Below are 56,410 nucleotides of genomic sequence, written 5' to 3'. Positions count from 1 at the left end.
CTCGACTTCATGGTCAGCGTCGACCCCTACCTGAACGAGACCTCCCGCCACGCCGACGTGGTGCTGCCCCCGCCGCCGCCCTCGCAGAGCCCGCACCACGACTTCGCCTTCAACACCCTCGCCGTGCGCAACCAGGTCCGCTACAGCCGCCCGGCCGTCCCCCTCGAGCCCGGCCGGATGGCCGAGACCGAGATCCTCGCCCGGCTGATCCTGGCCGCCACCGGCATGCACGGCGCCGATCCGTCAGCCGTGGACGACCTGGTCATCGGCCAGACCCTCGGCAAGGCGGTGCAGGAGCCGCACTCGCCCGTGCACGGCCGCGACCCGCACGAACTCGCGGCACAGCTCACCGGCGAGACCGGTCCCGAGCGACGGCTCGACATGATGCTGCGCCTCGGCCCCTACGGCGACGGCTTCGGCACCCGCCCGGACGGACTCGGCCTCGCCCGGCTGCTCGCCCACCCGCACGGCATCGACCTCGGGCCGCTGCGCCCGCGCCTGCCCCAGCCGCTGAAGACGCGCAGCGGGCGGATCGAACTCCTGCCGCAGCCGATCGTCGACGACCTCCCGCGGCTGCGGGAGGGACTGAAGCGGGAGCCCGACGCACTCGTCCTGGTCGGCCGGCGCCATCTGCGGTCCAACAACAGCTGGATGCACAACGTCCCCGCGCTCACCGGCGGCACCAACCGCTGCACCCTGCACATCCACCCCGAGGACGCCGAACGGCTCGGTGTGCTCGACGGCGCGCCGGTCCGGGTGAAGGGCGCGGGGGGAGAGGTGACCGCACCGGCCGAGGTCACCGACGGCGTGCGCCGGGGCGTGGTCAGCCTGCCGCACGGCTGGGGTCACGACCGCCCCGGCACCCGCCTCAGCCATGCCGCCACCGACCCCGGCGTCAACGTCAACCAGCTCCTCGACGGCAGCCTGCTGGACCCGCTGTCGGGCAACGCCGTTCTCAACGGAGTACCGGTGGAACTTGCTCCCATAACGGCCCGCTGAGCTGAGCAAAGCTGTGACCTGGAGTTTTGCGCTTATTGCTCGCACGTCAACGTCTTGTTAACACCGTTTGAACGGACCTAACGTCAACCCACCGCCGACCCCCAGGTGGGATGTTCAAGGGCGAACGTTAGGTATCCACTCATGTTGACCATCCTCGGCTTCGCCATGATCGCGACCTTCCTGGTCCTGATCATGCTGAAGAAGATGTCGCCGATCGCGGCGCTCGTGTTGATCCCGGCACTGTTCTGCGTCTTCGTCGGGAAGGGCGCCAAGCTCGGTGACTACGTCATCGACGGCGTCACCAGCCTCGCCCCTACGGCGGCGATGCTCATGTTCGCGATCGTCTACTTCGGTGTGATGATCGACGTCGGCCTCTTCGACCCGATCGTTCGGGGCATCCTGAAGTTCTGCAAGGCCGACCCGCTCCGCATCGTCGTCGGTACGGCGCTGCTCGCCGCGATCGTCTCCCTGGACGGCGACGGCTCCACCACGTTCATGATCACCGTCTCGGCGATGTACCCGCTGTACAAGCGTCTGAAGATGAGCCTGGTCGTGATGACCGGGGTCGCGGCGATGGCCAACGGCGTGATGAACACGCTGCCCTGGGGCGGCCCGACCGCCCGTGCCGCCACCGCGCTCAAGCTCGACGCCAGCGACATCTTCGTGCCGATGATCCCGGCCCTGGCCGTGGGCCTGCTCTTCGTCATCGCCCTCTCCTACGTCCTCGGCCGCCGTGAGCGCGCCCGGCTCGGCACGCTGACGCTGGACGAGGTGCTGGTCGAGGAGAAGGAGACCGAGACGGTCCTGGTGGGCGCCGGCGGCTCCGGCGACGGCACGACCCCCGTCCGCAAGGGCGGCTCCGTCTCCGGCTCCGGCACCGACGCGGCCGCCACTGCCGCGCAGGACGACGAGGACGACGAGGACGACGACTTCCAGGGCCTCGACCCGCACCGGGCCACCCTGCGCCCCAGGCTGTACTGGTTCAACGCGCTGCTCACGGTCACGCTGCTCACCTCCATGATCATGGAGTGGCTGCCGATCCCGGTGCTGTTCCTGCTCGGCGCAGCGCTCGCGCTCAGCGTCAACTTCCCGCACATCCCGGACCAGAAGGCCCGCCTCGCCGCCCACGCCGACAACGTCCTCAACGTCTCCGGCATGGTCTTCGCCGCCGCCGTCTTCACCGGCGTCCTCCAGGGCACCGGCATGGTCGACCACATGGCCACCTGGATGGTGGACGTCATCCCCGCCGGCATGGGTCCGCACATGGCCCTCGTCACCGGCGTCCTGAGCCTCCCGCTCACCTACTTCATGTCGAACGACGGCTTCTACTTCGGTGTCCTGCCGGTTCTCGCCGAGGCCGGCGCGGCGCACGGCGTCTCGCCGCTGGAGATGGCCCGCGCCTCGCTCGTCGCCCAGCCCCTGCACATGTCGAGCCCGCTCGTCCCGGCCGTCTACGTCCTCGTCGGCATGGCGAAGGTCGAGTTCGGCGACCACACGAGGTTCGTGGTCAAGTGGGCCGCCCTGACCTGCCTGGCGATCCTCGGCGCGGGCATCCTGTTCGGGATCATCTGAGCCGACCGTGGAGGAACTTGTGAGGCCCGGCAGGAACCGCGGCTGGCTGCTCCGTCTCGTCATCGCCTTCGGCTTCGCGCAGGGGGCGGTGTCGATGGCCCGGCCCGCCGTTTCCTACCGGGCCCTCGCGCTGGGCGCGGACGAGCGGGCGATCGGTGTCATCGCGGGTGTGTACGCGCTGTTGCCGCTCTTCGCCGCCGTACCGCTCGGCCGCCGCACCGACCACGGCCGCTGCGCGCCGCTGCTGCCGGTCGGAGTGGTCCTCATAGCCGGCGGCTGTGTGCTGAGCGGAGTGGCCGGCTCCCTCTGGGCGATGGCCCTGTGGAGCGGGGTGATGGGACTCGGCCATCTCTGCTTCGTGATCGGCTCCCAGTCGCTCGTCGCCCGTCAGTCCGCGCCGCGCGAACAGGACCGCAACTTCGGTCACTTCACCATCGGCGCCTCCCTCGGCCAACTGGTCGGCCCGATCGCGGCCGGAGCGCTGATCGGCGGTGGCGACATGGCGGACAGCAGCGCACTCGCCCTGCTGGTCGCGGGCGTCGGCTGCGCGGTCGCGTTCACCTCGCTGTGGCGCGTCGAGGACCGCGACACCACGCCCAAGTCCCGTACGGAGCAGGGCGAACGCGTCCCCGTCGGCCGCATCCTGAACGCCCGGGGCGTCCCGGCCGGCATCCTCATCAGCCTGTCCGTGCTGTCCGCGACCGACATCCTCACCGCCTATCTGCCGGTGGTCGGCGAACACCGGGGCATCGCGCCGTCCGTCATCGGCGTCCTGCTCAGCGTCCGGGCGGCGGCCTCCATCGCCTGCCGGCTCGTCCTCACCCCCCTGCTGCGGCTGCTCGGCCGGACCCTGCTGCTCACCGTGACCTGTCTGCTGGCGGCCCTGCTGTGCGCCGGGATCGCGCTGCCGGTGCCGGTCTGGGGACTGGGCGTGATCCTCGCGTTGCTCGGCTTCTGTCTCGGCGTCGGGCAGCCGCTGTCCATGACGACCGTCGTCCAGGCGGCGCCCGACGGCGCCCGTTCCACCGCGCTCGCGCTGCGCCTCACCGGCAACCGGCTGGGCCAGGTCGCCGCGCCCGCCGCCGCGGGGCTGGTGGCCGGGGTCGCGGGGGTGGCCGCGCCGTTCGTGATGCTGGGGGTGCTGTTGCTGGTGTCGTCGGGGGTGGCGGTGCGGTCGCGCGGGGACGCGCGAGGGGAGGCGGCCGTGCCCCCGCGGCGCCGGTCCGGATCGGGGTTGCGCCGGTCGAGCGATGTCTGACGGCGCGTCGGGCGACGCTCCCACAGTCGTGGGCGCCGATGTGAAAGAGAGTCAGGTGCAAGAGCGATTTGTATGAAAATCGTCCTGACTCGGAGGAACGCACATGTCCAGCTCGACGCTCCCGTCCGCCCTCGGCTCCCGCCTCGGCGTCACGGCTCTCACGGTGCTCGCCGCGGCGGGGTTCACCTGCCTCTCGGCACCGTCCGCCGTGGCCGTGGGGGAAGCCGGTGACATCAGGATCCACCGCGAGCACGTCCCCCCGGGCGTCTCGAAGGACGACCCGGTGGCCTGCCGCTTCTACCTCGACGCCGCCAACTTCGGCGAGCTGCCCTCCGTCGGGTACACCATCAAGGCGCGGCCGCCGGCCCCCGACACCGCCACCGTCACCGGCACCATCACCCTGACCCAGGGTGCCGGGCACACCGACACCCTGGGGCTGGCCGAGGGGTCGTACACGCTCGAGTGGACCATCCCCGGGGACGTCCCGGTCCCCTCGCCCAAGGTGAAGGTCTTCAAGATCAACTGCCCTGAGGGCCAGCGCGAGGGGAACGGGAGCCCGAACCGGCCGATCACGGACGACGGCCGCGAGGTCGGCGGTCCTCAGGGCCAGGACGGCGGGGGCCAGAACGGCGGGGGCCAGAACGGCGGGGGCCAGAACGGCACCACGCAGAACGGCACCACGCAGAACGGCACCACGCAGAACGGCACCACGCAGAACGGCACCTCGCAGGGCGCCGGCGGGCGGGAAGGCGGAACACAGGGCGGCTCCGCCTGGAGCGGCGAGAAGGGCGGCCCGGAGGGCGGCGTGCACGCGGGCGGCGGCGGTCTCGCCGACACCACGCAGGCCTTCACCCCGCTGGCCGGAGCCGCGGCCGTCGGACTGGTGGCCGTCGGTGGAGTCGCCTACTTCCGCCTGATCCGCCGGCGCACCCATGGTGCCGCGTAGGCGCGTACGCAGGCCCTGGCACCGGACCCGCGCCTACCGCCTCACCAGGACGGCCGTGCTCGCGGTCGTCCTGGTGACGGTCGGAGTCCGGTGCGGGGGGCACGACGGCCCGGCCACGGCGGCCCGGGCCGGGGAGGTGGCGTCCGGCGGGGCGCAGGCCGCCCCGGCCCCCGGGGGCGACGCCGACGAGGGCCGGACGGCGGGGAGGAAGGCGTCGAACAGCCCGGGACCCCCGCCCCGCCCGCTGCCCCGGTCCCCGGCGACCACCCTGCGCGTGCCCTCCCTGGGCATCGACGTGCCGATCGTCCCGCTCCGGCTCGGTCCGGGCCGGCACCTCGGGACACCCCCGCTCGACCGGCCGAAGCTGGTGGGCTGGTACGCGGGCGGCCCCACACCGGGGGAGCGGGGCACCGCCATCGTCGTGGGCCACCGCGACACCAAGACCGGCCCGGCGGTTTTCGCGGGCCTCGCGCGGGTGGCCCGGGGTGCCCGGATCGAGGCCCGGCGCGCCGACGGCCGCACGGCCGTCTACACCGTGGACCGGGTGCGCGTCTTCGACAAGGCCACCTTCCCCGACAAGGAGGTGTACGGCCCGACCCGCCGCCCCGAGCTGCGCATCCTCACCTGCGGGGGCCTCTTCCGGCACGCGACCGGGTACACCAGCAACGTCGTCGTCTTCGCCCATCTGACGGCGACCCGCTGACCCGCGGCCGTGGCCGCGCCGGTGTCCCCGGGCGCGGAGCCGGCGCCCGCTGAACCGGGCAGTCCGGTTTCTCACCAGTCGGACGGGGGAGTCCGATCCGGGCCTGTCTCTTCCCCCGGGTGCGCACAGTCCGTTAACTTCCGTGACTCACAAGCCCCGTTCGACCCGCACGGGGCAGGTCGGACAGCGGAGCACCGGCCGGGCCGGCCCGGCACACGAGTCCCCGGGGACACTTCTCATGACACGCGCCATCTCGTTGCACGACGTCAGCAAGGTCCATACCCGAGGCGTCCGGGTCGTGGACCGGCTGTCGCTGGACATCGCGCCCGGCGAGTTCCTGGTCCTGCTCGGCCCCTCCGGCTGCGGCAAGTCCACCGTGCTCCGCATGATCGCCGGCCTGGAGCACATCACCGAGGGCGAGTTACGGCTCGACGGCGAGTACGCCAACGACCTGGCGCCCTCGGGCCGGGACATCGCGATGGTCTTCCAGAACTTCGCGCTCTACCCGAACATGACCGGCCGCGACAACATCGGCTTCCCGCTGCGCATCGAGGCCCCCGGCGCCGACCCGGGCCCCCGTGTGGCCGCCACCGCCCGGATGCTCGGCATCGAGGACCTGCTCGACCGCTTCCCCGGCCAGCTGTCCGGCGGCGAACGCCAGCGCGTCGCCATGGGCCGGGCCATCGCCCGGCACCCCTCCGCCTTCCTGATGGACGAGCCGCTGTCCAACCTCGACGCCAAGCTCCGCAACCATCTGCGGGCCGAGATATCCAAGCTGACCCGGGATCTGGGCGTCACCACGGTGTACGTCACGCACGACCAGTCCGAGGCCATGTCGCTCGGTGACCGGGTCGCCGTACTGCGCGGCGGAGTCCTCCAGCAGGTGGGCACCCCGCGATCCGTCTACGCCCTGCCTCGCAACATCTTCGTCGCCGCGTTCATCGGCACCCCGCGCATCAACCTCCTGCGCGGCCTGGTCCGTGCCCCGCTCGACGGAGCGATGACGATCAACCTGGGCAAGCAGGCGCTGCGGCTGCCCGAACCTCACTCCCTGGACCACAAGCTGCTGCGTGTGCAGCAGGGCCGGGAGGTGATCGTCGGGCTGCGCTCGGAGGCGGTCCGTATCGCCACGCCCGCCGACGCCCGGCCCGGTGAGACACACATCACCGGCCTGGTGGAGCACGTGGAGTTCCAGGGCCACGAGGTGCTCGTCCACTTCAACACCGGCTCCCGGCTCGCGGTCGTGCCGGAGCTGGAGGCGCCCCGCCCCGTCCAGCGGCCGCCCCGGCGGCGCCGCCGCGAGGGCGGGGTCCTGGACCGGCTGCGCAAGGGCGCGGGCGGCCTGCGGACCGGCGCGGTCGACGTACTGGACGAGCCGTCGGCGCAGGAGGGGCCGCTCGCGTCCCCGGAGGCCCGCCCCCTCGGCGACCTCGTCGTGCGCACCACCCCCGACTTCGACCTCCGGCGCGGGATGCAGGTCCCGCTCCTCGTCGACATCGCCCATCTCTTCGTCTTCGACCAGCACGGCGAGCGCATCAGCCCGGCTCCGGCCCGGCTGCCGGACCTCGACGAGTGAGAGGGCGTCCCGAGGCGTCCGCGGTCCGGTGTGCTGCGCGTTCCATGTCCTTCACCCGTCGTCCCCTGGTGCCAGAAAACTAACAACGCTAGTTTAGGTCGCGGACGAGGACGCCCGCCCGAAGGGAACGCGATGAAGGCACATGACGGCATCTACCTCGACGGCGCCTGGCGCCCGGCCGCGGGCCGGGATGTGATCGAGGTCGTCGACCCGGTGGGAGAGCAGGTGATCGCCCGCGTCCCGGCGGGCGACGCCGTCGACGTCGACGCCGCCGTACGGGCGGCCCGCGCCGCCCTGCCGGGCTGGGCCGCGACCCCGCCCGCCGAGCGCGCGGCCCGGCTGACCGCGCTCCGGGACGTCCTGGCGGCCCGCAAGGACGAGATCGCCGAGACGGTCACCGCCGAACTCGGCTCGCCCCTGGCCTTCTCCCAGGCCGTCCACGCGGCGGTGCCGATCGCGGTCGCGGGCTCCTACGCCGAACTGGCCGCGACCCACCCCTTCGAGGAGAAGGTCGGCAACTCGACCGTGTTCCAGGAGCCGATCGGCGTGGTCGGCGCCATCACTCCCTGGAACTACCCGCTGCACCAGATCGTCGCCAAGGTCGCCCCGGCCCTCGCCGCGGGCTGCACGGTGGTCCTGAAGCCCGCCGAGGACACCCCGCTGACCGCCCAGCTCTTCGCCGAGGCGGTCCACGAGGCGGGCGTCCCGGCGGGCGTCCTCAACCTCGTCACCGGACTCGGCGCGGTCGCCGGCCAGGCACTGGTCGAGCATCCCGGTGTCGACCTGGTGTCCTTCACCGGCTCCACGGCCGTGGGCAGGCGGATCGCGGCGACGGCGGGCGCGGCCGTGAAGAAGGTGGCCCTGGAACTCGGCGGCAAGTCGGCCAATGTCATCCTGCCGAGCGCCGACCTCGCCCGGGCGGTCAACGTCGGCGTCGCCAACGTGATGTCCAACTCCGGCCAGACGTGCAGCGCCTGGACCCGGATGCTCGTCCACCGCGACCGCTACGACGAGGCGGTCGAGCTCGCCGCGGCGGCGGCCGCCAAGTACGCCGACCGCATCGGCCCCGTCGTCAACGCCGCACAGCGGGACCGGGTGCGGGGGTACATCGAGAAGGGCGTCGCCGAAGGCGCGCGGCTGGTCGCGGGCGGTGCCGAGTCCCCGCGCGAGCAGGGCTACTTCGTCAGCCCCACGGTCTTCGCCGACGTCACCCCCGGCATGGCCATCGCCCAGGAGGAGATCTTCGGCCCCGTCCTGTCCGTCCTGCGCTACGAGGACGAGGAGGACGCCCTGCGGATCGCCAACGGCACGGTCTACGGGCTCGCGGGTGCCGTCTGGGCCGGTGACGAGGCGGAGGCGGTGGCCTTCGCCCGCCGGATGGAGACCGGCCAGGTGGACATCAACGGCGGCCGCTTCAACCCGCTCGCGCCGTTCGGCGGCTACAAGCAGTCGGGTGTCGGCCGCGAGCTCGGCGCACACGGCCTCGCCGAGTACCTCCAGACCAAGTCCCTCCAGTTCTAAGGGAGTCAACCGAACATGGCTGTCCGTGCCGCCGTACTCCCCGCCATCGGCGCTCCGTTGGAGATCAGGGAGATCGTCCTTCCGGACCCCGGCCCCGGCCGGGTCCGCGTCCGGCTCGCCGCCGCCGGGGTCTGTCACTCCGACCTGTCCCTGTCCGACGGCACCATGCGGCTGCCGCTCCCCGCGGTCCTGGGCCACGAGGGCGCGGGCACGGTCGTCGCCGTCGGCGAAGGGGTCGAACACCTGGCACCCGGCGCCGGTGTCATCCTCAACTGGGCTCCTTCCTGCGGAAGTTGTCACCCCTGCACGCTCGGCGAGGTCTGGCTGTGCGTGAACGCCCTCAACGGGGCCGCGGAGGTGTACGCCCGCACGACGGACGGCACGGACCTCCACCCCGGGCTGAACGTCGCCGCCTTCGCCGAGGAGACCGTCGTCCCGGCCTCCTGCGTACTGCCCCTGCCGGAGGGCATCCCGCTCACCGACGCGGCCCTCCTCGGCTGCGCCGTCCTCACCGGCTACGGCGCGATCCACCACTCCGCGCGGGTCCGGCCCGGCGAGACGGTCGCCGTCTTCGGCGTCGGCGGGGTCGGCCTCGCCACCCTCCAGGCGGCCCGGATCGCCGGCGCCTCGACGATCGTCGCCGTCGACATCTCCCCGGAGAAGGAGGAGCTGGCCCGGGCGGCGGGCGCCACGGAGTACGTGGTCGCCTCCGAGCAGACCGCCCGCGAGATCCGCGCCCTCACCGGCAAGCAGGGGGTCGACGTGGCCGTCGAGTGCGTGGGCCGCGCGGCCACCATCCGGACGGCCTGGGAGTCGACCCGGCGGGGCGGCCGCACCACGGTCGTCGGCATCGGCGGCAGGGACCAGCAGGTCACCTTCAACGCCCTGGAGATCTTCCACTGGGGACGCACCCTCGCCGGCTGCGTCTACGGCAACTGCGACCCGGCCGAGGACCTCCCGGTCCTCGCCGACCACGTCCGGGCGGGCCGTCTCGACCTGAGCGCCCTGGTGACGGAGCGCATCGCCCTGGAGGACATCCCGGGGGCCTTCGACAACATGCTGGCGGGCAAGGGAGGGCGGGCGCTGGTGATGTTCTGACGGTGGCCCGCTGCGGCGCGCCCAGCTCGCCCCGGCGCTCTCAGCCCGTCCGGGGGCCGACCCCCCGGACGGGCCCCGGCGCCGGAACGTCCTGCCCGGCTTCCGCCCCCTGCCCCGCGGCCGCCTCCCGCGTCGCTTCCGCCCCCTGCCCCGCGGCCGCCTCCCGCGTCGCCTCCGCCTCCCGCGTCGCCTCCGCCTCCCGCGTCGCCTCCGCCTCCCGCGTCGCCTCCGCCTCCCGCGTCACCTCCGACTCCTGCGCGGACGGGGTGCGCGGCGCACGCGGCCTCGACCGCGACACGGCCACACCCGCCAGGCACAGCAGCCCACCGGCCAGGGTGAGCAGCCCCGGCACCTCGCCCAGCGCCAGCCACGACATCAGGACGACCAGTGCGGGCACGGCGTACGTGGTCGCGCCCATGCGGCTCGCGGTCGTCCGGGCCAGCGCGTACGCCCACGTGGTGAAGGCGAGCGCGGTCGGGAAGACGCCCAGGTAGACCATGTTGAGCGTCGCGGAGACCGGCGCGTCGGCCGCCTCGTGGACCAGCTGCCCCGCGAACGGCAGACACACCACCGTCCCGATGACACACCCGAACGCCGTCACCTGGAGCGCGGTCGCCCGGCCCAGGGCGGGCTTCTGCGCGACGACCCCGCCCGCGTAACCGAAGGCGGCGAGCAGACACAGCACCACCCCGAGCACCGACGATCCGTCCTCGCCCGACATCGACAGCCCCACCGCGACCGCGCCCGCGAACGACACGGCCATCCCCGCCAGCAGTCGTGGCGGCATCACGTCCCCGAGCAGCCGTGCGCCCAGCAGGGCGATGAGGATCGGCCCGATGTTCACCACCAGCGCCGCCGTCCCCGCGTCCACCTGCTGCTCACCCCAGTTGAGCACCACCATGTAGAAGCCGAACCACAGCACGCCCGACACGGCGATCCCGCGCCAGGCGGCCCTCGGCGGCCACCCCGCCCGCCGCACGGCGCAGATGACCCCCAGCACCAGCGCCCCGGAGGCCAGCCGCCCGAGCGCCAGCGCCCCCGGCGAGTACGCGTCGCCCGCACTGCGGATCGACACGAAGGCCGAGGCCCACAGCACGACGGTCACGGCGGCCGCACCTGCGGCGAGCAACTCGGTACGACGTTCGGTACGCCGGGGGCTGTTCATCATGCTCCTCAGGCTAGGAAGAAGGGCGGGTCGAAAGCTCGCGGATTTCGGACGCGGGGCCGGGGACCGGGGCTGCGGGAAACGACGGGCGGGGCGATGCGTGCGGTCAGCGCAGCGCACCCGCCTCGATGCCCAGCAGCTCGGCCAGCGCCCGCTCGCCCGCCGCCGTCACCCTCACGGCCCGCTCGGAGCCGATCCGCACGCACCACCCCGCGTCGAGGGCGTGCCGGCACAGGGCCGCGCCCGCCGCACCCGCCAGATGCGGGCGGCGCTCGGTCCAGTCGAGGCAGGCGCGGGCGAGCGGCCGGCGGGTCGCGCGGTCGAGCGCGATGCCACTGCCCTCGAACCACCGCAGCCCGGCCTCGGTCAGCAGAAACCCGGTGGCCCGTTCCCTGGACGCCGATGACGCTGACGCCGACGACACCGCCGGTGACGTCGGTGCAGCCGGTCCGCTCGCCGCTTGCCCCGCCTCCGCCCCGTCGGTCCGTCCCCCGGGCTCGCTCACCGCGCTCAGCAGTCCGTGGGCGGTGAGCGCGTCGGTGACGGCGATGCCGAGCCGGCCGGCGAGGTGGTCGTAGCAGGTCCGGCCCCGGGCCATCGCCGATCCGGCACTCGCGGCGCGCAGGGTGCGCGGCCGGTGGGCGGGGTGCGGGGCGACCTGGCCGGCCAGGTCCTCCACCAGCTGGGCGACCCGGGTGTCGGCGAGCCGTACGTAGCGGTGCCGCCCCTGCCGTTCCTCGGCCAGCAGCCCGCCCGCGACCAGCTTGCCCAGGTGCTCGCTCAGCGTCGACGGGGCCACGCCCGCGTGCCGGGCCAGCTCACCGGCGGTCCACGCCCGCCCGTCGAGCAGCGCCAGCAGACAGACGGCCCGCGTCTCGTCGGCGACGAGCCCGGCCAGGGCGGCCAGCCCCGGCGCCCGTGCGTCCCTGTCGTTCCCGGTGTCCGTGATGCTCACGTCTCCCAGCATGCGCGACGGACACTTCGGCGACGGCCGAACCGTGCTAGGGCAGCTGCCCGAACTGCTGGGAGAGCCCGTCCAGCAGTGCCGTCAGCCCCGTCTCGAACGCCCGGTCGTCGATCTTCTCCTGCTGCTCGGCGAGGAGGTGGGCCTGTCCGAGGTGCGGGTAGTCGGCGGGGTCGTAGGCGCTCACGTCGTCGACGAAGCCGCCGGCGAAGGAGCCGAGCGCGGAGCCCATGACGAAGTACCGCATCAGCGCGCCGATGGAGGTGGCCTGCGCGGGCGGCCAGCCGGCGCGGACCATCGCGCCGTACACCGCGTCGGCGAGCCGCAGCCCGGCCGGCCGGCGGCCGGGGCCCTGGGCGAGCACCGGGACGATGTTCGGGTGGTCGCGCAGGGCGGCGCGGTAGGAGACGGCCCAGTCGCGCAGCGCGGTCCGCCACTCCCGGCCGTCCTCGAACATCGACAGGTCGACCTGCGCGCTCACCGAGTCGGCGACGGCCTCCAGGATCTCGTCCTTCGTGCGGAAGTGGTTGTACAGCGAGGGCCCGCTCACCCCCAGCTCGGCGGCGAGCCGCCGCGTGGAGACGGCCGGCAGGCCCTCCGCGTCCACGAGCGTCCGTGCGGTCTCGACGATCCGGTCGGTGCTGAGAAGGGGCTTGCGCGGTCGGGCCATGGCGCACATAGTAGGGCTGCGGAACGAAAACTAGCAGTGCTAATTTAAGCGGCAATCGTGAAGCGGTCCTGAAGGACTTCCTCTGTGGGGTGATCTCGTGGTGAATCTGGCGCTCAGCGAGGAGCAGGAAGCCGTCCGGCGGCTCGCCAAGGACTTCGTGGACCGCGAGGTCGCCCCGCATGTCATCGCCTGGGACCGTGCCGAGGACATCGACCGGTCCCTGGTCGAGAAGCTCGGCGAGGTCGGCTTCCTCGGCCTGACGATCGACGAGGAGTACGGCGGCTCGGGCGGCGACCACCTCGCGTACTGCCTGGTCACGGAGGAGCTGGGCCGCGGGGACTCGTCCGTGCGCGGGATCGTGTCCGTCTCCCTCGGGCTGGTCGCGAAGACCGTCGCGGCCTGGGGGAGCGAGGAGCAGAAGCGCCGCTGGCTGCCGGGACTGACGTCCGGCGAGTACGTCGGCTGCTTCGGCCTCACCGAGCCCGGCACCGGCTCGGACGCCGGCAACCTCGGCACCCGCGCGGTCCGCGACGGCGACTCCTATGTCATCAACGGCACCAAGATGTTCATCACGAACGGCACCTGGGCCGACGTGGTCCTGCTCTTCGCCCGCTCGACCGACGCGCCGGGCCACAAGGGCGTCTCCGCGTTCCTCGTCCCCACCGACACCCCGGGCCTGAGTCGCCGCGCGATCCACGGCAAGCTCGGCCTGCGCGGCCAGGCGACCGCCGAACTCGTCCTGGACGACGTCCGGGTCCCCGCCGCCGCGATGCTGGCGCCCGAGGGCAAGGGTTTCTCCGTCGCGATGTCGGCGCTCGCCAAGGGCCGCATGTCGGTCGCGGCCGGTTGTGTCGGCATCGCGCAGGCGGCCCTGGACGCGGCGGTGCGGTACGCGGGCGAGCGCGAGCAGTTCGGCAAACCCATCGCCCACCACCAGCTGGTCCAGGAACTGATCAGCGACATCGCGGTCGACGTGGACGCGGCCCGGCTGCTGACCTGGCGGGTCGCCGACCTGATCGACCGGGGTCTGCCCTTCGCCACCGAGTCCTCCAAGGCCAAGCTCTTCGCCTCGGAGGCCGCCGTGCGCGCCGCCAACAACGCCCTGCAGGTCTTCGGCGGCTACGGCTACATCGACGAGTATCCGGCGGGCAAGCTCCTGCGCGACGCCCGCGTGATGACCCTCTACGAGGGCACCAGCCAGATCCAGAAACTGCTCATCGGGCGGGCGCTGACGGGGGTTTCGGCGTTCTGAGCCGGAGCGCCTGAGTACGCGTCTGAGTAGGTGCGCGGATGTGGCGCGGACCCCCTGCGCCGAAGCTTGTCCCCATGAGTGACACACCGGTCAAGCAGCAGAGCACGGCGGCCTTCTACGGACAGGCCGTCGCTTCCTTCGGCATCGCCATCGCGGCCACCGCCATCGGCATCTACAACCTCCACACCGACGCCTGGGTGCGCGGCTTCCTGGCGATCGCCGTCCTGTATCTGGTGACCTCCGCCTTCACGCTGGCGAAGGTGATCCGGGACCGTCAGGAGGCCGGGCAGATCGTGAGCCGGGTGGACCAGGCCCGCCTGGAGAAGCTCCTCGCCGACCACGACCCCTTCGAGAAGATCTGAGCAGGCACGCTAAGCGGCCGCTCACCTTCGGCGGTATGGTGTAGCTCCTGTACCGAGAGGGGCGAACGAGCGATGAGTACGGCGGAGGAGACGGCCGGCGGCGAGATCGAGCCGTGGGAAGAGGTCACCCCTGACGCGGCCCGGCGACTGCTGGTCGCGGCCGTGGAGGCCTTCGCCGAGCGCGGATACCACGCGACGACGACCCGCGATATCGCCGGCCGCGCGGGGATGAGCCCGGCGGCCCTGTACATCCACTACAAGACCAAGGAAGAGCTGCTCCACCGCATCAGCCGGATCGGCCACGACCGCGCGCTGGGCATTCTGCGCACGGCGGCCGCCGGCGAGGGCGACGCCACCGGGCGCCTCGCGGACGCCGTGAGCTCCTTCGTCCGCTGGCACGCCGGGCGGCGCACCACGGCACGGGTCGTCCAGTACGAACTGGACGCGCTCGGCCCCGACGCCCGCGCCGAGATCCTCGACCTGCGCCGACAGGTCGACGCCGAGGTGCGCGGGATCATCGAGGACGGCGTGGCGAGCGGCGAGTTCGCCGTGCTGGACGTGCACGGCACGACCCTCGCCGTGCTGTCCCTCTGTATCGACGTGGCCCGCTGGTTCAACGTGGACGGCCCCCGCACGCCCGACGAGGTCGGCGCGCTGTACGCCGACCTCGTGCTGCGGATGGTGGGCGCGCCGAAGTAGCGCCCGGCGGGGGCGGCGCCTGGAGACGGGCGCCTGGAGACGGGCGCCTAGAGGTAGTAGCGGGACACCGACTCCGCCACGCACACGGGCTTGTCCCCGCCCTCGCGCTCCACGGTGAAGGCGATGGCCACCTGGACGCCGCCGGTGACGTCCTCGACGCCGGTGATCGTCGCCGTGGCGCGCACGCGTGAGCCGACGGGCACCGGGGCGGGGAAGCGGACCTTGTTCGTCCCGTAGTTGACGCCCATCTTCACGTTCTCGACCCTGATCAGCTGCGGGCCGAAGAGCGGCAGCAGGGAGAGCGTGAGATAGCCGTGCGCGATGGTGGTGCCGAAGGGGCCGGCGGCGGCCTTCTCGGGGTCGACATGGATCCACTGGTGGTCGCCGGTGGCCTCCGCGAAGAGGTCGATCCGCTTCTGGTCGACCTCCAGCCAGTCGGTGTACCCCAACTGCTCGCCCACCGCCGCCTTCAGGTCGTCGGCGGACGTGAAGATCTTCGGCTCTGCCATGTCTGCGGCCCTCTCGCGTCACTAGCTGCCCATGTCACCGTGCCATAGGTCTAAGCGACTGCTTAGCATGGTCGGGTGGCGGGCCGATGTCAACGGACCCGTGGGCGAGGCGATGGGTAGGCTTCGAGGGGTGCCCCAGATTCCCGAGAAGATCCACGAGCTCACGGTCGGCCAGCTCGCCGCGCGCAGCGGCGCCGCCGTCTCCGCCCTGCACTTCTACGAGACGAAGGGGCTGATCAGCAGCCGTCGTACGACGGGCAACCAGCGCCGCTACCACCGCGACACGTTGCGTCGCGTCGCCTTCGTCCGCGCCGCGCAACGCGTCGGCATCCCGCTGGCCACGATCCGCGAGGCCCTCGCCGAACTCCCCGAGGAACGCACCCCGACCCGTGAGGACTGGGCCCGTCTCTCGGCGGCGTGGCGCGCGGAGCTGGACGAACGCATCAAGCAGCTCAACCGGCTACGCGACCACCTCACCGACTGCATCGGCTGCGGCTGTCTCTCCCTCGCCACCTGCGTCCTGTCCAACCCGGACGACGCCTTCGGCGAACGGGCTTCCGGCTCACGACTGCTGGTGGAGAAGAGCGCGGGCGAGAAGAAGGCGGTCGAGCAGCGGTCGGGGGAGCGGCGGGAGGGGGAGCGGCGGGAGGAGGAGGAGAAGGCGGCCGGCTGCTGCTGAGCAGAGCCGTGCGGCCGGCCCGGACGTCTCCGTGCATCCGGTGCATCCGGTGCATCCGGCGCATCCGGCGCGTCAGGAGCACCCTCTCCCGTCTGCCGGCATGCGCGTCGCCGCCCCTCTCGCGCCCCCACCCCCACCCGGTTCCTCACTCGTACTCGGTTCCGCCCTTGCGGGTCAGATAGGCACCGCTCACCGCCTTGGCGATCGCCCGTCCCCCGGTCACCGGGCTGTACCGCTCGACGGCCGGCCGGATCACCACACCCTCGCGCAGGTGCAGCCCGCGGCCGGACACCGTCTCGCGGCCGGTCGCGATCTCCAGGACCCGCTCGCTGTCGTACGGGCCCTCGAACAGACGGGGCACGAGGGGCAGTTCGCCGTCCAGCAGCTCCGCCGCGTCCAGCCAGCGCACCACGCCGTCGATCTCGGCGGACACGTCGAACACCGCGTAGCCGAGGGTGTCGCGTCGGCCGTCCGCGCCGTACGTCAGGTCCTGCACACCCGCTCCGTACACCTCGGCGAAGACACCGATCCGGCGCGCGCCCAGCCGCTCGGCGAGACGGGCCGCCGCCTCGGGGACGCCATGGCCGTGTACGGCCCGCCAGTACAGGTTCCTCGGATCCTCCGTCAGGGCGAGGGACTTCGAGCCGAAGCCCTTCGAGGAGACGTACACCCGCTCCTCGTCGGCGACATACGTCAGCAGGCACGCCGAGCCGTGCAGTTTCTCGGTCAGGACCACCGGCTCGCCGGGTTCGAAGATGCCGGGGTAGCGCTGGATGTTCTCGATGTCGACCCAGGGCAGCAGATCCGGCGCCGCCTCGACGTCGCCGCTCATGGTCGGCGGGATGGGCGGCACCCACTTGACGATGCCCAGCCGCGCCGCGAAGTCCGTGCCCTCCGCGGCGGCCAGTGCCAGGTCGACGTCCGCCAGCGCCTCGGGCCGGCACACGATCCCCTGCGACAGCTCGCCCCGCAGCCGCACCGCCTTCACCCGGTCCGACCTGCTGCCCGCCAGCCGCCCGGTCAGCCCCAGTTCCTCGACGAGCCCGGTGGGGAGCACCGACTGCTCGGGGATGTACAGGGCGGCCTCGCCGGTGCGGTACGCGCCCTTGGCGACGACGGCCCGGTACAGGCCGACCTGCGCCAGTTCGAGGGCGTCGGCGTTGGGGTGTTCGTGGACGGTCAGCACTTCGGCGGTGACGCGCAGCGTCGACATGAGGGCTCCTTCAAGTCCTGCGGGCTGTGGCTCAGTTGGGTTTCATCCCCCCAACTGTCCCCGCCGGAAAGGAATGGAGCGACCTGATTATCGGCTGGTAGCGTCCCTCCTCCGATCGGCGGACTCACCCGTGCCGGGCCAGCGCCTCAGCCACCAACTGGGCGTTGGACAAAGCCCGTTCGCCGTTCGGAAGGGTCAGTGTGTCCTCCAGGCCCACTCGGGTCGGCAGGCCCAGCCGCGCCGCCAGCCGTAGTACCGGCCACGCGCCGCCGTCCTCCCCGTGCAGCAGAACCGGACGGCCGAACGCGGTGCCGAGCTCGGTCAGGAGAGCGTGCGCGGTCGACTCGGCCGTGTCCGGGGCGGTGTCCGTCACCTCCGCCAGCACCCGCAGCACCTTCGGGCCGAGGGGCGAGCGGGCGAACCGTGCCGCCCCGTCCGTACCGGACCAGATGCCGGCCTCCACGCCCACGCCTCGGTGGAGAAGGGCGGTGGCCAGCTCCTCCGCGCCCGGCTCGTGCCAGTTGACGGAGGCGTGGTCGGGCAGCACCGTCCAGTCGCGCACCCGGGTGAGCCGGGCCGCCGGGTCCGGGTGCGCCCAGGCACCGGTCGTCACACCGACCGGCACCGCCACCCGCGCCCGGATCGCGTCGAGGGTCGCCGCGACCACCCGCGGCGACATCGTGTCCTGCCCGCACGGCGTCTTGGGGTGGACATGGACATCCGTGGCCCCCGCCGCGACGGCCTCGGCCGCGGCGTCCGCCATCGCCTCGGGCGTCAGCGGCACGATCGCACCGTCCGCGGCGCCGCGCGCTCCGTTGAGACAGACCTGCACCATGCCTCGATGGTGACACCCGCCACTGACAACGGCGTCGGTCAAGGGCATTGGCCGACGGGGTGGGTCGACGGCCTCGCTCGACCGTGGCGGCCGACGGCTCGGTCGACGGTGGCGGCCGACGGCCTCGGTCGGCTGCACCGGCAGAACCGGGGGTGCGGCATCCCCGGCGCACCCCCGCCGTGCTCTCAGGCCGGCCGGGGGCCGACCTTGGGCAGAGCTCGGGCCGGTGTCAGGCCGACACCAGCAGTCGTCCGCTCCTGGCGTACGCCAGGGCCTCGGGCGTGAGCACGGGGCGCGGTACGAGAATTCCGCAGTCCGCGCAGACCGGGCCGGACGACGGTTCGTGATCCAGGTCGTACCTCCACGGCAGTCGCTCGCCGCCGCACACCGGGCAGCCGGAACCCGGTGCCCGCTCCAGCGCGGCGATCAGCTTGCGCAGCACGTCGGCCAGCGGCTCACGGGGGTGGAGCCGCGGGTCGTCGCACCAGGCGACGCCGAAGCCGCCCCAGGTCAGCCGGTGCCAGTCGTCCACGGTGCCGGGCCTGCGCAGCCCGTCGTGCTTCTCCTTCTTGCGGCGCTCGGCGAACTCGACCTCGTAGGCCAGCCACACCGCCCGCGCCTCCTCCAGCTCGTCCAACGCGGCCACGAGCCGCGCCGGATCGGGGGAGCGGTCCTCCGGACCGAACCCGGCCCGGGAGCACAGGTGGTCCCAGGTCGCGCGGTGTCCGTAGGGGGCGAACCGTTCAAGGCACTTGCGCAGGGAGTACCGCCGCAGTGCCAGATCGCACCGGGGGTCTCGCACCTGTCTCGCCAGACTCCGGAAACCGGCCATCGCCTTGCACCTCCGTCACATCTGCATCTGCACTTCGGTCACTTCGGCGTCGTCGTACGGACGTCGTCGAATAGACGTATCGACATGCGATTCGGCTCCATCCGATTTCCGAGGACCTCCACCTGCCGAAAACTTGACGCATGTTCATCTTCAATCCCGGGGATACCGGCGGTAACCTTCCGCCGACCCCCCCGTCGCTAGGAGCAGCCGATGCCACGGCGAACCCCCCGCTTCACTCTCGACAGACTGAGAACTCCCGGCAGATTCCCCGGGTTCCTGAAGACAGCCTCCGTATGCGCGCTGATTGCCGGTCTTTTGTCGCCGCTTTCCCAAGTGGCGGCAGCCGCCGAGGTCACGGCGGCGAACGACTACTGCGGCGGCCAGTGCTCCGACGTCCTGCCGCCCGGCGAGAACGGCAACGCCACCCTGGCGCAGATCCTCCTCAACCAGGCCTTCGGCACCCAGCCCGACCACGCCGAGGACCAGCTCGGCCCCTACGCCAACCTGGCCAAGGGCTACCCCACGCTCACCAACGCCACGATCAACACGTTCTTCAACGACGCGTCGTTCGGTGTCGCTTCCGATCAAGTCGCCTCCACCCTGAGTCCGGCGGGCCGCAGCGACGTGGCGATCGTCCGCGACAAGAAGACGGGCGTACCGCACATCACCGGTACCACCAGATACGGCACCGAGTTCGGCGCCGGGTATGCGGCGGCCCAGGACCGGCTGTGGCTCATGGACGTCTTCCGGCACGTCGGCCGTGGCCAGCTCACCGCCTTCGCGGGCGGCGACCCCTCCAACCAGGGTCTTGAACAGCAGTTCTGGCGTAACGCTCCGTACACCGAGGCAGACCTCCAGGCCCAGATCGACAACGCGGTGGCCAACAACGGCACCCGCGGCCAGCAGGCCCTGGCCGACGCCAACGCCTACCTGGCCGGCATCAACGCCTACATCGACGCCTCCGACAGCGGCCGCTACTTCCCCGGTGAATACGTCCTGACCGGCCACAAGGACTCAATCACCAACGCGGGCACCATCGACCACTTCAAGATCACCGATCTGGTGGCGCTGGCCTCGGTCATCGGAGCGCTCTTCGGCTCGGGCGGCGGCGGCGAGGTCACCAACGCGGTGTCGCTGCTCGCCGCGCAGGAGAAGTACGGGGTGGCACAGGGCACCCAGGTCTGGGAGGCGTTCCGCGAGCGCAACGACCCCGAGGCCGTGCTCACCGTCCACAACGGCCAGAGCTTCCCCTACGCCACCAAGCCCGCGAGCCCGCAGGGCGTGGCACTGCCCGACACCGGTTCGGTGGCCTCGGAGCCGCTGATCTACGACGCCACGGGCACCGGGGGCGACGCCACGGCGACCGCCACCTCCGCCACGGCGACCGCGACCGCCCTCGGCTCGGCCAGGCGGGGCATGTCCAACGCCCTCGTGGTCAGCGGCCAGGCCACCGCGAGCGGCCACCCGATCGCCGTCTTCGGCCCGCAGACCGGCTACTTCGCCCCGCAACTGCTCATGCTCCAGGAGATCCAGGGGCCGGGCATCAGCGCCCGCGGCGCCTCCTTCGCGGGTCTGAGCATGTACGTCGAGCTGGGCCGCGGTCAGGACTACGCGTGGAGCGCCACGACCTCCGGCCAGGACATCATCGACACCTACGCGGTCGAACTCTGCCAGGACGACTACCACTACCTCTTCCACGGCACCTGCACGGCCATGGACGTGGTGGAGCAGAAGAACGCCTGGAAGCCCACCACCGCCGACGCGACGGCCGCCGGTTCGTACACGATGCGCGTGTACCGCACCAAGTACGGTCCCGTGGAATACCGGGCGACCGTGGGCGGCAAGAAGGTCGCCTACACGACCCTGCGCTCGTCCTTCATGCACGAGGCCGACTCGATCATCGGCTTCCAGATGCTGAACGACCCCGACTACGTGAAGAGCCCGCAGACCTTCCAGAGCGCGGTGCAGCACATCAACTACACCTTCAACTGGTTCTACGCCGACTCCACGCACACCGCGTACTACAACAGCGGCGACAACCCGGTGCGGGCGAGCGGCGTCGACGCCGAGTTCCCGGTGTGGGCGCAGTCGGCGTACGAGTGGAAGAGCTGGGTGCCGGCCACCAACACGGCCGCGTACACCCCCGCCTCGGCTCATCCCAACTCCATCGACCAGGACTACTACATCTCCTGGAACAACAAGCAGGCCAAGGACTACGCGACGGCCTCCTGGGGCGACGGGTCCGTGCACCGCGGCAACCTGCTTGAGGACCGGGTGAAGAAGCTCGTCGCGGCCGGCGGCGTCACGCGCGCGTCCCTGACGAAGGCGATGGCGGACGCGGCCCTCGCCGACCTGCGCGCCGAGGACGTCCTGCCCGACCTGCTGAAGGTGATCAACAGCTCCACGGTCACCGACTCCACCGCCGCGGCCGCGGTGACCAGGCTCCAGACCTGGCTGACGGCGGGCGGCAAACGGACGGAGACGGCGGCCGGTTCCAAGACGTACGCCGACGCCGACGCGATCCGCATCCTGGACGCCTGGTGGCCGCTGCTGGTGAAGGCCGAGTTCGAACCCGGCCTCGGCACGAGCCTGTACACGGCGTTCACCGCGAACCTGCCGATCGACGAGACCCCATCAGCCGCCCACGGCCCGACCGGGGCGCACGCCGGAAGCTCCTTCCAGTACGGCTGGTGGAGCTACGTCGACAAGGACATCCGGTCCGTGCTCGGCGAGTCGGTGCAGGGCGCGCTGCCCCAGAAGTACTGCGGCAGCGGCACCGTCAGCAGCTGCCGGGACATCCTGATCAGCACCCTGAAGACGGCGGCCGGCAAGACCGCGGCCCAGGTCTACCCCGGCGACGCCCTGTGCGCGGCGGGCAACCAGTGGTGCGCCGACTCGATCGTCCAGCGCACCCTGGGCGGCATCAAGCACGGCAACATCAGCTGGCAGAACCGTCCCACCTTCCAGCAGGTGGTGGAGTTCACGTCACACCGGTAGTCACGCCACACCGGTAGTCACGCCACACCGGTGGTCACGCCACACCGGTGGTCCGTACGAGGGCGGGTCGGGTCCTAGCGGATCCGGCCCGCCGCCAGCACCAGCCGCGCCAGCTCGGGGTGCACGATGTCACTGTGCGCCCCGGCCGGCGCCCCGCCGCGCCGGACCACCGCCGCCGCGTCGACGTTCACGCACCCCGCCGTCGGCAGCGGCCGGGACAGCGCGTCGGCCAGCACGCGCGCGTGCGTGCCCGGCACGGCCTGCACCCCGTCGTGCCCCAGGGCGCCCCACTTGGCGCCCAGCGCCTCCCCGACGAGCCCCTGGGCGTCGCCCGCCATCCGCGAGGCCAGCGGGTACATCGTGCTCAGCGCCTGGTCGAAGCGTGAATAACAGCACACCAGGGGGCCGTCGATCCGGTTCTGCTGGCCCTGGAGCACCCCTCGCGGGGCGAACGCGTAGTGCGAGAAGGCCCCTTGGAGCAGCGTCACGGACTTCACCGTGCGCACCCCGTCCGGCAGCCCCCGCAGCGCGAACGACACCAGCCGCCCGCCGAAGCTGTGCCCCACCAGATGCACCCGAAGGGCCGGCGCCACCGTCGCCAACCGCCCGACGAGCGGCCCCAGTCCACGCTCACCGACCGTCCCGGCGCGCCGCTTCATCGCGTAGTACGTCGCCTGTCGCAGCAGCTCGTGCGCCCCCTCCCACGGGTTGGGCAGTGCGAACTCCCCGGCCCCCGGTGCGGAGTCGAGGCCGGACAGGGCCCGCGCGAACTGCTCGCAGGCCACCGCCGTCGGGCAGGCGAACATCTCCGGCTCGTCCTGCGGCACACCCTCCGCCAGGGTGTCCGCCCCGAACAGGGCCTGCGGTCCCGGTGGCACCACGTCCACCAGCAGCCGCACCAGCCGGCCGAACTCCTCCAGCTCGGCCTCCTCGGGCGGCCGCTGCTCCAGCAGCCGTGCGATCCGGTCGACCACCGTGGCCCGGCCGGGAAACGTCTCGAGGAGCGCGTGCCGGGTGTCCCCGTCCAGGGCCGGGCGCCGGGTCTCCTCGGCCACCGCGGAGCGCGGCAGGTCGGGGATCGGCTCGTCCGAGAACCGCATCGACGGCCACACCACACCCACGTAGCCGATGCGCGCCGCCGGGGCCAGCGTGGGGATGGGGGCGAAGAAGCGGCTGTAGAGCCGGGTCGCGCCGGAGCGGTCGCTGTTCCAGCCGTGCGCGAAGACGATCAGGTCACGGACACCGCTCCGCCTCACCCCGGTCAGCAGCCGGTCCCGGCGTGCGCCGTCGGCGTCCCCGTCGGCGTCGAAGGTCAGCTCCCAGTAAGGGGTCACGCTCATCGCCGGATCCGCCATGACAGGCCCCCTCGTCCCCCGAGCGGTGCGCCAAGTGCGCGTATCGTCCTGCGAACGGGGGCAATTGGCCATACGTCACGCCTCATCCGTACAAGGGGGCGATCGGGCCCGGCCCGCCGGAACGGGTCCGAGCCGATCCGGGGCACCCCTTCCGCCGCAACATACCGACTGGTTAGTCTGTCGGTAGAGCCGATTCGTGCCGCAGTCGCGTCGAAGGAGACCGATGGTGGAAGCCGTGCAGGATGCCGGAGTGGTCGTGACCGGAGCGGGAGGCGGTATCGGGGCCGCGCTGGCCCGCCGCTTCGCCGCCGAGGGAGCCCGGGTGGTCGTCAACGACCTGGACGCGGACCGGGCGCACGCCGTCGCCGACGAGATCGGCGGGATCGCGGTACCCGGCGACGCTTCCGAGATCGTCGACCGGGCCCGGGAGGCGCTCGGCGGCACCGTCGACGTGTACTGCGCCAACGCCGGAGTCGCCTCGGGCGGCTCGGAGGCGGCCGGGGAGGCCGTCTGGGGGCTCGCCTGGGACGTCAACGTCATGGCCCATGTCCGCGCGGCCCACGCGCTGCTCCCGGACTGGCTGGAGCGCGGCCGGGGCCGGTTCGTGTCGACCGTGTCCGCCGCCGGGCTGCTCACGATGATCGGCGCCGCCCCGTACAGCGTGACCAAGCACGGCGCCTACGCCTTCGCCGAGTGGCTTTCGCTGACCTACCGCCACCGCGGGATCAAGGTCCACGCGATCTGTCCCCAGGGCGTCCGCACCGACATGCTGGACGCCACCGGCAGCGCGGGCGACCTGGTGCTCAAGCCGACCGCGATCGAGCCGCAGGACGTGGCGGACGCCCTGTTCAAGGGCATCGCGGAGGACCGCTTCCTGATCCTGCCGCACCCCGAGGTGGCGGGGTACTACCAGGTGCGGGCCCAGGATCCCGACCGCTGGCTGACCAACATGAACCACCTCCAGCAGAAGTGGGAGACCGCCGAATGACCGTGTCCGCCTCCCGTTACGAGGCCAAGCCCTGGGTGGCCCTCCTCGACGAGGCCCAGCGCGCGCCGATCGACCCGGCCGACTCCCTCGTGCACGCCTTCCGCAGGTCCGTCGCCGAGGCCCCCGTCCGCACCTGCCTCGCCTACTTCGACGGGCGGCTCAGCTACCGCGAGGTGGACGAGCTCAGCGACTCCGTGGCCGGTCACCTCGCCGCGCGCGGCCTGGAGCCCGGTGACCGGGTCGCCGTGCTGCTGCAGAACTCGCCGCTCTTCGTCCTCGCCCTGCTCGGCGCCTGGAAGGCGGGCGCGACGGTCGTCCCCGTCAACCCGATGTACAAGTCGGGCGAGGTCGCCCACGTCCTGCGGGACGGCGAGGTGGCCGCGCTGATCTGCTCCGACCGGGCCTGGGAGTCGTATCTGCGGGAGACGGTCGCCGACTCGCCGGTGCGGATCGTGCTCACCGGCTGCGAGCTGGACTTCCAGACCCGGGGCGACGCGCGCGTGCTGAGCTTCGAACGGCTCCCGCAGGCACCGGACGCCGACGATCTCACCGCCGTCGCCCGCGCCGGCCACAAGGCGCCCGAGGGCCGCGAGGCCGCCCCCGCCGACATCGCCCTGATCAGCTACACCTCGGGCACGAGCGGCGCACCCAAGGGCGCCACCAACACCCACCGCAACATCATGGTCAACGCCGAGCGGCAGCGCACCGCGCTGCGCCTGCCCGAGGCGCCCGTCTACTACGCCCTCGCGCCGCTGTTCCACATCACCGGCATGGTCTGCCAGCTCGGCGCCTGTCTGAACAGCGCGGGGACCCTCGTCCTGACGTACCGCTTCGAGGCGGGCCTGGTGCTGGAGGCGTTCGCCGAGCACAAGCCGCACTACACGGTGGGCCCGTCCACCGCCTTCATGGCGCTGGCGGCCCACCCCGACGTCACCCGCGACCACTTCGCGTCCTTCGTGAACATCTCCTCCGGCGGCGCGCCGGTGCCGCCCGCCCTGGTGGAGAAGTTCCGGGCGGGCTTCGGGCCGTACATCCGCAACGGCTACGGACTCACCGAGTGCACCGCGCCCTGCGCCTCCGTACCGCCCCAGCACGAGGCCCCGGTCGACCCGGCCTCCGGGACCCTCGCCGTCGGCGTGCCCGGGCCCGACACGGTCGTCCGTATCGTCGACGAGCAGGGCGCGGAGGTGCCCTTCGGTGAGCAGGGCGAGATCCTCGTGCGGGGTCCGCAGGTGGTCCCCGGCTACTGGCGCCGCCCCGAGGCCACCGCCGAGACCTTCCCCGACGGCGAGCTGCGCACCGGCGACATCGGCTTCATGGACGAACAGGGCTGGCTGTACGTCGTCGACCGCAAGAAGGACATGATCAACGCGTCCGGCTTCAAGGTGTGGCCGCGCGAGGTCGAGGACGTGCTGTACACCCACCCGGCGGTGCGCGAGGCGGCCGTCGTCGGGGTGCCGGACGGCTACCGCGGGGAGACCGTCAAGGCGTACATCAGCCTGCGTCCCGGCGCCGACGCGGATGCCGATACGCTCGCGGCCTACTGCAAGGACAGGCTGGCGGCGTACAAGTATCCGCGCCAGGTGGTGATCCTGCCCGACCTGCCCAAGACGGCGAGTGGCAAGATCCTCCGTCGGGAGCTGCGCTCCCGTCCACAGGACAGTCAGTGACAATCAGCGTCAGATCAGCAGCACGACAGCCGGTACGGCTCGCCGATGCGGCATAGAGGAAGGCAGGTGGCGGCAGTGCCCAGGACGACGGACGGTGCAGAGGCTCCTGTTCCGCAACGGCTCCTTGCCGCCGCCACCCGGCTCTTCGCCGAGCGAGGCTACGACCGGACCTCGGTGCAGGAGATCGTCGAGGCGGCAGGCGTCACCAAGGGTGCGCTGTACCACTACTTCGGCTCCAAGGACGACCTCCTGCACGAGGTGTACGCGCGCGTGCTGCGTGTGCAGCAGGAGCGTCTGGACGCCTTCGCGAACGCCGACGAGCCGATCGAGAAGCGGCTGCGGGGCGCGGCGGCGGACGTCGTCGTCACGACGATCGAGAACCTCGACGACGCGTCGATCTTCTTCCGCTCGATGCACCACCTGAGCCCCGAGAAGAACAAGCAGGTGCGGGCCGAGCGCCGGCGCTACCACGAACGCTTCCGTGCCCTCGTCGAGGAGGGCCAGGAGGCCGGCGTCTTCTCCACGGCGACCCCGGCCGACCTGGTCGTGGACTACCACTTCGGCTCCGTCCACCATCTGTCGACCTGGTACCGCCCGGACGGTTCCATGGGGCCGCAGGAGGTCGCCGACCATCTGGCCGATCTGCTGCTGCGGGCGCTGCGCCCCTGACGATCGCCATACCCGGAGTTAACCGTTCCGCCGGTGTCCCTTCGCCGACTCGCCATGATCCGACCGTACGTTGACCCGCGCTATGAGCTGATCATGCCAAGGCGGGGGAGTGTGAACGGATGTCGAGCGGTGGCAGAAAACACCCGAGAGCGGGCCGTGGGGCGGTGCTCGGCCTAGGGGTCGCCCTGGTGGTGGGGCTGCTGCAGATGGGAGCGCTCCCCACGGCGGCCGCCCGGCCGCAGACCGCCGCCGCGAAGGCCTCGGTGGCCTCGGAGGCCGGCCCGACGAGCGGCACGGCGAGCGGCGCCGCCGGCGCTTCCGCGGCGTCCGCGGCCTCCGAGGACGAGGCGCTCGCGGCGGCGAAGCGGTCCGGCACGAACGTCGAGGTGGCCTCGCTGCGCGGTGAGAGCAGCGAGGTGTACGCCACCCCCGAGGGCGACCTGGAGGCGCGGGAGTACCTGCGCCCGGTACGGACCCGGGTCAACGGCACCTGGCAGTCGATCGACACCGCGCTGGTCGAGGCCGACGGCGGCATGGTCGCGCCCAAGGCGGCCACCGTCGGCCTGGAGTTCTCCGGCGGCGGCACGGGTCGGCCCCCTACTGGGACTCCTACACCTACGACGTGGTCGGCAACCGGCTCACCGAGACCGGACACAGCGCCACGGGCGGGTCGGACACCCAGCGCGTCTACCACTACCCGCAGCCGGGCTCGCACAAGCTGACCTCGGTCGACACCACCACCGGGACCGTCAAGCTCGGCGACGGCACCTCCCAGACCCTGGACTGGGACGCCGAAGGCCACCTGGCGAAGGTCACCCAGCCCGTCGAGAGCGGCAGCGCCAAGGTCACGGAGTATCTGTACGACGCCGACGGCAACCGTCTGATCGGCCGCACCCCGACCGGGACCACGCTCTCCCTCGGCGCCACCGAGGTCACCCTGCCGAAGGGCGCGACCGCGGCCAAGGGCACCCGCTACTTCGACCTCGGCGGCGGCCACCAGGCGGTACAGAGCGACGACGGCAACATCTCCTTCACGCTGGCCGACCACCACGGCACGGCCCAGCTGTCCGTCGACGCCGCCACCCAGGCGCTCGGCCAGCGCCGTACCAAGCCCTTCGGTGAACTCCGCGGCACCCAGCCGACCTCCTGGCCCGGCACCAAAGGCTTCGTCGGCGGCACCGCCGACGAGGCCACGGGCCTGACCCATCTGGGCGCCCGCGAGTACGACCGGGCGACGGGCCGCTTCCTGTCCGTCGACCCGGTCTTCACGGCCGCCGACCCGCAGCAGATGCACGGCTACACCTACGCCGTCAACAATCCGCTGACCCACTCCGACCCGGCTTCCCGCGGAGCGGTTCGAGCGGGGAACTGGTCCTCGCGCACAGTGATCTGGCCGGTGCCGACGAGTACGTGACGACGGTGATCCGCTTCGTGGAGAGCGGGATCTTCAAGCCGGCGCCGGTCGACGTCCTCGCGGAACTCGAGGAGCTCCTGCAGCGGACCGAGCGGCTCGCTGCGGGCGCCACGGGCGGCGATCTGGAGGTCGCCCGCTCCCAACACGCGTACGCGGCCCTGCTGGACCTCGTCTACCGGCAGTTCCTGGAGGCGGGCGGCTCGCCCGCGTGAGCGGGCCCGTGACGAAGTGAGGAAGGCCCCGGCGACGACGCCGGGGCCTTCCTGGTTCCTCTCGCGGATACGGCTCGCCGCTACAGGTACTTCTTCAACTCCCGCCGCGCCAGCGACCGCTGGTGGACCTCGTCCGGGCCGTCGGCGATCATCAGCGTGCGGGCGCCGGCGTACAGCTCGGCCAGCGGGAAGTCCTGGCTGACGCCGCCCGCGCCGTGCAGCTGGATCGCGCGGTCGATGATGTCGACCACCGCGCGAGGCGTCGCGATCTTGATGGCCTGGATCTCCGAGTGGGCGCCCCGGTTGCCGACCGTGTCCATCATCCACGCGGTCTTGAGGACCAGCAGCCGCAGCTGCTCGACCGTCACCCGCGCGTCCGCGATCCAGTTGTGGACCACGCCCTGCTGGGCCAGCGCCTTGCCGAACGCGTCGCGGGAGACCGCCCGGCGGCACATCAGCTCGATCGCCCGCTCGGCCATGCCGATCAGCCGCATGCAGTGGTGGATGCGGCCGGGGCCGAGCCGGGCCTGGGCGATGGCGAAGCCGCCGCCCTCCTCGCCGATCAGGTTCGTCACCGGCACCCGCGCCTGGTCGAAGACCACCTCGGCATGGCCGCCGTGGGAGTGGTCCTCGTAGCCGAACACCTTCATGGCGCGCTTGACGGTGACGCCGGGTGTGTCGCGCGGCACCAGCACCATGGACTGCTGACGGCGGATGTCGGCGCCGTCCGGGTCCGTCTTGCCCATCACGATGAAGATCTTGCAGTCCGGGTTCATCGCCCCGGAGATGTACCACTTGCGCCCGGTGACGACGTACTCGTCGCCGTCCCGCCGGATGAGCGTGGTGATGTTGGTGGCGTCGGAGGATGCCACCTCCGGCTCGGTCATCGCGAACGCCGAGCGGATCTCCCCGGCCAGCAGCGGCTCCAGCCACTGCTTCTGCTGCCGCTCGTCACCGAACTGGGCGAGCACCTCCATGTTCCCGGTGTCCGGGGCCGCGCAGTTCAGGGCCGTCGGCGCCAACTGCGGGGAACGGCCGGTGATCTCGGCCAGCGGCGCGTACTGGAGGTTCGTCAGACCGGCGCCGTGCTCGGCGTCGGGGAGGAACAGGTTCCACAGGCCCTGGCTGCGGGCCTGCTCCTTCAGCTCCTCGACCACGGCCGGGGTGTCCCACGGCGAGGCGAGCAGCGCGCGCTGCTCCTCGGCGACGGGCTCGGCCGGGTACACGTACTCGTCCATGAAGGCAAGCAGCCTGGCGCGGAGCTCCTCGGTGCGTGCGTCGAACGCGAAGTCCATGCCGGTCAGCCTTCCTGGAGTGTGGTCAGTCCGTGCTCGATGAAGACGGGGACGAGCTCCCCGATGCGGTCGAAGCCGCGCCCGACCGTCTGGCCCAGCGTGTACCGGTAGTGGATGCCCTCCAGGATCACGGCGAGCTTGAACCAGGCGAACGCCGTGTACCAGGAGATGGCCGAGACGTCACGCCCCGAGCGGGTCGCGTACCGCTCGATCAGCTCGGCGGGCGACGGGTGCCCGGGTGCCGAGGCGGTCGTGGAGATGGGCGAGTCGGGGAGTACCAGCGGCACGCTGTACATCACCAGCAGGCCCAGGTCGGTCAGCGGGTCGCCGAGCGTCGACATCTCCCAGTCGAGGATCGCCCGGATCGTGTCGTCGTCGCCGATCAGGACGTTGTCGAGCCGGTAGTCGCCGTGCACGACCGCCGGGGCGGGGGAGTGCGGCAGCCCGCGGCCGAGCGCCGCGTGCAGCTCGTCGATCCCGGGCAGGTCGCGGCTGCGGGAGGCGTCCAACTGCTTGCCCCAGCGGCGCAGCTGCCGGTCGAGGAAGCCCTCGGGGCGGCCGAAGTCGGCCAGGCCCACCGCGGCGGGGTCCACCCCGTGCAGCTCCACCAGGGTGTCCGCCAGCGACAGGACCGCGTCCCGGGTGCGCCGCTCGCCGAGCGGGGCGAGTTCGCCGGCGGTGCGGTAGGGGGTGCCCTCGACGAACTCCATGACGTAGAAGGGCGCTCCGGGCGCCGCCTCGTTGTCGGGGTCCTCGCACAGCAGCACCGGGCGCGGCACCGGCACGCTCGTCGGGTGCAGGGCGCTGATCACCCGGTGCTCGCGCCGCATGTCGTGCGCGGTGGCCAGGACGTGCCCGAGCGGAGGGCGCCGCACGACCCACTTCGTGGTGCCGTCGGAGACCGCGTAGGTGAGGTTCGACCGTCCGCCCTCGATCAGCCGGCCGGTGAGGGGGCCGTCGACCAGACCGGGACGCTCGCGCTCCAGCAGGTCGCGCAGCCGGTCGAGATCGAGTCCGGGCGGGTGGGCGGGGCTCATGCGCGGCTCCTGCGGACGGGACGGTTAATCAGCATGCGCACTATGATGCCGACCGGTCGGTATGCCGTCCAGTGGTCACGCCCAACGTGATCGGGGCCACGATAGGACGACGGCTCCCCGGGCAGTACCCGGGGAGCCGTCGTCGGGGCGGTTCCCTGCCGCCCGGCCGTCGTCCTGCGGACGCGTCAGTGGTCGTCCCAGTGACCCTCGTGCTCGGCGTGCCGGTGCCCGTCGTGCAGGTAGTCCACATGGTCGCCGTGCCGCACGCGCGCGTGCCCGCAGTCCTCGGCGTGCCGGTGCTCGTGCCCGTCGTGGGTCACGTGCCCGCCCGGCTCGCACTCGTCCCAGTGGCCGCCGTGCTCACGGTGCAGATGCCCGTCGTGGACGTAGTCGACGTGGTCGCCGTGCCGCACCTCGGTGTGCCCGCAGTCCGGGCCGTGCGTGTGGGTGTGGGCGGAGTGCTCGAGATGGAGGGTGGTCATGCTGCTCACCTTCGAAGCTGCGGGGTGATGACGTCGGACAGGCTGCCACGCGAACTCCGCATATCGGGTCATTCGGCTTGCGTGGCGTCCGGGTACCCCGGAGGGTCGGACCCATGAAGGCCATCAGCTACTCACGCTACGGCGGCCCCGAGACGCTCGCGTACGGGGACGTCCGCGAGCCCAAGATCGGCCCCGACTCGGTGCTGGTGAAGGTCCGGGCGGCGGCCGTGAACCCTGTCGACTGGAAGGCCCGCGAGGGCTACCTGGACCCGATGTTCGACGCCGTCTTCCCGGTGATCCCCGGGTGGGACGTCTCGGGGGTCGTCGTGCAGCTCGGGGTGTCCGTCGCGGAGTACGCGGTCGGCGACGAGGTGATCGGCTACGTCCGCGAGGACTTCCTCTCCCGCGGCACCTTCGCCGAGTACGTCGGCGCGCCGGTGCGCACCCTCGCCCGCAAGCCGCGCAACCTCACCTGGGAAGAGGCCGCGGGCCTGCCGCTGACCGGGCTCACCGCCTACCAGGTGCTGACCGAGGCCCTCCAGGTGAAGCGGGGCGAGACCGTTCTCGTCCACGCGGCGGCGGGCGGCGTCGGCTCCATCGCCGTGCAGTTCGCCCGGCATCTGGGCGCCCGGGTGATCGGCACGGCGAGCGAGGCCAACCACGACTTCGTGCGCTCGCTGGGCGGCGAGCCCGTGACCTACGGCGAGGGGCTGGCCGAGCGGGTGCGCGGGCTGGCCCCCGAGGGCGTGGACGCGGTCTTCGACACGGTCGGCGGCGACACGCTGAGGGTCTCCGCCAACCTGCTGGCCCCGGAAGGACGCCTGGCGTCGATCGCCGACGGGGATGTCGTCGGCTACGGCGGCCGGTACTTCTGGGTCCGGCCCGACGCCGACGACCTCACCCGGTTGTCGGAACTGGCCGAACAGGGCGTGGTGTCCGTGCACGTCTCCGACACCTTCCCGCTGGAGCGCGCCGCGGACGCCCACCGGCTCAACGAGCAGGGCCGCACCCGGGGCAAGATCGTGGTGACGGTGGACTGGGCGGACGAGGCCGCCGAGAACGCCGAGCAGTGAGGCCGGCGGGACCCCGTACGAGGTTCTGGACCACCACCAGGGCCGCGGCGCACACCGCTGTCGCCACCGTGTACGAGGTTCTGGACCACCACCAGGGCCGCGGCGCACACCGCTGTCGCCACCGTGTACGAGGTCCTAGACCACCACCAGCGCCGCGGCGCACACCGCCGTCGCCACCGCGCACAGCACCGCCGCCGTGGCGTGCCGCGGGCTGAGGGCGGCCGGGATCGCGGCGGTGGACAGGACGTGGATCCGGCGGTGCGCGAGCAGCAGGAAGGCCAGCCACAGGCCGCAGCACAGCGCGCCGGCGACGGTCCCGGACACCGACACCCCGCCGTGCAGCGCCGCCTTCACGGCGAGCACGGCGGCCACCGTGCTCGCCAGCGTCGTACGCCGCCAGGCGAGCCGGGTCCGCTCGGGCTGGAGGCCGGGGTCACGCACCGGCCGGTCCGTCTCGCTCACCCCTCCCACCCCACCAGCACCACGACGGCCATCGCCAGGGCCACCACCGCGACCAGCACGCCCAGCAGCGCCGGGAAGCGGGACGCCGGCAGGTCCTCGCCCCGGCGCATCGCCCGCTCGCAGCGCATCCAGTGGTTGACCGCGCGCAGGGAGCACAGCACGCCCGCGGCCAGCAGCGCGAGCGCCAGCCCGACCCGCCAGCCCCAGCGCAGATCCGGCAGGAACTGGTCCACCGCGAAGCCCCCGCCGATCAGCGCGAGCGCGGTGCGCAGCCAGGCCAGGAACGTGCGCTCGTTCGCCAGCGAGAACCGGTAGTCGGGTGTGCGGCCCTCCTCCCGGACCTGCTCGGGGGCGAACCACAACCGGACGTTCCGTACGAACTCGATCACCCGCAGGACCCTACCCGCCGACCGTCGTCCGGCCCGCTCCCGCTGCCCGCCGGAGCCGTTCCCGCCCTGCTCAGCCGGTAGCCCGGTGCGCCTTCAGCCGCTCGTACGCCGCCAGCCCGTCCGGCACCCACTCCCAGACGGACAGCCGCCGTTCGACCTCCTCCTCGGGGAGGAACTCGTGCCAGGCCACCTCCTCCGCCTGGGGTCGCACCGGCAGTTCGCAGCGGACCTCGTAGACGGCCGACCACCAGCTCCCGGCGGCGCCGGCGTCGTACAGGAACTTGAAGAGGAACTCCGGGCGGGGCAGGCCGCTCACCCCCAGCTCCTCCTCGGCCTCGCGCAGCGCGGCGTCGTCGTACGACTCGCCCGCGCCGACCACCCCGCCGACGAACATGTCGTACAGCGAGGGGAAGACCAGCTTGGTCGGGGTCCGGCGGTGGACGAAGATCCGGCCCTCGGCGTCCCTGGCCCGGACGAAGACGCAGCGGTGCCGCAGGCCCTCGGCGTACGCCTGCCCGCGGGGGAACCGTCCGACCACCCGGTCGTTCTCGTCGACGATGTCGAGGATCTCGTCAGCAGCGCTCATGGGCCCATCCAAGCAGGCCCGCCACCGGTGCCGGCGGCTACTGGGGCTGGAGGTCCGGCACCCGTTCGCGCGGCGCCGTGCCGCGCGGCATCGCCGGGTGCAGCCCGAGGAGCACGATGCCCGCCACGACCGCCGCGAGCCCCGCCGCCTCCCAGGCCAGCGCGCCGGTGTCGGTGCGCAGCTGGTCGCCGAGGAAGCCGACCCCGCAGATGATCCCCGCGAGGGGCTGCGCCGCGGTCAGCGCGGGCAGCGACATCCGCAGGGGTGCCGTCTCGAACGCGCTCTGGACCAGCACGAGGCCGGTCACGCCGAGCGCGAGCACCGCGTACGGCTGCCAGCCGGTGAGCAGCTCGCCGAGGCCGCCCGCGGCGAAGCGCTGCCCGCTGACCCTGGTCAGCGCGTCCTGGACGCCGTACAGCAGGCCGGCCGCGAGGGCCAGCAGCACGGGGCCGGAGCTGAGCCGGGAGCGTTTGGCGTAGGTGGTGAGCAGCAGCGCCAGCCCGACCATCACCCCGATGATCAGCCAGTGCCGCAGCGGATCCGTGACCGCGGTGCCGCCGCGCGGTTCGCCCGCCACGATGAAGGTGGTGACCCCGCCCGCGAGCAGGATCAGGCCCGCCCAGCCCTGGCGGCCGAGCGACTGTTTCGTCTGGTGCCGGGAGAGGGCGAGGGCGAACAGCAGATTGGTCGCGAGCAGCGGTTCCACCAGGGAGATCTCGCCCTGTCCGAGCGCGATCGCGCCCAGCGCCATGCCCGCCACCATGAGAGCGATGCCGCCCAGCCAGCGCGGCACCTTCATCAGGTCGAGCAGCAGCCGCGGTGAGAGGAAGTCGCCGAGCGGCGCCCGCTGGGCCGCGTTCTGCTGGAGGACGAACCCGAAGCCCAGGCAGCAGGCGGCGCTCACGGCGAGAACCAGAACCAGAACCGACACGCTGCCTACCTCGATCATCCGGTCGGACCACGGACGGGATGCGTAGTGGCCGACTGTAGCGTCCCGGCGCCCTCGGCGCCTCGAGTACCCGGAACCGGGCGGTTGACCCGGCCGCGGCACCCGGGAACAGGGTCGGGGGTGCGGGGCGGCCCTATGGCCATGGTGTGGGTTCCGGCCGGGCCGCGCCATGGCGTACGCCACACCGCCCGCCGGGGACGCCCGGCGGCAGGGGGTCTCACCAGCGGCGCTCCGCCACCGGATTCCCGCCACCGGGGAGCGGTCGGCAGCTGTCGTACTCCCCGACCCTTGACGGTGAGTGTTCCCTAGGGATTGGCTGTGCGTGATCGGCCGATCGCTGGCCGATGTCGTGTCCGCCGCCGAGGAGGATGAGGAAGTCCCGCGGTGCCCTTATCCCCGCCCCCTCCCGGCCGTGATCGCGAGCGCGTTCCCCGGACCCCCGACCCGGCCCTGGACGACACCGAGCTCGGCCTCGCCCGCGCCGCGCTGGCCCAGGGCCGCCGGCAGCCCGTCCGCTCGCTCCTGGCCCGCACCGGCGCCGACTGGGACCGTCGCGCACACCGCACGGCGGTCCTGGCCCTCGAGCCCTGCGCGGCCGCCTGGGCCCACGAGTGGCTGCTCGCCGAACCCGGCAGCGCCGACGCCGCCGTGCTGCTCGCCCTGGCCCAGGTCCGCCGGACCCTGCGCGGCAAGGAGGACGCGGCGGTCGCCCGGGCCGCGTGCCGGTCCGCTGCCGCGCTCGCGCCCGCCGACCCCACCCCCTGGCTCGGTCTGCTCCAGCTGGAACGGGACGGCGGGGCGGCGGCGGTGCGGATCTTCGAGGAGGTCCGCTCCCGGCACCGCGACCACCATCACGCGCACCACCTCATGGTCGCCCGGCTCGCCGAGCGCCGGGCGGACGGCGGCCCGGACCCGCTGCACGAGGTCCACGACTTCGCCGCCTGGGCCGCCGAACAGGCGCCCGCCGACTCCCCGCTGGCGATCCTCCCGGTCGTCGCGCACGCCGAGCGCTACCGCGTCCTGGCCGCCCACGGCTTCGCGCCCGCCGACCCCGCCGCCTCCGGGCACTGGCGGGACGGCCGGGCCAGGGGCGTCACGAAGGCCGGCTTCGACTGGTGGCTGGAGTGGGAGCACGACGACCACCCCCGCCACCTGATCGACCTGAACTTCCTCGCCCACGCCAAGGTCCTGGAGGGCCGGGGGGCCGAGGCCGCCGCCCTCTTCCACCGCATCGGCCGGCACGCCACCCCCGAGCCCTGGTCCTACCCGGACCGCGACCCCCACCGGGCCTTCCACACGGCCCGTGCCGCCGCGCTCGGTCTGAGAGCGGGGTAAGAAGTGATGACGGAAGTCTGACGGCCGCCCGGGATCCCTGGCCCCGGCAGGCCCCCGAGTGCTCGAATGGAAGGGTGAACCCCGAACCGTCCGAGCCGCCCGAACCGTCCGAGGCCGCCGGCCCGGACGCAGCACCCGCGGAACGCGGCACACCCGTCGGCCGGCGGGTCTTCCTCGGCACGCTCGCCCTCGGCGCCCTGGGGGTCGTCGCGGCGCCCCCGCTGCAGCGCGGTATGGAGGCCTTCCTCGGCAGTGCCGCCGACAAGGACCCCACCGGCCTCACCGGTCTGCTCCCCAACGGGGGCGGCTTCCGCTACTACTCGGTGACGTCCTCGGTCCCGCACCGGAACGTCACGAACTACCGCCTCACCGTGGACGGCCTGGTCGACCGGCCCGCCACCTACACGCTGGCCGACCTCAGGGCCCTGCCCCAGACCCGGATGGTCAAGGACGTCCAGTGCGTCACCGGCTGGCGGGTGCCGGGCACGCCTTTCGAGGGCGTCCGGCTGTCCGCCCTGCTCGACGCGGCCGGGGTCCGTGCCGAGGCCGGCGCGATCCGCTTCACCTGCTTCGACGGCGCTTACTCCGAGAGCCTCACCCTCGCCCAGGCCCGTCGCGCCGACGTCCTGGTCGCGCTGCGCATGCAGGACAAGGACCTCGGCCACGACCACGGCGGCCCCGTCCGCCTCTACGTGGCGCCCATGTACTTCTACAAGTCCGCCAAGTGGCTCTCCGGCATCACCGTCACCGAGAAGGTGAAGCCCGGCTACTGGGAGGAGCGTGGCTACGACGTCGACGCCTGGGTCGGCCGCTCGAACGGACGGGACGATGAGCCTACGAGCTGAGGCGCCGCCGGCGACCACGGAGATCCCCCGCTTCACCCGCGCCGAACGGTGGGTGCACCGCACGACGGCCTTGCTGATGGGGGTGTGCGTGGTGACGGCGGCCTTCCTGTACATCCCCGAGTTCGCCCAGCTCGTGGGCCGGCGCGAGCTGGTGGTCCGGATCCACGAATGGGCCGGCCTGGCCCTGCCCGTTCCGGTCCTGGCGGGCCTCGCCTCCCGCGCGTTCCGCGCCGACCTGCGCCACCTCAACCGCTTCGGCCCGCACGACCGCCGCTGGCTGGGTGCCGCCCTGCGCCGGGACAAGCGCCGGGAGTCGCGTCCTGCGGCCAAGTTCAACGCCGGACAGAAGATCTACGCGGCCTGGATCGCCGGGGCGACCCTCGTGATGGTCGGCACCGGACTGCTCATGTGGTTCACCCACCTCACCCCGATCATGTGGCGCACCAGCGCGACCTTCGTCCACGACTGGCTCGCCCTGACGATCGGTGTCGTCCTGGCCGGCCACATCGGCATGGCCCTGGGCGACCCGGAGGCCCGCCGCGGGATGCGCACGGGCTCCGTGAGCCGGGAGTGGGCCCGCCGGGAACACCGCCTGTGGCGCCCCTAGCCGACCCCTCACCCGGTCCGCACCCCGCTCTCCTCACCCGGCCTCTCGAGTCCCGAAGTCCAGCAGCACCTTGCAGGAGCGGCTCCGGTCCGCGGCGAGCGCGAACGCCGACTCCGCGTCCCGCACCGGGACCACCGCGCTGATCAGCGCGTCGAACGCGGGCTCGGCCGCGAGCAGTCGCAGCGCCGCGTCGAACTCCGTGTCGAAGCGGAACGCCCCGCGCAGCTCGATCTCCCGGCTGACCACCAGGTTCCCGGCGAACGGGCTCCGCCCCGGCGGCAGCATGCCCAGCTGCACGACGACCCCGCCGCGGCGCACCAGCCGCAGGCAGCTGTCGAGGCCGGCGGCCACCCCGGACGCCTCGACGGCCACGTCCACCTCCGACGGCCACCCGGGATCCGCCGGATCGTCGGCCCGTACGACGGTGTCGGCGCCCACGGCACGGGCATGGCCGAGCGCGGTGGGCAGCAGGTCGGTCACGGTCACCCGGGCCGCGCCGGCCGCCTTCGCCGCCGCGACCACCAGAGCGCCGATCGGTCCGGCACCGGTGACCAGGACGTGCCGCCCGGACACCGGCCCGGCCCGCCGCACCGCGTGCAGCGCCACCGACAGCGGCTCGGCGAGCGCGGCCCGACGCGGCCGAAGCCCTTCCGGGAGCGGCCGCACCTGCTCGACGGGGACGACGATCTCGCCCGCGAACGCGCCCTGCACGTGCGGAGTCCGGGCCGCGCTGCCGAGGTAGCGGGTGTCCCGGCAGACATGGCGCCGCCCGTCCGCGCACTCCGGGCACACCCCGCAGGGAGTGGCCGGGTGCACGGCGACCGGCGTACCGGCCGGGGGACCCGAGGGAGCGGGGGAGCCGTACGCGACGACCGTCCCCACCACCTCGTGTCCCAGCACCATCGGCTCCTTCAGGCGGAAGTCGCCGACCCCGCCGTGCCGCCAGTAGTGAAGGTCGGAGCCGCAGACCCCGCCGTAGCGGACGGCGACGAGGACCTCGCCAGGGCCGGGCACCGGCGACGCCAGCTCCTCGACGCGCAGGTCGCCCCGACCGTGGATCACACAACCGAGCATCCCTCGTCACGCCCCTTCAGAGCACACTCGTCATACCGCCGTCGACGTACAGCACCTGTCCGCTGACGAAGTCCGCCGCCGGAGAGGCGAGGAACAGCACCCCGCCCACCAGGTCCTCGGTGCGGCCCCACCGCCCGGCCGGGGTACGGCGCCGCACCCACGCGCTGAACTCCTCGTCCCGCACCAGGGGTTGCGTCAGCTCGGTCTCGATGTAGCCCGGACCGAGCCCGTTGACCTGGACGCCGTACGGCCCCCAGTCCGCGCACATGCCCTTGGTGAGCATCTTCAGCGCGCCCTTGGTGGCCGCGTAGGGCGCGATGCCCGGGCGGACCACCTCGCTCTGGAGCGAGCAGATGTTGATGATCTTTCCGTGGCCGCGTTCCGTCATCCCGCGGGCGGCCTCCCGGCCCACCAGGAACGCGCTGGTGAGGTTGGTGTCCAGCAGCCGGTGCCAGTCGGACTCGGCGAACTCCAGGAGCGGGGCCCGCAGTTGCATGCCCGCGTTGTTGACCAGGATGTCGAGCGGACCGACCCGGTCCTCGATCTCCGCCATCCCGGCGCCCACCGAGGAGCCGTCGGTGACGTCGAACACGCTCGTGTGCACCTCGCCGGGCAGTCCGGCGGCCGCCCGCTCGAGACGGTCGGCGTCCCGCCCGTTGAGGACCACCGTGCAGCCGGCCTCCGCGAGGCCCCGGGCCAGGGCGAGCCCGATGCCCCGGCTGGAACCGGTGACCAGGGCGGTCCGGCCGCTGATGTCGAACAGCGGATGACTCATGCTCGTACTCCTTCTCCCTCCCGCTCCCGCCGTGGCGCTATATGACCAACGAGAGGAGCAGGACCAGGCCACCGGCGACCACGGAGATGATGGTCTCCATGACCGACCAGGTCTTGATGTTCTGGCCGACGCTGAGCCCGAAGTACTCCTTCACCAGCCAGAACCCCGCGTCGTTGACATGGCTGAAGAACAGCGAGCCGGCGCCGATGGCCAGGACCAGCAGGGCGGTGTGCGTGGTCGACATGTCGGCCGCGAGCGGCGCGACCAGGCCGGCCGCCGAGATCGTCGCCACGGTCGCCGAACCGGTCGCCAGGCGGATGGTCACCGCGATCAGCCAGGCCAGCAGCAGCGCCGGGATCGACCAGTCCTTGGAGATGTCCAGGACCATCTGGCCCACGCCGCAGTCGATCAGCGTCTGCTTGAAGCCACCGCCCGCGCCGACGATCAGCAGGATGCCCGCGATGGGCGCGAGGCCCTTCTCGACCAGTCCCGAGATCCGGTCCTTGGCGAACCCGGCGGGCCGCAGCAGGGTGAAGATGCCGACGAGTACGGCGGCGAGCAGCGCGATCAGCGGGGATCCGACGACGTCGAAGACGCGCTGCACGGTGTGCTCGGGGTCGTCCACGACGATGTCGACCAGCGCCTTGGACAGCATGAGGACGACCGGCAGCAGGATGGTCGCGAGCGTGGCGCCGAAGCCGGGCCGCTTCTCCAGGTCCTCGGAGGGCCGCTGGGGGATCATGCGGTCCGGGGCGGGGACGTCGACCCAGCGGGCGGCGACCCGCGAGAACAGCGGACCCGCGACGACGACCGTCGGGATGGCGACGAGCACGCCGAGCGCCAGGGTCACGCCCAGGTTGGCACCGACCGCGTCGATCGCGACCAGCGGACCGGGGTGCGGCGGGACGAGACCGTGCATCACCGACAGACCGGCCAGCGCCGGGATGCCTATCCGCATGAGCGAGTAGTTGCCCCGCTTGGCGACCATCAGCACGACGGGGATCAGCAGCACCACGCCGACCTCGAAGAACAGCGGCAGACCGATCACGGAGGCGATCAGCACCATCGCCCACGGCATCGAGCGGCCGCCCGCCTTCGCGAGGATCGTGTCCACGATCTGATCGGCGCCGCCGGAGTCCGCGAGCATCTTGCCGAGGATCGCTCCCAGCGCGATCAGCACGCCCACCCCGGCGACGGTGGCGCCGAGCCCGGTGGTGAACGAGGCGATGGCCTTGTCCAGCGGCGCCCCGGCGAACGCGCCCAGCGCGAGCGAGCCGATGGTCAGCGCCAGGAAGGCGTGGAGCTTGAACTGGGTGATGAGCAGGACGATCACAGCGATGCCCGCCAGAACGGCGATGCCCAGCTGCGCGTGGCCGGCCGAGGTGATCGGCTCGACGGTGTCCGCTGCCAGCATCTCGACACTGAGTCTGGTCACGGGTGATTCCCTTGCAGGTCATGGGGACGGGGGAGGGAGGTACGGGGTGGTACGGGGCGGTCAGGCAGGCTGAGGAAACGCGTCGAGCGCGGCCACGGCCCGCGCGGTGATCGCCTCCGGGCTGCCGGAGACGTCGACGACGACGCCCGCCTCGTCCGCCTGGAGGGGCTGGAGCGTGGCGAACTGGGAGTCGAGCAGCGCGGTCGGCATGAAGTGGCCCTGACGGTGCGCCATGCGGTCCTCGATCAGCGCGCGGTCGCCCGCGAGATGCACGAAGACGACCCCGGGGGCCGTCGCCCGCAGCCGGTCGCGGTACGACCGCTTCAGCGCCGAGCAGCTGACGACCCCGCCGAGCCCGGCCCGCGCGTCCGCCCAGCCGCCGATGGCGTCGAGCCACGGCCACCGGTCCTCGTCGCCGAGCGGGGTGCCGGCCGACATCTTGTCGATGTTGGCCTGCGGGTGGAAGTCGTCGCCCTCGGCGTACGGGACGCCCAGCCGGGCGGCGAGCAGGGGACCGATGGTGGTCTTGCCCGTGCCGGCGACGCCCATCACCACGACGACATGGGGGGTACGCATCTCTGCCTCGCTGTCTGCCTCGACGTCTGACGCCAACGGACGCCGACGACACTGAAACCGATTAGGTACGACTAATTCAAGAGCCTGTGACAAATAAGTCTGACTTTTTGGCTCCGTGATCTACCCCGTACTCTGAGTGCATGACCACTCCGGGCCGGGGTCTGCACGGCCAAGTACTGGACGCCCTGGGCCCCGCGATCACCGCGGGTGAGTACCCGCCGGGCAGTGTTCTGCGCACCGACGAACTGGCCCAGCGCTTCGACGTCTCCCGCTCGGTGATGCGCGAGGCGGTCCGCGTCCTGGAATCCATGCACCTGGTCGAGTCCCGCCGCCGCGTGGGCGTGACGGTCCGCCCCCGGGCCGCGTGGAACGTCTACGACCCGCAGGTCATCCGCTGGCGGCTGGCCGGCGCCGACCGCCCGCACCAGCTGCGCTCCCTCACCGTCCTGCGCTCGGCGATCGAGCCGGTCGCGGCGGCCCTGGCGGCGAAACACGCCACGGCTGAGCAGTGCGCCGAACTCACGGAGTGCGCGCTCGGCATGGTGGCCAACTCACGCGGTCACCGGCTGGAGGGATACCTCGTCCACGACGTCGCCTTCCACCGGGTGATCCTCGCCGCCTCGGGCAACGAGATGTTCGCCCGCCTCGGCGACGTCGTCGCGGAGGTCCTGGCGGGCCGCACCCATCACGAGGTCATGTTCGAGGACCCCGACCCGACCGCCGTCACCCTCCACGTCCAGGTCGCGGAGGCGGTCCGCGAGGGCGACGCGGCCCGCGCGGAACAACTGACCCGGGAGATCACGGTCGGCGCCCTCCAGGAACTGGACATCCTGGCGCCCTAGCGGGTCAGTCGGAGCCCTCCGGGAACTCCCCGTCCACGTACACCCACGCCCCGGCCACCCGCTCGAAGCGGCTGCGCTCGTGCAACGCGCCGCCCCGGTAAGAGGCCCGGAACTCCACGGTCCCGGTCGGGTGGAAGGCGCTCCCGTCCGCCGTCCCGAGGATCTCCAGACCCGTCCACCGCATCCCCGGATCGAGCTCGAGCCGCTCCGGCCGCGTCCGCGGATGCCACGTCCGCAGCAGATACCCCACGTCCCCCCGCACAAAGGCGCTGTACCGCGACCGCATCAGCGCCTCGGCGGTGGGGGCGGAGTCACCCGCGTGGTAGCGGCCGCAGCAGGCTTCATAGGCGGCGGGCAGCCCGCACGGGCAGGGGGATGAGACGGCGGCGGAGGCGCGCTGTCGCGGGCGGGCGGTACGTCGGGCCATGACCCCATTCTGCCCGCCCCACGGATCGAGCCCCTTGAGGGATCGCGCCCCCGAAGGGGCGCGGGGAACTGTGGCGATCAACCCCCACCGGCCCGCGGCCGAAGACCGCGCCGTCTCACCACCGGTCGGAGCATCACCGCGAGCACAGCGGAGCGCTTATGCCGACTCCGCGCCCCGGCCCACCGACGGAACCGGCAGCGGCGGCAGCACCGTGCCGTACACCCACGCCTCGAACAGCTCGTCCAGGGGCTCCGGTGCGAAGCGTGCCACGTGCGCGGTGAGCGTCGACGTCGTCACCGAACCGCCCCGGTGCAGCCCGAGCCAGGCGCGCAGCATCCGGAAGAACGCGTCGTCGCCGAGCGCGCAGCGCAGCGCGTGCACGGTGAGACCGCCGCGCTCGTAGAGCCGGTCGTCGAACATGGACTTGCGGCCGGGATCGGCGAGGCGCAGGTCCTGCGGCTGCGAGGCCAGCGACCGGTGCGCGACCGCGGCGAGCTGCTGGGCGCTGCGGCCGCCCGACCGCTCCGACCACAGCCACTCCGCGTACTTCGCGAACCCCTCGTTCAGCCAGATGTGCCGCCAGTCGGCGATGGACACACTGTTGCCGAACCACTGGTGCGCCAGCTCGTGTGCCACCAGCCGCTCCGAACCCCGCGCACCGTCCACGTGGTTGGCGCCGAACAGCGACAACCCCTGGGCCTCGACGGGGACATCGAGCTCCTCCTCGGTCACCACGACCGCGTACTCGTCGAACGGGTAGGGACCGAAGAGCTGTTGGAAGAGGTGCATCATCCCGGGCTGGCGCGCGAAGTCCCGCGAGAACTCCGCCAGCAGTTCCGCCGGGAGGTGTCCGTGCTGGGGGATGCCCCCGAGCCCCGGGTCGCCCAGCAGGACGGTCTGGTACTTCCCGATCGACAGGCCGACCAGATAGCTCGACGTCGGCGCCGCCTGCTCGTACACCCACGTGGTCGTCGAGGCCTTCGTGGTCCGCGTCAGCAGCCGGCCGCCCGCCACCACCGAGTACGCCGACGGCGTCGTGACGGATATCAGGTACGACGCCTTGTCCGCGGGCCGGTCGTTGCACGGGTACCAGGAGGGCGCCCCGACGGGCTGACTCGCCACCAGCGCCCCGTCGCCCAGCTCCTCCCAGCCGATCCCGCCCCAGGGGCTGTTCACCGGCTTGGGGTTGCCCGACCAGTGCACCTCGACGGTGAAGGCTGCCCCGGCGCGCAGCGGCTTGGCCGGCCGCACGCGCAGCCGGCCGCCGCGGTGGGTGTAGTGCGCGGGCCGGCCGTCCACCCTGACCCGGCCGATCTTGAAGTCGGCCAGGTTCAGCTGGAACTCCGGCAGCGCCGAGCGCCCCACGATGGCGTTGATCCGCGCCGCACCCGACAGCCGGTTCGGGGCGGGCCGGTAGTCCAGCGTGAGCTCGTAGCGGTGCACCCGGTAACGGGAATCACCGTTCGCCGGGAAATACGGATCCGGCCCGACCGCCTGCTGAACTGCCACGTCCCCGTCCGCTCCCTGACCTGTGCTCGAACCACCCGCCGCCGGTGCACCGCCCACCGACCCCGAGTAGCCCCTTCTCAGGGACGCCATGCCTCGATCGGATTGCCGAGCCAGCGGGTGTCGTCCGGGACGGACTCCGCGGCCATGACGAGCGACGCGGGACCCAGGGTCGTCCGGGCCCCGATCGTGCTGCCGGGCAGCACGATCCCGCCAGGGCCCAGCGTGGCGCCCTCACGGAGGACCACAGTATCCGTCCGCAAGATCCGGTCGTGGAAGAGGTGAGTCTGCAGGACGCAGCCACGGTTGACCGTCGCCCCGTCCTCGAGCGTCACCAGGTCCGACTCGGGCAGCCAGTAGCTCTCCACCCACACGCCCTTGCCGATCCGTGCGCCGAGCCCGCGCAGCCACGCCGTCATCACCGGCGTGCCCGGCACCGCGCCCGCCAGCCACGGCACCGCCACGACCTCGACGAACGTGTCCGCCAGCTCGTTGCGCCACACGAAGCCGCTCCACAGCGGATGCTCGCCGCTGCGGTGCCGTCCGACGAGCAGCCACTTGGCGACGATCGAGACGACGGCCGCCGCGCCCCCCGCCCCGAGCAGGACGAGCCCGGACAGCAGCGGCGCCCAGACGCCCAGCGCGCACAGCACCGCCACCGTCAGCACGGCCAGACCCGCCGAGCAGAACACCGGCACGATCCGGCACAGCTCCACCAGGGCACGCGCCCACAGCAGCCGCGCGGGCGGCTCGTACGTCCGGCTCTGGTCGCCCCCGGTCGTGTTCCGCGGCAGCTTCACCGGCGGCAGCCCCAGGTAGGAGCTGCCCTTCTTCGCCTTCTTCGGCGTCGCCGACAGCACCCCCACCAGGCCGCCGTCCGGCACGCTCCGGCCCGGCGCGGTCATCCCCGAGTTGCCGAGGAACGCCCGCCGCCCGATCTCCGCCCGCCCGATCCGCATCCAGCCGCCACCGAGCTCGTACGGCGCGGTCAGCGTGTCGTCGGCGAGGAACGCGCCCTCACCGACCGTGGTCAGGCTGGGCAGCGCGAGGACGGTCGAGACCTCGGCGCCCTTGCCGATCCGCATGCCGAGCAACCGCAGCCACACCGGTGTGACCAGCCCCGCGTAGAGCGGGAAGAGGGTCTCGCGCGAGTGGTCCATGAGCTGCGTGACCGTCCACGCCTGCCAGCCGATCCTGCTGTGCGTGGGATGCGTGCCCTCGCGCAGACCGACGCTCAGCAGCCGTACCGCGACCAGCAGCAGCACGGCGTACGCCAGACCGAAGGCGAGCGTGGCCGGGACCAGGGCGAGCGCGGCGCCCCGCAGGGCCTCACCGAGCCCGCCGCCGGGGGTCACGAAGCGGCTCGCCACCAGCAGGGCCGCCCCGGCCGCCAGCACCGGCAGCGAGGTCAGCGCGAGACCGGACAGGCCGTACAGCACCCGCCAGGACGTGCCGCGCGCCGGCCGCTCCTTGGGCCAGTTGCGCTTGGCCTTGCCGAGCTTGACCGCGGGCGCGCCCGCCCACCGCTGACCGGTGGGTACCTGACCGGTGACCGCCGAACCCGGAGCCACCTCGGCCCGCTTGCCGACCCGGGCGCCGGGGAAGAGCATGCTGCGCGTGCCGACGACGGCGTGCGCGCCCACCTTGACCGTGCCGAGTTCCAGCCGGTCGCCGTCCAGCCACCAGCCGGACAGATCCACCTCGGACTCCACGGCCGCGCCTCGGCCCAGCTTCAGCATGCCGGTCACCGGCGGAAGCGAGTGCAGGTCCACGTCCGGCCCGACCTTGGCCCCCAGGGCCCGCGCGTAGCGCTCCAGCCAGGACCCGGTCAGCGAGGTCGCCCCGCTGAACTCGGCCAGCCGCTCCGCCGTCCACAGCCGCAGATGGACGCCGCCACCGCGCGCGTACCGTCCCGGTTGCACACCGCGCAGCAGCAGCCGCGCCCCGGCCGCGGCGATCGCGAGCCGTCCGGGCGGGCTGAACAGCAGCAGCGCGGCGGACCCGACCAGCCACCACGGGGCGGTCGGCAGCCAGCCGTACGAGGGCAGCAGGTTGCCGAGCGCGGCCAGCGGCACCGTCCAGCGCAGCCCCATCAGCGTGAAGAGCGGTACGAGCAGCAGCGTCTGGATCACCTTGGCGCGCGCCGGCACCGGGGCGATGACGCGGGTCGACCCGTCGTCCTGCGCCGATTTCTCCAGATGACGGGCCAGCTTGCGCAGGGTGGGCTGCTGGTAGATGTCGAGGACGGCCGCGCTGGGGTAGCGGGTGCGCAGCCGTGTCGTCAGCTGGGCGGCGGCGAGACTGCTGCCGCCGATCGCGAAGAAGTCGTCACGGGCACTGCCCACGGGGATGCCGAGGACCTCGGTCCACTGCTCCGCCAGCCAGGCCTCGGTGCCGTAGAGCTGCTCGGCCGGGCCGCCCGTCTCCACGCCCTCCAGGGGCCAGGGCAGGGCGTTGCGGTCGACCTTGCCCGAGGTGCGGGTCGGCAGGTCGGCCACCGGCGCGAGCAGCGGCACGAGCGCGGCCGGCAGCTCGGCGCGCAGCCGCCGCACGGCCGCCGCCTGGTCCCAGCCGTCCTGCGTCACGACGTACCCGACCAGGAGCTGGTTGCCGCCGCGGGCGGTCCGCACGGCGGCGGCGGCCCCCGCGACACCCGGCAGCGCCTGGAGTGCCGCGTCCACCTCGCCCAGCTCGATCCGCCGCCCGCCGAGCTTGATCTGCTCGTCGGCCCGCCCGAGGAAGACGAGCCCCTCGGCGTCGGCGCGCACCAGGTCACCGCTGCGGTACGCCCGCTCCCAGCCCAGCGACTTCAGCGGCGCGTACTTCTCCGCGTCCTTCTCGGCGTCGAGATACCGTGCGAGCCCGACCCCGCCGATCACCAGCTGCCCGCTGCCGCCCAGCGGCACCGGCTCCCCGGCCTCGTCGACGACGGCCAGTTCCCAGCCCCTGAGCGGCAGCCCGATCCGGATCGGCTCCTCACCGGACATCAGCGAGGCACAGGCGACGACGGTGGCCTCGGTCGGCCCGTACGTGTTCCAGACCTCCCGCCCCTCCGTCACCAGCCGCTGCACCAGCTCGGGCGGGCAGGCCTCACCGCCGAAGATCAGCAGCCGTACGTCGTTGAGGGTCTCGGGCTCCCACAGCGCGGCCAGCGTCGGCACCGTGGAGACGACCGTGATCTCCTGCTCGACCAGCCAGGGCCCGAGGTCGGCGCCGCTGCGGACCTGGGAGCGGGGCACGGGCACCAGACAGGCCCCGTAGCGCCAGGCCAGCCACATCTCCTCGCAGGAGGCGTCGAAGGCCACGGAGAGCCCGGCCATGACCCGGTCGACGGGTCCGATCGGCTCGTCGGTGAGGAACAGCGCGGCCTCGGCGTCCACGAAGGCGGCGGCGCTGCGGTGACTGACGGCGACGCCCTTGGGCTTGCCGGTGGAGCCGGAGGTGAAGATGATCCAGGCGTCGTGCTCGGTGCCGGGCCGGGCGGCGGCCGACGTCGGGGTGCCGTGGACGGTGATCTCGTGCCCGGCGCCGACGACGGCCCGGACGTCCGCCTCCCCGAAGACCAGCTCGGCCCGCTCGTCGGGGTCCTCGGCGTCCACCGGGACGTAGGCCGCGCCGACGGCGAGGACGGCGAGGATCGCCACGTAGAGGTCGTTGGTGCCGGAGGGGACACGGACACCCACCCGGTCGCCGAGCCCGACCCCGGCGGCGGCGAGCCGGCGCCGGAGGTTCTCCACCTCGACGGCGAGGGCGCGGTAGGTCAGGGTCGTGCTGCCGTCGTCCAGGGCGAGCTCGTCCGGGAACGACCGCACGGACGCGTCGAAGATGTCGACGAGGGTGCGGGGGGAGGCGGCGGGGCCGCCGGAGAAGCGGGCGGTGTCGCCGAGTTGTGCGCGGATTTCTTCGTCGAGCAGGCCGAGAGCACTGCTCTCGTCGATGGCTGCCATCGGTCCTCGCGTCTCGATCCCGGAAGCCTCCGGGGAGCCGGCGGGCCCGCAGGTCTGCCTGGGGTTGTCCGGTCCAGCTCCGTAACAAGCCGGAAATTTTAGTACGACGCTAGGCTCGCCGCGCTGGCCCGGCCACTCGGGGAGCCCGTCCGGGGCGCCGAGGAAGATCAACGGCACCCCTCTGACCTGGAAGCTTCGCGCCGCGGCGAGACTTGCCCCACATCGGCGGGAAGGACGCCTCTGGCGACCTGATGTCCCGGTTTGAGGTGTGCGCGCCGTGGGCGGCGATGGAGCCGACACGGCGAGGGCGGCCGGCCGGTCGACCGGAGCTCCCGAGACCCGAAACCCGCCCGGCCACTCCGACACCGCCGCAAGACGGGTGCCCCGACCTGCGCCCCGCAGCCTTCCCTGCGGCTCCGGCAGTCGTATGGTTCGGGGTGATTTATGGTGAGTAAAGGAGCATGTCCCTACCGGAGGTGCCATGACGCGCGCCGCGGCAGCGATCGTCTCTCTGGCTGTCAGCGTGGCGTTCATCGTCGCGACATCGGCTTGTGACCAGGGCGGGGAGGACACGTCGAACGCCCACTACGGCGACTGCCCGGTCTCGGGACACTACGGGGAGTTCCGCCTGTCACCCGAGACGGCGGGCGCCCTCACCGTCAGAACGACCCTGCCCGCGCCCGGCTGGTGGAACGGCGACACGCCGGACTCGATCAAGAGCGGCTACGAGTACTGCATGGCCGCGAACATCGCCTATCGGTCCGGACTCGACCGGGTGAAGGTCGAGAACGCCCCCTTCCCTGACGTCGTGTCCGGCCGGACCAAGGACTTCGACCTGGCCCTGGCGCAGATCACGATCACCCCGGAACGGAGCAAGGTCGCCGAGTTCTCCCCGCCCTACCTCTCCTCGACCCTGGGAGTGCTGATCAGGGACGGCGAGAAGATCGACGAGGGCAACATCCGTGACGTCCGCATCGGAGTGGCCGAAGGCACCACGGGCGAGAAGTTCGTCGAGAAGCGCCTCAGGCCGACCAAGCCCGTCACCCCCTTCGCCAACGACCCGGCGATGGTCACGGCGCTGGAGGAGGGACGGATCGACGCGGTCGTCCACGACACGACGATTCTGCTGGCGTATCCCCAGAAACGGGAGAGCAGGGTGCGCCTCGTGGGCCAGTACAGGACCGACCAGGGTTACGGCGCCCTGTACCCGAAGGGGTCACCCGACAAGGACGAGCTGGACCGGATCATCCGGCAGCTGATCGACGACGGAACGCTCACCAAACTGTCGGCCGTCTATCTCGGGGCCGCCTTCGGCCAGGACCCGGCCAAGATCCCGTACTTCACGGTCGACGGCAGCTCCTGAACGCGGCGGGTGTGCGCACCCCCGGGGCGGCGGTCCGGATGCCGTTCCGCTTCACAGGTCCGCCATCGGTACACCGCTCAGGTCCAGGGCGGCTCCGGCGGCGAGCGCCTGCTCGGCCCAGATGATTTTGCCTCGGTCGGTGTACCGGGTTCCCCAGCGGCGGGACATCTGTGCGACGAGAAGCAGACCACGGCCGCCCTCGTCGGTGAAGGCCGCGCGGCGCAGGTGCGGGGAGGTGCTGGTGCCGTCGGCGACCTCGCAGATCAGGCTGTCGCGGTCGCGCAGCAGCCGCAGGCTGATGGGGGCCGCTCCGTACCGGATCGCGTTCGTCACGAGTTCGCTGAGGATCAGCTCGGTCGTGAAGGCGGCCTCGCCGAGCCCCCAGGACTCCAGCCTGCGGGTGGCCTCGGCGCGGATCCGGGAGACGGCCGCGGGGTCGTCGGGCACCTCCCACTCCTCGATCTGCTCCGGGTCGAGGAGCCGGGTGCGTGCGACGAGCAGGGCGACATCGTCACTCGATCTGGTGCGCAACATCGCGTCGAGCACCGCCCGGCAGGTGTCGTCCGGGGTGGCGCCGTCCGTATCGGCGAGCGCCTGCCTCAGCATGCCGAGCCCGATGTCGATGTCACGGCCGCGCGCCTCGACCAGGCCGTCGGTGTAGAGGACCAGCCGGCTGTCAGCGGCCAGTCGGAGGACGGCCGTCTCGACCGGCAGGCCTCCCCCCACGCCGAGTGGCGGGGCGACGGGGATGTCGGGGAAGGTCACGGAGCCGTCGGGCGAGACCAGCGCCGGACCGGGATGACCGGCCCGGGCGAGAACACACCGTCCGGAGACCGGATCGTAGACCGCGTACAGGCAGGTGGCACCGGTGACGGCCTCGGTGTCGCCCTCGGCTGCCGCGCCCTGGTCGATCCGGGTGATCAGGTCGTCCAGGTGCGCGAGCAGTTCGTCCGGAGGCAGGTCCAGGGCGGCGAAGTTGTGCACCGCGGTCCTCAGGCGGCCCATCGTCGCGGCGGCGTGCAGACCGTGCCCGACGACATCGCCGACCACCAGGGCCACCCGGGCCCCCGGCAGCGGGATGACGTCGTACCAGTCGCCGCCCACCCCCGCCTGGGCGGGCAGGTACCGGTGCCCGACCTCCAGGGCGGACAGCTCGGGGAGCGCGCCGGGCAGCAGGCTGCGTTGCAGGGTGACGGCCGTGGTGTGCTCGCGGGTGTATCGCCGCGCGTTGTCGATGCACACGGCCGCCCGGGCGGCGAGTTCCTCGGCGGGGGACAGGTCGTCCGTCTCGAAGGGATCCTGCTCCGAACGCCAGAACTCCACGACACCCAGCAATTGGCCTCGGGCCTGGAGCGGCACCGAGATCATGGAGTGGACACCGAATGCGATGACCTTCCGGGCCCGCTCCGGGTTCTGGACCCGCCATCCGTCGGCCATGGCGAGGTCCGCCACCAGGACCGGTCGGCCGGTGGTGATACCCATGGCCACGGGGTTGCCGGGCGCGTAGTGCATACGCCTCCCGACGGGGTAGAGGGGCACGTCGTCCCGGATGCCCTGGGCTGCGATACGGCGCATTTCCCTGCTCGCCCCCGTCGGTTCACCCCCTTGCAGCACGGGCTCCAGCAGCTCGACGGTGGCGAAGTCGGCGAAGCGCGGGACCGCCACCTCGGTCAGCTCCTCGGCGGTGCGCTGCATGTCGAGGGTGGTGCCGATCCGCGTGCTGGCCTCGTAGAGCAGTTGCAGGCGCCCGCCCGCCACGTCCGCCCGGCCCGCGAGGGCGCGCAGCTCCGTGGTGTCCCGCAGCGTGGCCACGCTGCCTCCTTGCAGGCCCACCGGCCGCACGCTCACCGCGAGCAGGATGTCCCCGGCCAGGAAGACCCTGTCCGTGGCCGCCAGGCCCGACGCCAGCAGTTCGGCCAGGGCCGGGTTCAGCCCGAGTCCGGTGACCGACCTGCCCTCGGCCTCCGGCGGCAGGGCGAGCAGCCGGCGCGCTTCGTCGTTGACCAGCAGCAGCCTTCCGTCACCGTCCAGAATGATCACGCCTTCGCGGACCGCGTGCAGCACCGCGTCGTGGTGCTCGTACATGCGGGTCATCTCCACCGGCCCCAAGCCCCGGGTCTGGCGCCGCAAACGCCCGCTGACCAGTGCCGACCCACCCGCGGCCAGCAGCACCGCGACACCGCCGGCGGCGAAGATCACCGGCAGTTGGTGCTGCACCACACTGGTCACCTTGTCCGCCGTGACGCCCACGGTGACGAGGCCGACCGCGGTCCCCTTCTTGTCGAAGACGGCCACCGTCGAGTCGACCGCCTTCCCCAGACTGCTGTCGAACGTGGTCTGGTGGGGCTCGCCCTCGAGCGCCTGGTCGTAGGAGGTGGAGACGTGCTTCCCGATCTGGTCCGGGTCCGGGTGGGTCCACCGGAAGCCGTAGGGGCTCAGCGCCACGACGTAATCGACGCCGGTCCTCTTCCGCACCGCCTCGGCATGGGGCTGGAGTGCCGCCGTCGGGTCATCGCTCTGCATCGCCTCCGCGGTGCCCGGAGCGTTCGCGAACGACTCGGCCGCCACCAGCGACCGGTCGCCGGCCTCCTGGATCGCGCGGTTGCGGTCCTGGATCACGAGCACCACCACGGCCGTGACGACGAGCAGGAGGGCGACGGCGAGTTGCAGCAGGAATACCTGACCGGCGACGCTGTGCGGTTTCCGCAAGAACAGCAGACGTCGACCGGTCGTACGGCGATGGGCCTTCGGGCCGGCCTCCGGTGGCCCGCCCTTCGGTGGCACGCGGCCGGCCCGTCGGCTCGCTGGGACAGATTGCCCTAGTTTGCCCATTTTCCCAGTATCGGTGACCGGCCCGGCGGGCGCGGCCCCGGGGCCGCGCCCGGTCGGACCGGCGCCGCAGTGGGCCCGCGGCGGGCGGGGAATGCGAAGGCTCCAGGAACGGCGAATTGCCGGTGAGTCATATGACTCACCGGCAATTCCCGAACCCGCCGAGCTCGATCTTGCGAACGCCTCGTCTGGTCCTTCTTCTGTGTCCGAGGGGGGACTTGAACCCCCACGCCCGATAAAGGGCACTAGCACCTCAAGCTAGCGCGTCTGCCATTCCGCCACCCGGACAAGGTGTCTGTCGTGCGGGGTTTCCCCCGCGGCGACGTCGTAAACATTACCAGGCTTTCCGGGGTGCCCGATCACGGGCGGTCGCCCCGCCGGATGCCGCATCCCGCGTGAACGGCGTGTGTCGGGCCGGGACCGGCCTTGGGCGGGGAGCGGGGGAGAGGGAGGATGAAGGGGACCCACCAGCAGTGACAGCGGGAGGAACCAGCGTGAGCGCGACCGACGGCACGGCCAGGAGCGTCACCGGCGAGGACGAGGTCGTGGACCTCTGCCGCGAGCTGATCCGGATCGACACCAGCAACTACGGCGACCACTCGGGTCCGGGTGAACGCAAGGCGGCCGAATGGGTCGCCGAGAAGCTCGCCGAAGTGGGACTCGAACCGAAGATCCTCGAGTCGCACCCGGGCCGCGCCTCCACGGTGGCCCGCATCGAGGGCGAGGACTCGTCGAGGCCCGCGCTGCTCATCCACGGTCACCTCGACGTCGTACCGGCCAACGCGGTCGACTGGACCCACCACCCCTTCTCCGGCGAGGTCGCCGACGGATGCGTGTGGGGCCGGGGCGCGGTCGACATGAAGGACATGGACGCGATGACGCTGGCGGTCGTCCGCGACCGGCTGCGCTCCGGGCGCAGGCCGCCCCGCGACATCGTGCTGGCGTTCCTCGCGGACGAGGAGGCGGGCGGCACCTACGGCGCCCGTCACCTCGTCGACAACCACCCCGACCTGTTCGAGGGCGTCACCGAGGCGATCAGCGAGGTGGGCGGATTCTCGTTCACCGTGAGCGAGGAGCGGCGGCTCTACCTCATCCAGACGGCCGAGAAGGGCATGCACTGGATGAAGCTGACCGTGGCCGGCACCGCCGGACACGGCTCGATGATCCACCGGGACAACGCCATCACCGAGCTCTCTGAGGCGGTCGCGCGGCTCGGCCGGCACACCTTCCCGGTACGGGTCACCAAGACCACCCGCGCCTTCCTCGACGAGCTCGGCGACGCGCTCGGCACCCAGTTGGACCCCGAGGACATGCAGGCGACCCTCGCCAGGCTGGGCGGGATCGCCAAGCTGATCGGCGCGACGCTGAGCAACACCGCCAACCCGACCCAGCTGGGCGCCGGCTACAAGGTCAACGTCATCCCGGGCGAGGCCACCGCGCACGTCGACGGGCGCTTCCTGCCGGGCCACGAGGACGAGTTCCTCGCCGACCTCGACCGGATCCTCGGCCCGAAGGTGCGCCGCGAGGACGTGCACTCCGACAAGGCGCTGGAGACCTCCTTCGACGGGCCGCTGGTCGAGGCGATGCAGTCCGCGCTGCTCGCCGAGGACCCGACCGCCAAGGCCATCCCCTACATGCTGTCCGGCGGCACGGACGCCAAGTCCTTCGACGACCTCGGTATCCGGGGCTTCGGCTTCGCCCCGCTGAAGCTGCCGCCGGAGCTCGACTTCGCCGGGATGTTCCACGGTGTGGACGAGCGGGTCCCGGTGGACGGCCTCCAGTTCGGGGTGCGCGTGCTCGACCGGTTCATCGACGCGTCCTGAATTGTCCCGGTGAAACGAGAATCCACCGGGCCGAGAACGAGCCAAGAGAATCGTCCGCCTGTACGGGCGGGACTGGGAAGAGTGAATGCGCCGATAAGCGCGTAGCCTCATTAATTCCCCCTCGTTACTGGTGATGCGATCCGCTGCTTGGGATCGCATTGCCAACAAGGAGGAATAATGATCAAGAAGGTCGTCGCTGCTGCGGCTGCCACTGGTGGGCTGGTTCTCGCGGGCGCGGGTCTGGCTGTTGCCGATGCCGGTGCCCAGGGTGCTGCCGTGCACTCCCCGGGTGTCGCCTCGGGCAACGTGATCCAGGTGCCCGTGCACGTCCCGGTGAACGTCTGCGGTAACACGATCTCGGTGATCGGGCTGCTGAACCCCGCCTTCGGCAACACCTGCATCAACAAGTGACGTCGACCCGCTGAGGGGTCGTCCGTCCACACCGTCGGCCCCGGAGCGCGCGCCATGCGCTCCGGGGCCGACCGGTCTTTTCCCGAAGGAAAAGCCGAAGAAGTCGAAGAGCCCGAAATGAATCGAACAGCTGCCATGATGCGAGCGCATTCGGGACGAATGACAAGATCGAAAGCAGGGATTCAGAAATGCGACAGGTCACCCGCAAAAGCCTCATGACCGTGGCGGCGGCGACGGGGGTGATCGCCGCCGCGGGCGGCTACGCCCACGCCGACTCCGGCGCGTACGGCGGCGCCACCGACTCGCCCGGCGTCCTGTCGGGCAACTCGGTGCAGGCGCCGGTCAACGTTCCGGTGAACGTCTGCGGCAACACCGTCGACGTCGTCGGGGCGCTCAACCCGACCTTCGGCAACTCCTGCGCCAACAAGGGCAGCGGTGCGCGGTCGGGCGGCTACGGCGACCAGCGGGGCGGTGGTCACGGCGACCACCGCGGCGGTGGCTACGGCGACCACGGGGGCGGCGGCTACGGCGACCACCAGGGCGGCGGTGGCCGGGGCGGAAGCCACGGTGGGGGCCATGACGGGAACCACGGGGGCGGCCACGGCGGCTCCGGCTCGCAAGGAGGCTCCGGGGGCGCGCACGCGGGCGGGCACACCGGCGGATCGCCCGGTGTCGGCTCCGGCAACCACGTCCAGGCGCCGATCGACGTGCCGGTCAACGTGTGCGGCAACAGCATCGACGTCGTCGGGATCCTCAACCCGTCCTTCGGCAACGACTGCGCCAACGACAGCGGTACCGGCGCCCACACGCCCCCCTCGCGCGGCCACGAGACGCCGGGCAAGCCCGGAGAGCACGGCCCCGGCAAGCCGGGCGAGCACGGACAGTCCAATCCGTCCCGGCCCGGGGGCGTGCCGTCCACCTCGGACCACGTGACCCCGGCCGGCGCCTCCGCCGTCCACCGGCCCGCCGGCCAGGCCGCGCAGCTCGCGCACACCGGCAGCGAGCTGCCGATGGGCCTCGCCCTGCCGGCCGGCGTGGGCGCGCTGCTCGCGGGCGCGGTGCTCTACCGCAAGGCACGCCCCTCCGCGTAAGCCTCCGGGGTGCCCACGACGGAGCGGGCGCCGCCTCGGCGGTGCCCGCTCCGTACCCGTGGGGTCACCTCACCACGTGGCCCGCACCTGGCGGATGATCCGCCGGCGCAACCGCACCCTGCGGCTGCCGTCACGCAGCAGGCTCAGGCGGTCCAACTCCCAGTGTCCGTACTCGGCATGGTCGGTCAGCAGTCGGGTCGCGTCCTTGCGGGAGACCCCGCGCGGTACGTAGACGTCGACAAATTCGTATTCCGGCATCGCATCTATTGTGCGGTCTGGGGTCCGGTACGGATAGCGTCTGCACTATGTCTGATGCTGCGCAGCCCACCGCTGCCGAGGTACGCGCCGCCGCCGAGGCGGTCAAGACCGCGCTCGACCGCCACCTGGCCGCGGTCGAACGCAGGACGGGGGAGGACGACCCGGCCGTCTACGAGGCGTTCAACGAGCTGGCCGCGGCCGCCGAGGTCTACGACGAACTGCTCTACGACCGATATGACGAGGTCACCCCCTTCGAGATTCCCGGCGCGGAGGACTCCCTGCCGCCGTACGCGGGCCCCGAGGAGCCGAACGCGCTGAGTGTGCTGATCCGCCGCGACTACGCCGTCGCGGAGCCACAGCGGCTGCTGGCGCAGGCCCAGCGGATCGAGGCGGCGGACGACGAGGGAGTGGGCGGGGCGGTCTCGGACACGGTGCACGGGGCGCTGGGCATACTGTTCGGCGAGTTCGAGCCGGACGAGATCGGCTCCCGGCACAAGGAGTTCGGCCTGGAGGAGGGCGACTCCACGCTGTGGGTGCTGGCGGCCGACGAAGCGGCCGAGCCGGGCGAGTGGCTGGAGACACCCTTCGAGCAGGCCGACCCCGGGCGGGTGATCTGCCGCTTCGACGTGAGCTCGGTGTTCGACGAACTCGACGACGGTGACGACAGCGACGACGAGGACCTCGTGGACGACATCGAGGACGAGGAACTGGAGCCGCTGGACGCCGACCGCCGCTGACCGGCGGTCGGCAGCGGGCAGCGACGGGCGGGAAGCGGGCGGCGGAAGTCTCCGGGTCCGTACGACGGCGGCGGTCCCGAGGGGGAGACCCTCGGGAC

The 56,410-nt window shown here is 72.3% G+C and carries 49 protein-coding genes, 1 tRNA gene and 3 pseudogenes (1 of these 53 cut by a window edge); 27 read left to right on the top strand and 26 right to left on the bottom strand.

Annotated features, from left to right (window positions below; genetic code table 11):
- The 3 genes from ACFVYS_RS23065 to ACFVYS_RS23055 all read left to right on the top strand — a co-directional run.
- Positions 1-999, top strand: partial view of a molybdopterin oxidoreductase family protein gene (locus ACFVYS_RS23065; RefSeq protein WP_389504718.1) — the final stretch only. Its footprint begins 1,239 nt before the window's first position; 999 of the gene's 2,238 nt are visible here — the last part of the coding sequence; its start codon lies off the left edge, out of view; the stop codon is at positions 997-999.
- A 141-nt stretch (positions 1,000-1,140) separates the two neighbouring features.
- Positions 1,141-2,571, top strand: a complete 1,431-nt coding sequence (locus tag ACFVYS_RS23060) for a CitMHS family transporter (RefSeq protein WP_389504716.1) — start codon at positions 1,141-1,143, stop codon at positions 2,569-2,571.
- Positions 2,572-2,590: 19 nt separating this feature from the next.
- Positions 2,591-3,829, top strand: a complete 1,239-nt coding sequence (locus ACFVYS_RS23055; RefSeq protein WP_389504714.1) for an MFS transporter — start codon at positions 2,591-2,593, stop codon at positions 3,827-3,829.
- A gap of 688 nt (positions 3,830-4,517) precedes the next feature.
- Here the strand turns inward: ACFVYS_RS23055 and ACFVYS_RS23050 are convergent.
- A pseudogene (locus ACFVYS_RS23050) lies at positions 4,518-4,640 on the bottom strand (hypothetical protein); the annotation flags it as partial.
- A 121-nt stretch (positions 4,641-4,761) separates the two neighbouring features.
- Here ACFVYS_RS23050 and ACFVYS_RS23045 point away from each other — a divergent pair.
- The 4 genes from ACFVYS_RS23045 to ACFVYS_RS23030 all read left to right on the top strand — a co-directional run bounded on the left by ACFVYS_RS23045 (position 4,762) and on the right by ACFVYS_RS23030 (position 9,673).
- Positions 4,762-5,478 (top strand): class F sortase, encoded by a 717-nt coding sequence (locus ACFVYS_RS23045; protein WP_389504712.1) that lies wholly within the window; start codon positions 4,762-4,764, stop codon positions 5,476-5,478.
- A gap of 238 nt (positions 5,479-5,716) precedes the next feature.
- Complete coding sequence (locus ACFVYS_RS23040; RefSeq protein WP_389504710.1) at positions 5,717-7,054, top strand: ABC transporter ATP-binding protein; 1,338 nt, start codon at positions 5,717-5,719, stop codon at positions 7,052-7,054.
- Positions 7,055-7,186: 132 nt separating this feature from the next.
- Positions 7,187-8,575: an aldehyde dehydrogenase family protein gene (locus tag ACFVYS_RS23035; protein WP_389504708.1), complete on the top strand. Its 1,389-nt coding sequence runs from the start codon at positions 7,187-7,189 to the stop codon at positions 8,573-8,575.
- 15 nt (positions 8,576-8,590) lie between these two features.
- Positions 8,591-9,673 (top strand): Zn-dependent alcohol dehydrogenase, encoded by a 1,083-nt coding sequence (locus ACFVYS_RS23030; protein ID WP_389504706.1) that lies wholly within the window; start codon positions 8,591-8,593, stop codon positions 9,671-9,673.
- A gap of 244 nt (positions 9,674-9,917) precedes the next feature.
- Here ACFVYS_RS23030 and ACFVYS_RS23025 read toward each other — a convergent pair.
- From ACFVYS_RS23025 to ACFVYS_RS23015, 3 genes and pseudogenes are all read right to left on the bottom strand, one after another.
- A pseudogene (locus tag ACFVYS_RS23025) lies at positions 9,918-10,841 on the bottom strand (DMT family transporter); the annotation flags it as partial.
- Between the two features lie 103 nt (positions 10,842-10,944).
- A complete protein-coding gene (locus tag ACFVYS_RS23020) occupies positions 10,945-11,805 on the bottom strand; it encodes an ArsR/SmtB family transcription factor (RefSeq protein ID WP_389504704.1) in 861 nt (286 codons plus the stop codon).
- 34 nt (positions 11,806-11,839) lie between these two features.
- Positions 11,840-12,481, bottom strand: a complete 642-nt coding sequence (locus tag ACFVYS_RS23015; RefSeq protein ID WP_389504702.1) for a TetR/AcrR family transcriptional regulator — start codon at positions 12,479-12,481, stop codon at positions 11,840-11,842.
- A gap of 91 nt (positions 12,482-12,572) precedes the next feature.
- Between ACFVYS_RS23015 and ACFVYS_RS23010 the strand changes: the two genes are divergently transcribed.
- The 3 genes from ACFVYS_RS23010 (at position 12,573) to ACFVYS_RS23000 (ending at position 14,785) form a co-directional block, all read left to right on the top strand.
- On the top strand, positions 12,573-13,724 hold the full coding sequence (locus tag ACFVYS_RS23010) for an acyl-CoA dehydrogenase family protein (RefSeq protein WP_389504848.1): 1,152 nt from the start codon (positions 12,573-12,575) through the stop codon (positions 13,722-13,724).
- 74 nt (positions 13,725-13,798) lie between these two features.
- Entirely contained in the window at positions 13,799-14,086 is a 288-nt protein-coding gene (locus tag ACFVYS_RS23005) for a YiaA/YiaB family inner membrane protein (RefSeq protein WP_020128241.1), read from the top strand.
- A 72-nt stretch (positions 14,087-14,158) separates the two neighbouring features.
- The gene (locus ACFVYS_RS23000) at positions 14,159-14,785 is read left to right on the top strand and encodes a TetR/AcrR family transcriptional regulator (protein ID WP_389504700.1); all 627 of its coding nucleotides are present in this window, start codon (positions 14,159-14,161) and stop codon (positions 14,783-14,785) included.
- Positions 14,786-14,832: 47 nt separating this feature from the next.
- On the opposite strand, the gene ACFVYS_RS22995 is transcribed toward ACFVYS_RS23000, so the two are convergent.
- The gene (locus tag ACFVYS_RS22995) at positions 14,833-15,294 is read right to left on the bottom strand and encodes a MaoC family dehydratase (RefSeq protein WP_389504698.1); all 462 of its coding nucleotides are present in this window, start codon (positions 15,292-15,294) and stop codon (positions 14,833-14,835) included.
- A gap of 130 nt (positions 15,295-15,424) precedes the next feature.
- On the opposite strand from ACFVYS_RS22995, the gene soxR reads away from it, so the two are divergent.
- Positions 15,425-15,973, top strand: coding sequence for a redox-sensitive transcriptional activator SoxR (gene soxR / locus ACFVYS_RS22990; RefSeq protein WP_389504696.1), 549 nt, complete (start codon positions 15,425-15,427; stop codon positions 15,971-15,973).
- Positions 15,974-16,118: 145 nt separating this feature from the next.
- Here soxR and ACFVYS_RS22985 read toward each other — a convergent pair whose 3' ends face one another.
- From ACFVYS_RS22985 to ACFVYS_RS22975, 3 genes are all read right to left on the bottom strand, one after another.
- Entirely contained in the window at positions 16,119-17,186 is a 1,068-nt protein-coding gene (locus ACFVYS_RS22985; protein ID WP_389504695.1) for an RNA ligase (ATP), read from the bottom strand.
- Positions 17,187-17,310: 124 nt separating this feature from the next.
- Positions 17,311-18,021 carry a 3-keto-5-aminohexanoate cleavage protein gene (locus ACFVYS_RS22980; protein WP_389504693.1) on the bottom strand — a complete coding sequence of 237 codons (711 nt, stop codon included), beginning with the start codon at positions 18,019-18,021 and terminating at the stop codon, positions 17,311-17,313.
- Positions 18,022-18,250: 229 nt separating this feature from the next.
- Positions 18,251-18,853: a hypothetical protein gene (locus ACFVYS_RS22975; protein ID WP_389504691.1), complete on the bottom strand. Its 603-nt coding sequence runs from the start codon at positions 18,851-18,853 to the stop codon at positions 18,251-18,253.
- Between the two features lie 210 nt (positions 18,854-19,063).
- On the opposite strand from ACFVYS_RS22975, the gene ACFVYS_RS22970 reads away from it, so the two are divergent.
- The gene (locus ACFVYS_RS22970) at positions 19,064-21,850 is read left to right on the top strand and encodes a penicillin acylase family protein (RefSeq protein ID WP_389504689.1); all 2,787 of its coding nucleotides are present in this window, start codon (positions 19,064-19,066) and stop codon (positions 21,848-21,850) included.
- Positions 21,851-21,924: 74 nt separating this feature from the next.
- Here the strand turns inward: ACFVYS_RS22970 and ACFVYS_RS22965 are convergent, their stop codons facing one another.
- Entirely contained in the window at positions 21,925-23,205 is a 1,281-nt protein-coding gene (locus ACFVYS_RS22965) for a serine-threonine protein kinase (RefSeq protein ID WP_389504688.1), read from the bottom strand.
- Positions 23,206-23,428: 223 nt separating this feature from the next.
- On the opposite strand from ACFVYS_RS22965, the gene ACFVYS_RS22960 reads away from it, so the two are divergent.
- The 5 genes and pseudogenes from ACFVYS_RS22960 (at position 23,429) to ACFVYS_RS22940 (ending at position 28,158) form a co-directional block, all read left to right on the top strand.
- Positions 23,429-24,193 (top strand): SDR family oxidoreductase, encoded by a 765-nt coding sequence (locus tag ACFVYS_RS22960; RefSeq protein ID WP_389504686.1) that lies wholly within the window; start codon positions 23,429-23,431, stop codon positions 24,191-24,193.
- Positions 24,190-25,863 (top strand): class I adenylate-forming enzyme family protein, encoded by a 1,674-nt coding sequence (locus tag ACFVYS_RS22955; RefSeq protein ID WP_389504685.1) that lies wholly within the window; start codon positions 24,190-24,192, stop codon positions 25,861-25,863. Before ACFVYS_RS22960 ends, ACFVYS_RS22955 begins: the two co-directional genes overlap by 4 nt.
- A gap of 75 nt (positions 25,864-25,938) precedes the next feature.
- Complete coding sequence (locus tag ACFVYS_RS22950) at positions 25,939-26,532, top strand: TetR/AcrR family transcriptional regulator (protein ID WP_389504683.1); 594 nt, start codon at positions 25,939-25,941, stop codon at positions 26,530-26,532.
- Positions 26,533-27,118: 586 nt separating this feature from the next.
- Positions 27,119-27,874: pseudogene (locus ACFVYS_RS22945) on the top strand (RHS repeat-associated core domain-containing protein); the annotation flags it as partial.
- Between the two features lie 68 nt (positions 27,875-27,942).
- Complete coding sequence (locus ACFVYS_RS22940; protein WP_389504681.1) at positions 27,943-28,158, top strand: hypothetical protein; 216 nt, start codon at positions 27,943-27,945, stop codon at positions 28,156-28,158.
- Positions 28,159-28,238: 80 nt separating this feature from the next.
- Here the strand turns inward: ACFVYS_RS22940 and ACFVYS_RS22935 are convergent, their stop codons facing one another.
- The 3 genes from ACFVYS_RS22935 to ACFVYS_RS22925 form a co-directional block, all read right to left on the bottom strand.
- Positions 28,239-29,453, bottom strand: a complete 1,215-nt coding sequence (locus ACFVYS_RS22935; protein ID WP_389504679.1) for an acyl-CoA dehydrogenase family protein — start codon at positions 29,451-29,453, stop codon at positions 28,239-28,241.
- Positions 29,454-29,458: 5 nt separating this feature from the next.
- Positions 29,459-30,490 carry a phosphotransferase family protein gene (locus tag ACFVYS_RS22930; RefSeq protein WP_389504678.1) on the bottom strand — a complete coding sequence of 344 codons (1,032 nt, stop codon included), beginning with the start codon at positions 30,488-30,490 and terminating at the stop codon, positions 29,459-29,461.
- Positions 30,491-30,675: 185 nt separating this feature from the next.
- Positions 30,676-30,972, bottom strand: coding sequence for a hypothetical protein (locus tag ACFVYS_RS22925; RefSeq protein ID WP_389504677.1), 297 nt, complete (start codon positions 30,970-30,972; stop codon positions 30,676-30,678).
- Between the two features lie 113 nt (positions 30,973-31,085).
- On the opposite strand from ACFVYS_RS22925, the gene ACFVYS_RS22920 reads away from it, so the two are divergent.
- Entirely contained in the window at positions 31,086-32,045 is a 960-nt protein-coding gene (locus tag ACFVYS_RS22920) for an NADP-dependent oxidoreductase (protein ID WP_389504676.1), read from the top strand.
- Positions 32,046-32,180: 135 nt separating this feature from the next.
- Here the strand turns inward: ACFVYS_RS22920 and ACFVYS_RS22915 are convergent, their stop codons facing one another.
- From ACFVYS_RS22915 to ACFVYS_RS22900, 4 genes are all read right to left on the bottom strand, one after another.
- Entirely contained in the window at positions 32,181-32,507 is a 327-nt protein-coding gene (locus ACFVYS_RS22915) for a DUF202 domain-containing protein (protein WP_389504675.1), read from the bottom strand.
- Positions 32,504-32,896, bottom strand: coding sequence for a YidH family protein (locus tag ACFVYS_RS22910; RefSeq protein ID WP_020128261.1), 393 nt, complete (start codon positions 32,894-32,896; stop codon positions 32,504-32,506). Before ACFVYS_RS22910 ends, ACFVYS_RS22915 begins: the two co-directional genes overlap by 4 nt.
- 70 nt (positions 32,897-32,966) lie before the next feature.
- Positions 32,967-33,482, bottom strand: a complete 516-nt coding sequence (locus ACFVYS_RS22905; protein ID WP_389504674.1) for an NUDIX hydrolase — start codon at positions 33,480-33,482, stop codon at positions 32,967-32,969.
- A 37-nt stretch (positions 33,483-33,519) separates the two neighbouring features.
- On the bottom strand, positions 33,520-34,413 hold the full coding sequence (locus ACFVYS_RS22900) for a DMT family transporter (RefSeq protein WP_389504673.1): 894 nt from the start codon (positions 34,411-34,413) through the stop codon (positions 33,520-33,522).
- Positions 34,414-34,815: 402 nt separating this feature from the next.
- Here ACFVYS_RS22900 and ACFVYS_RS22895 point away from each other — a divergent pair, with 402 nt between their 5' ends.
- From ACFVYS_RS22895 to ACFVYS_RS22885, 3 genes are all read left to right on the top strand, one after another.
- The gene (locus ACFVYS_RS22895) at positions 34,816-35,766 is read left to right on the top strand and encodes a hypothetical protein (protein WP_389504671.1); all 951 of its coding nucleotides are present in this window, start codon (positions 34,816-34,818) and stop codon (positions 35,764-35,766) included.
- Positions 35,767-35,840: 74 nt separating this feature from the next.
- Positions 35,841-36,611, top strand: coding sequence for a molybdopterin-dependent oxidoreductase (locus ACFVYS_RS22890; protein WP_389504669.1), 771 nt, complete (start codon positions 35,841-35,843; stop codon positions 36,609-36,611).
- Positions 36,595-37,218, top strand: coding sequence for a cytochrome b/b6 domain-containing protein (locus ACFVYS_RS22885; RefSeq protein ID WP_389504667.1), 624 nt, complete (start codon positions 36,595-36,597; stop codon positions 37,216-37,218). The genes ACFVYS_RS22890 and ACFVYS_RS22885 overlap by 17 nt, the downstream gene beginning before the upstream one ends.
- Positions 37,219-37,251: 33 nt before the next feature.
- On the opposite strand, the gene ACFVYS_RS22880 is transcribed toward ACFVYS_RS22885, so the two are convergent.
- The 4 genes from ACFVYS_RS22880 to ACFVYS_RS22865 are packed head-to-tail and all read right to left on the bottom strand — an operon-like array spanning position 37,252 to position 41,078.
- The gene (locus ACFVYS_RS22880; RefSeq protein WP_389504665.1) at positions 37,252-38,292 is read right to left on the bottom strand and encodes an L-idonate 5-dehydrogenase; all 1,041 of its coding nucleotides are present in this window, start codon (positions 38,290-38,292) and stop codon (positions 37,252-37,254) included.
- Positions 38,293-38,308: 16 nt separating this feature from the next.
- Positions 38,309-39,067, bottom strand: coding sequence for an SDR family oxidoreductase (locus tag ACFVYS_RS22875; protein WP_389504664.1), 759 nt, complete (start codon positions 39,065-39,067; stop codon positions 38,309-38,311).
- A gap of 37 nt (positions 39,068-39,104) precedes the next feature.
- The gene (locus ACFVYS_RS22870; protein WP_389504662.1) at positions 39,105-40,502 is read right to left on the bottom strand and encodes a gluconate:H+ symporter; all 1,398 of its coding nucleotides are present in this window, start codon (positions 40,500-40,502) and stop codon (positions 39,105-39,107) included.
- 60 nt (positions 40,503-40,562) lie between these two features.
- Entirely contained in the window at positions 40,563-41,078 is a 516-nt protein-coding gene (locus ACFVYS_RS22865) for a gluconokinase (protein WP_389504661.1), read from the bottom strand.
- Positions 41,079-41,218: 140 nt separating this feature from the next.
- On the opposite strand from ACFVYS_RS22865, the gene ACFVYS_RS22860 reads away from it, so the two are divergent.
- Positions 41,219-41,920 (top strand): FadR/GntR family transcriptional regulator, encoded by a 702-nt coding sequence (locus ACFVYS_RS22860; RefSeq protein ID WP_389504659.1) that lies wholly within the window; start codon positions 41,219-41,221, stop codon positions 41,918-41,920.
- A 4-nt stretch (positions 41,921-41,924) separates the two neighbouring features.
- Here the strand turns inward: ACFVYS_RS22860 and ACFVYS_RS22855 are convergent, their stop codons facing one another.
- From ACFVYS_RS22855 to ACFVYS_RS22845, 3 genes are all read right to left on the bottom strand, one after another.
- On the bottom strand, positions 41,925-42,347 hold the full coding sequence (locus tag ACFVYS_RS22855; protein WP_389504657.1) for a YchJ family protein: 423 nt from the start codon (positions 42,345-42,347) through the stop codon (positions 41,925-41,927).
- 156 nt (positions 42,348-42,503) lie between these two features.
- A complete protein-coding gene (locus tag ACFVYS_RS22850) occupies positions 42,504-43,856 on the bottom strand; it encodes a M1 family metallopeptidase (protein WP_389504655.1) in 1,353 nt (450 codons plus the stop codon).
- A gap of 77 nt (positions 43,857-43,933) precedes the next feature.
- Positions 43,934-47,800 carry a Pls/PosA family non-ribosomal peptide synthetase gene (locus ACFVYS_RS22845; RefSeq protein WP_389504653.1) on the bottom strand — a complete coding sequence of 1,289 codons (3,867 nt, stop codon included), beginning with the start codon at positions 47,798-47,800 and terminating at the stop codon, positions 43,934-43,936.
- Positions 47,801-48,281: 481 nt separating this feature from the next.
- Between ACFVYS_RS22845 and ACFVYS_RS22840 the strand changes: the two genes are divergently transcribed.
- On the top strand, positions 48,282-49,163 hold the full coding sequence (locus ACFVYS_RS22840) for an ABC transporter substrate-binding protein (RefSeq protein ID WP_389504651.1): 882 nt from the start codon (positions 48,282-48,284) through the stop codon (positions 49,161-49,163).
- Between the two features lie 51 nt (positions 49,164-49,214).
- Here ACFVYS_RS22840 and ACFVYS_RS22835 read toward each other — a convergent pair whose 3' ends face one another.
- A complete protein-coding gene (locus ACFVYS_RS22835; RefSeq protein ID WP_389504649.1) occupies positions 49,215-51,995 on the bottom strand; it encodes a SpoIIE family protein phosphatase in 2,781 nt (926 codons plus the stop codon).
- A gap of 200 nt (positions 51,996-52,195) precedes the next feature.
- A tRNA-Leu gene (locus ACFVYS_RS22830) sits at positions 52,196-52,280 on the bottom strand.
- Between the two features lie 206 nt (positions 52,281-52,486).
- Here ACFVYS_RS22830 and ACFVYS_RS22825 point away from each other — a divergent pair.
- From ACFVYS_RS22825 to ACFVYS_RS22815, 3 genes are all read left to right on the top strand, one after another.
- Positions 52,487-53,815: a M20/M25/M40 family metallo-hydrolase gene (locus ACFVYS_RS22825; RefSeq protein ID WP_389504647.1), complete on the top strand. Its 1,329-nt coding sequence runs from the start codon at positions 52,487-52,489 to the stop codon at positions 53,813-53,815.
- 177 nt (positions 53,816-53,992) lie between these two features.
- On the top strand, positions 53,993-54,226 hold the full coding sequence (gene chpH, locus ACFVYS_RS22820) for a chaplin ChpH (protein WP_028806602.1): 234 nt from the start codon (positions 53,993-53,995) through the stop codon (positions 54,224-54,226).
- 188 nt (positions 54,227-54,414) lie between these two features.
- The gene (locus ACFVYS_RS22815; protein ID WP_389504645.1) at positions 54,415-55,317 is read left to right on the top strand and encodes a chaplin; all 903 of its coding nucleotides are present in this window, start codon (positions 54,415-54,417) and stop codon (positions 55,315-55,317) included.
- 69 nt (positions 55,318-55,386) lie between these two features.
- Here ACFVYS_RS22815 and ACFVYS_RS22810 read toward each other — a convergent pair whose 3' ends face one another.
- Positions 55,387-55,575 carry a DUF5703 family protein gene (locus tag ACFVYS_RS22810; protein ID WP_005485166.1) on the bottom strand — a complete coding sequence of 63 codons (189 nt, stop codon included), beginning with the start codon at positions 55,573-55,575 and terminating at the stop codon, positions 55,387-55,389.
- A 47-nt stretch (positions 55,576-55,622) separates the two neighbouring features.
- On the opposite strand from ACFVYS_RS22810, the gene ACFVYS_RS22805 reads away from it, so the two are divergent.
- Positions 55,623-56,312, top strand: a complete 690-nt coding sequence (locus ACFVYS_RS22805; protein ID WP_389504642.1) for a hypothetical protein — start codon at positions 55,623-55,625, stop codon at positions 56,310-56,312.
- The last annotated feature ends 98 nt before the right edge of the window (positions 56,313-56,410 follow it).

The organism is Streptomyces sp. NPDC058295 (assembly GCF_042880655.1).
Lineage (GTDB): Bacteria > Actinomycetota > Actinomycetes > Streptomycetales > Streptomycetaceae > Streptomyces > Streptomyces coriariae.
Note: the sequence above shows the minus strand (reverse complement) of the source record. Positions and strands in the feature narration are given on the sequence as shown.

Excerpts from the sequence above, each read along its gene's own strand:
- ACFVYS_RS23040 (WP_389504710.1), top strand. The coding sequence starts at position 5,717 with ATGACACGCGCCATCTCGTTGCACGACGTCAGCAAGGTCCATACCCGA.
- ACFVYS_RS22925 (WP_389504677.1), bottom strand. The coding sequence starts at position 30,972 with ATGACCACCCTCCATCTCGAGCACTCCGCCCACACCCACACGCACGGC.
- ACFVYS_RS22975 (WP_389504691.1), bottom strand. The coding sequence starts at position 18,853 with ATGGCCGGTTTCCGGAGTCTGGCGAGACAGGTGCGAGACCCCCGGTGC.
- ACFVYS_RS22845 (WP_389504653.1), bottom strand. The coding sequence starts at position 47,800 with ATGGCAGCCATCGACGAGAGCAGTGCTCTCGGCCTGCTCGACGAAGAA.
- ACFVYS_RS22920 (WP_389504676.1), top strand. The coding sequence starts at position 31,086 with ATGAAGGCCATCAGCTACTCACGCTACGGCGGCCCCGAGACGCTCGCG.
- ACFVYS_RS23030 (WP_389504706.1), top strand. The coding sequence starts at position 8,591 with ATGGCTGTCCGTGCCGCCGTACTCCCCGCCATCGGCGCTCCGTTGGAG.
- ACFVYS_RS22930 (WP_389504678.1), bottom strand. The coding sequence starts at position 30,490 with ATGAGCCCCGCCCACCCGCCCGGACTCGATCTCGACCGGCTGCGCGAC.
- ACFVYS_RS22865 (WP_389504661.1), bottom strand. The coding sequence starts at position 41,078 with ATGCGTACCCCCCATGTCGTCGTGGTGATGGGCGTCGCCGGCACGGGC.
- ACFVYS_RS22860 (WP_389504659.1), top strand. The coding sequence starts at position 41,219 with ATGACCACTCCGGGCCGGGGTCTGCACGGCCAAGTACTGGACGCCCTG.
- ACFVYS_RS22815 (WP_389504645.1), top strand. The coding sequence starts at position 54,415 with ATGCGACAGGTCACCCGCAAAAGCCTCATGACCGTGGCGGCGGCGACG.
- ACFVYS_RS23035 (WP_389504708.1), top strand. The coding sequence starts at position 7,187 with ATGAAGGCACATGACGGCATCTACCTCGACGGCGCCTGGCGCCCGGCC.
- ACFVYS_RS23060 (WP_389504716.1), top strand. The coding sequence starts at position 1,141 with ATGTTGACCATCCTCGGCTTCGCCATGATCGCGACCTTCCTGGTCCTG.
- ACFVYS_RS22885 (WP_389504667.1), top strand. The coding sequence starts at position 36,595 with ATGAGCCTACGAGCTGAGGCGCCGCCGGCGACCACGGAGATCCCCCGC.
- ACFVYS_RS23020 (WP_389504704.1), bottom strand. The coding sequence starts at position 11,805 with ATGCTGGGAGACGTGAGCATCACGGACACCGGGAACGACAGGGACGCA.
- ACFVYS_RS22935 (WP_389504679.1), bottom strand. The coding sequence starts at position 29,453 with ATGGACTTCGCGTTCGACGCACGCACCGAGGAGCTCCGCGCCAGGCTG.
- ACFVYS_RS22905 (WP_389504674.1), bottom strand. The coding sequence starts at position 33,482 with ATGAGCGCTGCTGACGAGATCCTCGACATCGTCGACGAGAACGACCGG.
- ACFVYS_RS22880 (WP_389504665.1), bottom strand. The coding sequence starts at position 38,292 with ATGCTCGGTTGTGTGATCCACGGTCGGGGCGACCTGCGCGTCGAGGAG.
- ACFVYS_RS22960 (WP_389504686.1), top strand. The coding sequence starts at position 23,429 with ATGGTGGAAGCCGTGCAGGATGCCGGAGTGGTCGTGACCGGAGCGGGA.
- ACFVYS_RS22980 (WP_389504693.1), bottom strand. The coding sequence starts at position 18,021 with ATGGTGCAGGTCTGTCTCAACGGAGCGCGCGGCGCCGCGGACGGTGCG.
- ACFVYS_RS22835 (WP_389504649.1), bottom strand. The coding sequence starts at position 51,995 with ATGGGCAAACTAGGGCAATCTGTCCCAGCGAGCCGACGGGCCGGCCGC.
- ACFVYS_RS22995 (WP_389504698.1), bottom strand. The coding sequence starts at position 15,294 with ATGGCAGAGCCGAAGATCTTCACGTCCGCCGACGACCTGAAGGCGGCG.
- ACFVYS_RS22855 (WP_389504657.1), bottom strand. The coding sequence starts at position 42,347 with ATGGCCCGACGTACCGCCCGCCCGCGACAGCGCGCCTCCGCCGCCGTC.
- ACFVYS_RS23015 (WP_389504702.1), bottom strand. The coding sequence starts at position 12,481 with ATGTGCGCCATGGCCCGACCGCGCAAGCCCCTTCTCAGCACCGACCGG.
- ACFVYS_RS22840 (WP_389504651.1), top strand. The coding sequence starts at position 48,282 with ATGACGCGCGCCGCGGCAGCGATCGTCTCTCTGGCTGTCAGCGTGGCG.
- ACFVYS_RS22985 (WP_389504695.1), bottom strand. The coding sequence starts at position 17,186 with ATGTCGACGCTGCGCGTCACCGCCGAAGTGCTGACCGTCCACGAACAC.
- ACFVYS_RS23005 (WP_020128241.1), top strand. The coding sequence starts at position 13,799 with ATGAGTGACACACCGGTCAAGCAGCAGAGCACGGCGGCCTTCTACGGA.
- ACFVYS_RS23000 (WP_389504700.1), top strand. The coding sequence starts at position 14,159 with ATGAGTACGGCGGAGGAGACGGCCGGCGGCGAGATCGAGCCGTGGGAA.
- ACFVYS_RS22965 (WP_389504688.1), bottom strand. The coding sequence starts at position 23,205 with ATGGCGGATCCGGCGATGAGCGTGACCCCTTACTGGGAGCTGACCTTC.
- ACFVYS_RS22875 (WP_389504664.1), bottom strand. The coding sequence starts at position 39,067 with ATGAGTCATCCGCTGTTCGACATCAGCGGCCGGACCGCCCTGGTCACC.
- ACFVYS_RS22805 (WP_389504642.1), top strand. The coding sequence starts at position 55,623 with ATGTCTGATGCTGCGCAGCCCACCGCTGCCGAGGTACGCGCCGCCGCC.
- ACFVYS_RS22970 (WP_389504689.1), top strand. The coding sequence starts at position 19,064 with ATGCCACGGCGAACCCCCCGCTTCACTCTCGACAGACTGAGAACTCCC.
- chpH (WP_028806602.1), top strand. The coding sequence starts at position 53,993 with ATGATCAAGAAGGTCGTCGCTGCTGCGGCTGCCACTGGTGGGCTGGTT.
- ACFVYS_RS23045 (WP_389504712.1), top strand. The coding sequence starts at position 4,762 with ATGGTGCCGCGTAGGCGCGTACGCAGGCCCTGGCACCGGACCCGCGCC.
- ACFVYS_RS22810 (WP_005485166.1), bottom strand. The coding sequence starts at position 55,575 with ATGCCGGAATACGAATTTGTCGACGTCTACGTACCGCGCGGGGTCTCC.
- ACFVYS_RS22955 (WP_389504685.1), top strand. The coding sequence starts at position 24,190 with ATGACCGTGTCCGCCTCCCGTTACGAGGCCAAGCCCTGGGTGGCCCTC.